The following is a 57,671-nucleotide window of genomic DNA, read 5'->3' as shown; positions in this document are numbered from 1 at the left end:
CTCGATCGCGAACGTGCCGATGAAAGCCGGTTCCTCTTCCCGGCGCCATTCAAAGAGCCCTTTCAACCAACCGTCATTGTCCTGGGCCATGGTCTCCTGATTCAGGAGCTTGCCTTCCCACCAAAGACCCTGCCGCCCTTCGACGGCCTCGGCATGGTACCTGGCCCCGCAGTTATCGCAGCGATAGCTCAGCACGCGTCCCTCAAGCGACTCAATGGCATGCAATTTCGCCTTGCCGCACACCTTGCAGTCACAGCGCGTTGTTCTGAACATTCCCTTTCCCTCCCTTTTGGCCGGCGCGTCCCGCTTAAATTTTCGGCAGGACCACGCCTTTCTGGCCTTGATATTTGCCCTTCCGGTCCGCATAGGAGACGAAGCAGACTTCATCGGACTCCAGGAACAGAAGCTGCGCAATCCCCTCATTCGCGTAGATTTTGGCCGGTAAGGGCGTCGTGTTCGAGATCTCAATGGTCAAATGCCCTTCCCATTCGCTCTCCAAGGGCGTCACGTTAACCACAATGCCGCAGCGCGCATAGGTCGACTTGCCCATGCAGATCGCGGTTATCTTCCTCGGAATCCGAAAATACTCGACCGAACGCGCCAAGGCAAACGAATTCGGCGGAATAATGCAATGGGGTCCATTCTGCCTGACAAAGGACTTCTCATCGAAGTTCTTGGGATCCACCACGGTGGTATAGAGATTCGTGAAGACCAGGAACTCATCCGCAACGCGTATGTCATAGCCATAGCTTGAAGCGCCGTAAGAGATATTGCCGCTTCTGACCAATTTCTCCTCAAACGGCTCGATCATGCCCTGCTCCAGGGCCGCTTGCTTAATCCACTTATCCGACTTAATCATGAAATCCCCCTTTAAATTAACTGCACTCCGAATACCCGCACTCGTGGCAGGTCGGCCCCTTGCACCCCGATTGATAGGAAACATTCGGGGAGAAACATTTGGGGCAGTACACGGCCTTGGACACTTCCCATAACTCCAATCCTTCTTCCCCGCCGTTAACCGGGGGCACATTGCCCTTGGGCTGGGGCCTGGGCGCGGGCTTGGTGGCTCCGTTCATCCCATTGCCGCCCGTTCCCGCGTTCATTTTCTCGATTTTCTTCAAATGCGCCTTCAAGGCCACGGCCACGGCATGCGGAATCGAATCGATGCGATTGTCCCCGATGCCGAAGGGCCGGTCGCCCTTGACCGAGTTCAAGTGCTTCAAAATGCGCACCGGGTCCCCGCCCGCCTCAAGGTACTTGGACAACAGAATGCCCATAATCGAGGTCAAGCCGCTGATCTCCGTGCCCAAAGGCGGCAGGTTGGTGAACACCTGAAACGGCCCGTTCTCATCGTAATCGATGTGCACGTGCAATGTCCCGTAACCGGTTTTCACCACGTAGTATTCGCTGGACACCCCGAAGGGCGCGTCCCGGCGCTGAGCCTCTGTTCTCTTCTTGGCGTCCAAAGGATTCAGGTTTAAGACCTGATCCGCTTTGCACCCGTCCCGGTAAATGGTGATGCCTTTGCAGCCCAACTCATACGCCTTCAAATACGCGGAGCGGATGTCTTCCACGGTGGCGGAATTGGGCATGTTCACGGTTTTGGATACTCCGTCATCCGTGAACTCCTGGTACGCGGCCTGCATTTTGACATGGTATTCCGGGTTCACGTCATGCGCGGTCGCGAACACCGCCTGGATTTCCGCCGGAATCTCAGGAATGCCGCGAACCGATTTATGATTTCCGTCGATTTTCCTAAACAGCTCGTCTTTGGAAAGCCCGAAGTAATCGTTTTCCCTGGCCACTTGCGCGAACAAGGGGTTGACCTCGACAAACACATCGTTATTGTCCGGGTTCATGCCCTTTCTGATGGCATCCAAGGCCTTGGCGTTGTAGCGCGTGTACGCCACCGCAAAAAACGGCTCGATGCCCCCGCCTTGAAGCCCGGCCGCAATGCCGATGGTGCCGGTCGGCGCGATGGTGGTGCGCACGCAATTTCTGGCGACTTCCTCTTTGCCCCGGTACGTCGGCGCCTGAGGATTGTAAACGGATTCGGCCCATAGCTGGAACGCGCCGCGCTCTTTGGCGATTTCCTCGCTCGCTTCCAAGGACTTTTTATTGATGAATCCCATGACTTCGCGCGCGGTTTCCACGGCTTCCTCGGAATCATAAGGGATGCCGAGCCCGACCAGCATCTCGGCCCAGCCCATCACGCCCAAGCCGATGCGCCGCAGAGTCTTGGCCATTTCCTCGATTTCCGGCAAAGGATAATTGTTGACCTCGATCACATCATCCAGGAACCGGATCGAGAGCTTGACCGCTTTCTCCAATCGGTCCCAATCGATTTCCCCGCGCATCGCGGGCCCCTTGACGAAACGGGCCAAAGAGATGGAGCCCAAGTTGCACGGCTCCCACGGAAAAAGCGGTTTTTCTCCACAATTTCCTGCGACAAATCCGTTGGCGATCAACGAATGCGTCTCCTCTTCCGTCGTACAAAACACATCACGAGTTCCCGCAGGCTCGATATTTTTGACCGAGGTGATATAAGTCTCGGCATGCGCGCCTTTGGTCAAACTCTTCTCCCACAGTTCGGCCTTGCGCTGCTTCGCCGGCAAGAGAAAACCGATTTGGCGCAAAAACTTCGCGCGATTTTCCCTGGTAATCACCAGCTCATATTGATCGGCAAAGTGATAGAGCTTCGGCTTGCGATCGGAGCCGGGCATCATTTTTGCGCCGGCCTTGCGGCGCAGATAGAGTTGCGAAACAATCCCTTCGTTCAACAACAAGACTTGAACCTCTTGAAGCAGTTTTTTGGAGCTATTGGCCAACCGGATGGAACCGTAGTGAATTTTCTTTGAAATATTCACCGTCCCGTCCGCGCTGAACAACGCCCTCAGAAAACCCAATACCGCTTCTCGCGGCGCACTCCACAGAGCCGACGGCACAGTTTTGTTCAAACCATCAGCGTCCGAGAGGCCCAGGCTTTTCAAGAAGTAGTAGAGGGCTGATTTGTAAAAAACCGTGATCGCTCCGGTTTGCCACTCGGTCACATTGCCGTCTAAACCCACCCACTCTTTGACCATCTTTTGAAATTTGGGCGCGAGGATTTTTTTCTCGTCGTTGCCGAACATCAAGCCGATGGTGTAATTGGGAACATTGCGGCCCTTGGGTTTTTCCGCGCTCACATAACCGTCGCCCGTCACCCAGCCCAAAAACTCGCCCAATTCCCGTGACCATTGTTTAGGCAAGCGGCATTCCCCGCGATTGATGCGCGCCCTGAGCTTATCTTCCGCAGTGAACGGCGGCAGGGTATTATTCTCGCTCCAAACGCCCCGGCCCGACTGAATCAAGATTTCATCACCGGGCTTCAAGTCCTTCATGGCCTTGCGCCCGGACGGGGTGAAGAATTTGTGATCTTCCGTGGCCGTCACCTCGTAACCGTGGCTGGTCACTATCTTAAACACAGGCCAATTTTTCCTGGTTTTGTAAACAGGCACGGCTTTGCGTAAAGTGATTCCGGTTTTGGCGCGCACTTTGACCGCAACCGAGCCGCCGGAGGAAGTCCCATCGATCGAAGAAACCCGGTTATCCGTGGCCACGGAAATCGGGTCCTGCTCGATATGAAGCTCCTCGAACGTCAACAAGCCCTTGTCGGTCGCCAGGCGCATATCCCCGGCAAAGCACGGGTTCGTGCTTTCAATGGTGTACTTATGCGGCACGGGATTGGACGCGGATTCATTGGTCCGGTCGATGATGAAAAGCCCGGGGTCCCCGGTTTTCCAGGCGTTTTCCACGATCAAGTCGAAAATCTCCCTGGCCCGGATTTTTTTAATCGGCTCTTTGGAGCGCGGGTTCAACTGGTCGATTTCCTTGTCATTGACCACCGCGTCGAAGAACGTTTTATCCACGGCCACGGACACGTTGAAATTCTCCATCACCTTGGGCGTGTTCTTCATGGTGATGAACTCTTTAATCTCCGGGTGCCAGTAGGGCAAAATACCCATATTCGCGCCCCGGCGCGTGCCGCCTTGCTTGACCACGTCCGTCATCTTGTCGAAGAGCTGCATGAAGGAAATGGAGCCGCTGGCAATGCCCTTGGTTGATTTGACCGTGTCCCCGGCCGGGCGAAGCCTGCCGAAGGAAAACCCGGTGCCCCCGCCTGATTTTTGAATGAGCGCCTGGGCCTGCAAGGCATAGGTGATGCCCTCCATGGAATCCGGCACAGGCAAAACATAGCAGGCGGACAACTGTTGAAGCTCCCGCCCGGCGTTCATCAAGGTCGGCGAATTGGGCAAAAACTCAAATTTGGCCATCAAATCGTAGAAGCGGTCCTCCCACTCCGTGACCAGTTCTTTGGCCTCCGGCACCTCGTTGTAAATTTTGTAGAGATTGGCCATGAACTTGACGAAGTTTTTATCCCGCTCATTGGCCTGATGCATCCCGGCGTGAAACATCCAGGTTTTGGTCTTGGGCAAACCGGGTTTGGTCTCGGTCTCTACAACGCGGCAAGCCACGCCTTCCAGCGCGCCCCATTGCTCGAAACGGGGGTGATGAAACAGCTCGGCTAAGGCCAAATTGCGGGCAATGCCTCTCAACCATTCCTCAACGCTTTTGGAATCCCTTAAATACTTGTCCCGGATGACTTTCAATTGATTTTCCGTCAAAGCAATGCCTTCGCTCTGCTCCTGACGTTTTTTGAAATTAATTCGACTCATAACCGCCGTCCCCCACCCATTCTCGTTATTCTTCACGCTCGCCGCGCCGTTTCCCCCGTTCAACTCTGTTTGCATCCCCGCCTCCCGTCTCAGCTTGAATATTTTCGCCGGCCGCCCCTGCGCCCGTCGCAGGCGCCGGAGCCGGCGCCTCAGGGACTTGGCCCTGGGCTCCGTTCGCTTCTTCGAGAGCAGATTCACCAGCAGCATGATCAGGAACAGCCTGGCGCCCCCGCCGCGACGGGGAACGCTCGGGATGCGCCTTCTTCTCGGCATCGGAAGGCCTCCCATCAGACCGGCTTCTCAACAACGTGGCCAGCTCAATGAAGTCATCCACGGACTTAAAACCTTTGTGCACCGAGGCGAACCTAAGATACGATACCGGGTCGAGTTTCTCTAATTTCTCCAGAACCATCTCCCCGATAATCTTGCTCGGCACTTCCATCACATAATTGGAGATGGCGTATTCCACCTCAGCGACGATTTTCTCGATGGTATCAATGGAAATCGGGCGCTTTTCGCAGGCCTTGATCAGGCCCTCGCGCAATTTCGTGGTATCAAAGGGCTCCCGGGTGCCGTTGGACTTAATGACCATCAACGGCAAGGGCTCCAGCCGCTCATAAGTCGAAAACCGCTTCCTGCAGACAAAACACTCCCGACGGCGCCGGATAACCTTGTTTTCTTCCCCGGCCCTAGAATCAATAACCTTGCTGTCAGGACCACTACAATATGGACATCTCATCGTTTTTGAACCACTATATCTAGCACAGTTTAAGTATAGGGTGAGTTCCTGATTTTGTCAAGACCCAATATTTTGTGGGACCCAGGCCCCCCTCCCCTACAGATGGTTGTAGCCGTTCTCCGTCGGAGAACCCCCAAAACCACAACCTATTGTGGTTCCATTATACCATCAACTACCAGGATTTGTCTAGTTTTGGAAAAGTGAATTAAAAAGATTAAGGCAAATCAAATCCAATTTGTCTTTTTTGAGATGTTTGGTGAAATGAAAAATATGTCAAAATTGCATCTAGCTTATGCATCAAGACGCTTTTTTCACACCACAACCCTGGGCTATAGCTAACGTCACCATTAAAACTACTTGAAGAAACGGATCTGTACAAATCACTCGACAGTATCTTGAATTCGGATAAATCAGCCCCTATCACCTTTTCTATCTTTTCAATAGCTGCATTGTACTGACTGACCCATCGCTCCTCAACCTCGAACGCATTAGGAATATTATTTTTCAAAGAGCTAAGGAGTGAGTAACTTCTTGCTATTTCATCTGGATTCATAGTTCGACTGCCTCCGTTGGTATAAGATGATCAACTTAATAATTATAAGGTATCGTTCAGGGCACATCTAAAAACTGGCGGGAAGGAGACCGCTCTTATTCAGTCTTCAACTTTGTTTGCAACTGCGACGCCCAGACGGTGAGTACCGAGACGCGCCCGTTCACTAACCCATCTAGTAATCGCGCTAGAAGCTAGTTCAATTAGCTGTTCAACGGTGGCAAAACGCTGCCCATAAAAGTATCCGTTTTCGAAATCGCCGACTCGACTCAAAAAATCCTCGGCTTCTTTTTCTCTCTCACCGGATGACAACTTTTTTACAAAAACTAATATTTTTTTTGGATCATGTTTCTTGGCAATCTGAAATTCAAATTCCGTGACAGAAACATTTGTTCCAGCCACCTTAAAACCGTATCGTTCGCCAATGATCAAACATAGGATGTCGCATTCTTCTGCCATCTTCCGGCATACTCCCTTAGAAGGACTTGCTTCGGGAGCCATTTTTTCCGAACGCAATCGAATAAAATTCATACTTTCAATTACAGCATCAAGGGCATCACGTTCGGGAGACAAGTCTTTTACCGTTGAGCTAATCATAATTTTCAAAGCATCTGAAGGAGGTGTTTTTGCCAATTTTTTCCCATTAGTAAGAACGGTCAACGGACTCAATAAAGACGATTGAGCCGCCGCTATCAATTCTTCATTGAATGTTAAGTCGCTTTTGTAGGGTTCGCGACTTGGCACATTCTTATAAATACCGCTATCTAAAATATCACGAACTTCTCTTCGATAGGGTCCCAGCATTTCCTCCGTAGCGCCCTTTTCCTCCAAATCTGCAATCTCTTCATTCAAATTCTTGAATTTGAACTCATAGGTTGATCTGATTATTCCAAGAGCTTCCCCACCATAGGCCAATGGTCTTTCTTGCTGAGCATGTTTTATGCACCAATCAACATACCCAATCTCATCCAACAATTCCTTGTCTAATTGAACCTTGTAACCAAATCGATTCCGAATTTTTCGTTTCTCACCTTCTAGATACGCCCGGTACTCAGTCAAAACTTCAATCAGCCATTGAATTCCAGCTTCATCAATAAAATTAACCACAACTCTTGAATTGCCATCTCCGGATCGCATCTGAACTTTTCTCCTATTTACTGGCCTACCAATGAATCTTTTTTCGTGTTCTTCACGGACCTTACTCTTTTCTCAATTATCGATTTTGCTAGACAAACGATTTCCTAAAAACCTTGGGATACGACTATCCTGCTTTTGAGATAAATTTTTCTGTGGCACGCTTTTCTCAGTTGGATCGCGAGGATATTCGCTCGCGCGGCTAAGCCCAATGGGTTCAACATCTTCTTCATCCTTCTCCTCGGACAGCTCTCGATCAACGCCAAACAAACGACGAATTGAGGAATAGCCTGAAAACGAGAAAGTCAAAAAACACACAGCAAAAACAATAACAACGTGAATCGATTTTCTCATGGCTATTTCGTCTTTTCCCCGGCGAGGATTAATACCGCCACGAAGGGAATCGTTGACGGTGATTATAGAAAGATTCCGGCGATTTTCGTATTAATTCAAGAAAATGAAACGAAAAAAATCGCTCGCCGTTTTTTTTCAGGAGTTGGGCCGGTTCGCTGACGGCGGTGACGATTTTTGCAAGAGCTTAACCCCTCTGGCTTTTAATGCAAATATTTTTTGGTTTGGCGGCGTATTTTTTTGGTGCCGGTTGTCCAGACAAGGCGATTGGCTCTGGTGAGCCAAATCAGAACCTGTTCCGGGGTGGCGCAAAGGCCGGCTTTTAAATCCTCATCTTGAATATCATAAAGAAAAAATTTCGGAGGCTGCTTTTTCATTCTTTGCTTTTCCTGCAAGACAACCGTTTTAAAACCTCTATATCCGCCTTGTCCACAGGCCTTGCGGCCAGCTTCTTTAAGGTTACCAGATCATCTAAGGCCGTCAAGGAGATGGTGACGCCTCGGTTCCGGGCGGCCTGTCTTTTGAGAAACTGTTCGCTTGCCCATGAGCGTGTTTATTGTATCAACATCCTCTTACGAACCAATGCAACCGCAGAAGGACACTGCTTCCGGCGGTTATCGCGTTCATCGCCGTTTTTTTTCAGGGAGATCACCCTCGCGGCCTTTACGCCGCCGGGCGAGACGCGCCTGTTCCTGCAGCTTATGCACGTCAAGCCGGTCTTGCTCGCGGTTGACGGCTTTTTTGTTCACAAGCAAACATTCGAGGGAAATATACGGCGCCGGATGGCTTTCGTATTGCCCCCGAACACGCGTCCGCCAAACGGCTTCCGTGTCAACCGCCGTGATTTTGCACATCAAATCAACCCGGTTGGGAGGAACCCCCAGTTGGACGACGTACTCCGGAGTGAAGTCGGCCTCTTTAAGACCCAGGGAACCGAACCCAAAATCTTTAAGCGCGGCCACCACCCTTGGGACGTTCTCCGGCGTGTGCCGAATCAGGATGTCAAAGTCTTTTGTGCCGCGCACGTACCCGTGAAACGCCACGGCATGCGCCCCGACAATCACGAACTCCGCTTTGTTTTTATTGAGAGCAGCCACCAGATCGGCGAAATCATTCCGCTCGGTTTTGGGCATCAGACCTCCGTAGGATTCGGGCTACTTTCTCAATTCTTCGTGATTGGCTCGCGGCGTGCCCAAGGCCCCATAAGCGAACCCGCAAGGCATCAACGTCGGCGACGCGCTTGCCGGGAGGCATAGATAGCATTCCCAATAACATCTCCTGATCGCTCTTTTCAAAAGCTTCAGCCGCCGGCCTAATCCGGAGCACCTGCGCGATTTTATTAATGCCGGCCGGTTGATCGAATTTAATGCCGAGCTCACTCAAACGCCGCCGCGCCAGGCCCCGCGGCTTGGCCCTGTTCTCAAGCCAGCGCCAAAGGGTCGTTTCCGCGATGCCGATGGCGATCGCGGCCTTGGCGCGGCCGCCGGATTCGCGCACGAATTCTTCGAGGTTTTTCATCTGTTCTTAGTATTAGGATAGTGCATATGCATTGTATTTGCAATATTAAAATTTGACGAAGACGGGGGCGTTAGCTGATTCGCTCGGATCCTTAAAGCGTAATGTGACGAGCAGGGTCCAGCCGCTCTCTGATCCACATTTTGATGATCGCCTGGCGGGAAACATTGAGTTTGACGGCCTCGCGATCCAGCATGTCGACCATCCAAGCGGGAAAATCGACGTTGACCCGTTGGACGACCGTGGCCTCTTTCAAATCCAAAAATTTAGAGACATCCTCCCCGCGGCCAAATTTCTCGTCAAATTCCGCAGCGGCAATCCTCTTCTTAGTCTTCCTGGCCGTGGACTTTGTTTTCATAAATTCTCTCCAGTCGGCGATCCGCCCTATGGCAACTGATCAGCCTGATCGCTTCAACCCTTCTTGTAAAGATGGCGGCATAACACTTGCCGCCCACCTTAGCGAGGATCAAGAAGCGGCTCTCGCCGATAACGTTCTTGGCCGGGATCATAACGTGCGTGACATCCCACAGCCCTTGGGCCCACTTAAGATCGACCCCGTGGCGTTCCTTATTAAGCTAACTTTTTTTGGGGTCGAACTCGAAGCGTTCCATCTACCAATAGTATAACAGTTATACCTAATGGCTTCCAGGGGCTCATGTTTTCGCTTCCGGTTTGGGCTTGATGTTTTTAATGACGATTTTTTCGTCGGCGCCCCAGGAAACATTGGCTGAAATTCCCTCCAAAAATCCCCCGGCCCTGACCGGATCGCCGGGTTTGGGGTCCTGGGCCGCCGGGGGGAACGGAAACCATGCCCTCAACGGGCTTGTCAAAACGCACGATGGTCAGGTCTTTGTCCGGGTCACGGGCTGATCTCTGGTAATGGAGGCCACGCCCCAGGCATTGACGGGCCATTGACCGGCGGCTAGGGTGGCGGGAAAGATTTGGCTATTGGCCCTGCTCATGGATAAAAGGAGCAAGAGGGCGGGCAAAAGGAAATTTTTTTGACGGGAAAGATTTTAACACGCCGGGGGTATTGCAACTTCAGAATAATTCTATTCGATGTTAAAGTCGCTTAAGAAAACGTCGGACGTCGTCATGGTTGCCGGCCAGAACAAACTCAATTAAATCAGTCCTCCAGCGATAAAGAATCCTCGTCTTAATCCCAGCCCTAGCTTCCCAAAAATCTCCTCGCAAATGGACCAATCCCAAGCCAGGAGTCTTCTCGCCGGTGGTATAAAAATCAATAACTTTTCCCGTGGTACTTTTGGCTCGCTCTCGTTCTTGGAAATCAAGAGTCTTAAGAGACCGGCCGAAGGCAGGCTTATATTCGATGCGCACGAAGGGATTCTATTAAAGGTTCTTGAGGTGTTCTCTGGCGGCTTTGGCTGATTGAAAGGATTTTCCCTTTTGAGCGGTCAGCTTTTCAATTTTGGCCCATTCCGAAGCGGTGTAGGGAGAGGTCTTTTTCTCTTTGACCTCGACCCCCACAATGCGAACCTTGCCATTTTTTTCAATATGAAAAGCCACCATGTCTGGCCCCTTATTGAGTCGAAGCACGGTCCGAATAGCTTTGGGCAGCGTCACCTGCCCCTTTTTAGTAATTGGCGCTACTAGCAAATTAGACATATTTAACCTCTATTCCCTACTTCTGTACTTCCACTCTTTTAGTATAGCAGCTACTGGGTTATCCTGCCACGGGGTTCATGTTTTTGCTTCCGGCGGTTATCGTGTTAATCGCCGGTTTTCTTCAGGACTTGGGCCGGGTCGCTGAGGGCGCCGGTGGCGAAAGTTTACGAAAGGTGGAGTTTGCCGGGTTTGTTGGGCAAGGGCCCCGCGCCCAGCAGGTCGGAAGTGGCGCCGGTTTTGGGGATGACGATTTGGGAAGCGGCGCGGCGGCGCATTTCCTGGAGCTCCTTCATGGCCTCGGCGAATCCTTTTTGCAGAGCCTCGCCATAGGCGGCCACGGCGACGGCGAGATCATTGGCCGGAATCTCAAAGGTCAAAGGCAGGGATCCGGCCGGGGTCAACAAGGCCGCCTCTCCGATAAAAACGGTTTTGCGGGTGGGGTCAGGGGAGCCGTCGGCCTTGACCGGGGTTAAGCGGCGGATGGTCCCCGCGGCGCGGTCGGAAAACGTCTCCTCGCGCCAAAGGTTGGCGGCGTCCATTTTAACGTCCGGCATTTTTCCCATCACGGGGATATTTTACCTCATCAGCCCACAGGGTCTAACATTTGATCAAACCCTTCCGGCATCAATTCGTTTATCCCGCTTGGTTTAAATTGATCGAGCGGAAATGGCGCGAACGATGGGTGTCAGGGAGTTATAAACAAAAGATCACCGGAACGCGCTGATCAGACACACGACCGGCAGAATAAAAATAAAAAGAACTTTCAGGATATAGGTTCCGGAGGGGTCTTTCATTTACGGCTGCGGGATTTAGCCAGCAGGCGCAGGATTTCCAAATAAAGCCAAACAAGAGTTACCATCAGGCCGAAGGCGCCGTACCATTCCATGTATTTGGGCGCCCCGGATTCCGCCCCCTTCTCGATGAAATCGAAATCAAGCACCAGATTCAGCGCGGCGATGGCCACCACGAAAAGGCTGAATCCAATGCCGATGATTCCGCTGCCGTGGATATAAGGGATTTCGATGCCGAAAAAACCCAAGATAAATCCGGCCAGATAAACCAGGGCCACGGCGCCCGTGGCCGCGACAATGCCCAGCTTGAAATTCTCCGTGGCCTTGATTAGCCCGGATTTATAAGCCATCAGCAGGCAAAACAAAGTGCCGAAGGTCAGGCACACGGCTTGCATAACGATGCCGGGGAACCGGGCTTCGGTGACCGCGGAAATTCCCCCCAGGACCAAGCCTTCCAGCAAAGCGTAGATCGGGGAGGTGATGCCGGCCAAGCGTTGATTGAAGATGGTGATGAGGGCCATGACAAAGCCCCCGATCGCGCCGGTCCACAGATAGGGAGTGACGGCGGCCAAACTTTTGGTGTCGGTGTAAATATTCCAGGTGTAAACCGCGGAAATCGAAACTAGCCCCAGAAGCACCGCGGTTTTATTGACGCATCCGTCCACGGTCATGACATCGGTTCGCTGCACCGTTTCAAAGCCGGTGAAGGTTTTGTCGCTGAGCGCGGGATTGGCGGATCGCATACTCCAAGTATTAGTCTTGACCGCGGTTATTGCAATGGTTGTTTTTGGTCCGGGCCGGTTAAAATAGAGCCATGGCGGTTGAAGTTCGGGTGGCTTCGCCTAAGGATGCTGCGGATTTGGCGCGGGTGAACCGGCGATCCATTTTGGAAATCTGCGCCAAGGACTATCCCGGGGTGGATTTGAGCGCATGGGTCGAGAATAAAACGCCTGAAAATTTCCGCAAATGGGAGGGCGATAGCGATAAAACCGTGGTCACGGGCTTGCTGGACGGAAAAATTCACGGGGTGGGTCTGTTAAAACATGACGGCTGGATCAAGCTCTGTTATGTGTCCCCGGAGGCTTTGGGCAAAGGGCTGGGCAAGGCGATTCTTCAATTCATGGAAACCGAAGCCAAAACAAAAGGCATAAAAACCATCAAGCTTGAATCTACCATCACGGCCAAGGATTTTTATTTAAGAAACGGGTACAAGCAGGGGCCAAAAGAATCATGTTCGGCTTGCCCTGGCATCAAGGCTTTTCCCATGGAAAAAACTCTAACGAAGGAACCGGGCCAAAATCCAGGCCGTGGGAATGGTCAATGATCGGATGGGTTCCTGTTCCCGGCGCGGGGAGTTGGTAAAATAACCGTTGTCATGAAAATAACCGGTTTAACCGTCATTTCAGCGGCGCTGATATTCGGCGCTTTGGCCGGGGCGAGCGACGCCAAAAGTCCGGATTCAGCCGCCGGGCAAGCGCAAAAGGCTTTTGAACCGGCGGCTGCCAAAAGCCGCAGCGTCCGGCCTCAGGCCGGTCAAACGAATGTCCCGAACCCGGCCGACGCCTTAAACAGAAAAAAAGTGGGCCTGGCCGCGCGATTCATCCGGATTCCGGCCGGAGAATTTCAAATGGGCAGCCCGGCCAACGAAGAAGGCCGGGGGCCCAATGAAACCCGGCATCCGGTCCGGCTCAGCGCGGATTTTGAGATGCAGGCCACGGAAGTGACGCAGATTCAATATTTCCTGGCCACGGGGAAAAATCCCTCAGGGTTCAGGCAAAGAAATGATTGCGATAGCGGCGGCTTCAGGGCCTTGTACGGCGTCGCTTTATGCGCGCATCAGCCCGTGGAAACGGTTTCCTGGGATGAAGCGCAGGAATTCATCAACGCGCTCAACAACAGCCAAAGCCGATACACCTACCGGCTGCCCACCGAAGCCGAGTGGGAATACGCGGCGCGCGCCCAGCGGCCCGCGCATTTTCCCTATTCGTTCGGGTTCAACGAAACCGATTTGCTCGACCGCCACGCCTGGCATGAATACAATGCCGGGGGCCGGACCCACTCCGTCATCTCCAAAAGAGCCAACCCCTTTCGCCTCTACGGCATGCACGGCCATGTTTGGGAATGGACCCAGGATTTTTATGACGCCAATTACGGCTTGACGGATTTTGAAGCCGTCGCCGCCGATCCCACGGGCCCCGCCGCCGGACGCACGCGGGTGATCCGCGGCGGCGCCTGGAACACGCCGGCCGGCTCCCTGCGCTCGGCCGGCCGCCTCGAAAGCGAGCCCGGCTACAAAGGCAACGACACGGGCTTTCGCCTGGTTAGAGCGCCGCGCTAAATCAGGCCGCAAAAAGTCCGGTTAAAATCGGATTTTATATAGTCAAGCCACTTTGAAATTTCCCCATCTGTATTGCGGCCTGTTCCTCACCAGCCTGAGCACATTGATGCTCGAAATTCTTTGGACCCGGCTGTTCAGCGTTTCAACCTGGTACTACTTCGCCTTTTTCGCGATCTCGGTCACCATGTTCGGGCTGACCGCGGGCGCGATCGCGGTATTTTTATGGGGCCATCATTTCCAGGAAGCGAATCTGTCCAAGCGCATGGCCGGCTTGGCCATGGTGATGGGCCTGGCCGTTGACCTGGCGCTTCTGACTTACCTGTCCATTCCCTTCCACCCGCGCTTAAGCGGGGTGGGCATTTTCTCCACCTTGCTCATTTATCTGGCCATCGCGGCCCCGTTTTTCATCAGCGGCATCATCATCTGCCTTTGCCTGACGCGTTTTCCAGGCAAACTCAATACGCTCTACGGCGCGGATTTAGCGGGCGCGGCCTTGGGCGCGTTTCTGGTTTTTCCCGTGCTCAATAATTTGGACGGGCCCACCGCTGTTTTTTTAGCCGGAGCCTTGGCCGCTGCGGCGGGCATTTGCTTCGCTAAAGCCGCGGGCAGCCGACTTCATTACCGGCGCTCGGCGACCGCGTTTTTTCTGCTGACGCTGGTCATGATGGGCAATTTGTTTTACCGTCCGGTGAGGGTGGAATGGGTTAAAAACAGGCATTCCCAACCCATGGAGGAAGCCTGGAACGCGTTTTCCCGGATCGCGGTCGTGGGCTTTCGATGGACGGAGCAGCCGTATAACTGGGGCATCAGCAACGCCTATCGCGCCAAAGAGCCCATCGGCGAAATTGAAATCGATATCGATGGGGTTTCCGGCACGGTGATGACGAAGAACGACGGCCGGTTGGAGGCCCTGGAGCATCTGAAATACGATGTCACGGCCATCGCGCATCACGTGCGCAAAAATACCGACGTGTTCGTCATCGGCGTGGGCGGCGGACGCGATATCCTGACCGCCAAGGTATTCGGCCAGGCCTCCGTCACCGGCGCGGAAATCAACGATAAAATTTTGAAATTCGTCAACGGCGAATACGGAGATTTCACCGGACACCTGGACCGGATGCCCGGCGTCACCGTCATCAACGACGACGCCAGAAGCGTTTTGGCCGGAACAAAAAAAACCTTCGGCATTATTCAGGCGTCCTGCATCGCCACATGGTCCGCGACATCGGCCGGGGCCTTCACCTTGGCGGAAAACAGCTTGTACACGGTGGAAGCGTGGAAAATATTCTGGGACCGGTTAAACCCGGACGGCATTTTGTCCTTCAACCGATGGTATGAACCCGGGTATCCGGCCCAGTTGCTGCGGCTCGCGGCTTTGGCCGGGGCCACGCTTAAAAAAGAGGGCGTCAGGAATCCTCAGGCGCATGTGGCCGTGATTAAAAGCATGGGAACCCGGACCCAGCCGCCCGCGGGAACCATTTTGGTTTCCAAGCGGCCGTTCGATAAAGAGGACTTGCGCAATCTGCGCGCAGCGGCCAAAAAACTGGAATTTGAAATCGTGCAGGAGCCGGAACTCGCGAAAACCGAGCTGTTTCGCGACATGATGGCCAATGCGGACAACCCCGCGTATTACGAAAGCCTGCCGCTGGATTTATCGCCACCCACGGACAACCGCCCCTATTTTTTCCAAATGCTCAGGCTCAAAGATGTGTTCGGCAACTGGCGGGACCGCTTCGTGGAGCAGGCGTTTAATTTTGAGGCGGCCTTGATGCTGGTGGTGCTGCTGGGCTTGAGCGTTCTTTTGGGCTCGGCTCTGATTGCGGCGCCGCTTCTGCTTCGGTCCAAGACAACCCCCCTTTCTTTTTCCGAAGGCTGGCCGCCCTTGGTTTTTTTCGCCTCCATCGGGTTCGGCTATATCCTCATTGAAACCGCCCAGCTTCAGCGCCTGGTGATTTTTCTGGGGCATCCGGTGTACAGCACCACGGTCGTGCTTTTTGCCCTGCTCTTGGCCAGCGGCCTGGGCGCGATGGTTTGGAAAAAAATATCCGTTCTTCCCGCCATAATTCTTGTGACGCTGGTGGCCCTGACGATCGGCGTTCAGCCGGCTGCGCTGCGGAGCTTCGAACACATGGGCGTGGCCGCGCGAATCCTGGCGGCCCTGGGATTTCTGATCCCCCTGGGCTTTGTGATGGGCATGCTGTTTCCCACCGGCATGAAGCTGGCCTTGGCCCGCTGGCCGGCGCATGCGCCCTGGTTCTGGGCGATCAACGGCGCGGGCTCCGTCATCGCCTCGGTGTTAAGCGTTTGCCTGGCGATGGGATGGGGCTTTGACGCAGCCATGAAGGCCGGGGGCCTCTGCTATATCCTCGCGGGCGCCGCGCTTCATTTCATGCGCAAGCAGCCGGTCCCGAATTAAACCCAACCCTTGCATTCGCCGCTTTCATGGGGTAAAGAATAAGGAACGAACATGTCCGACTTGCTTGATCGTAAACTTTGGGTCATCCAGCAGAAAAAACATTGGGGCGAAATTTTGGTCGGCTGGGAAACAAAAAACAAATACGCGATTCATGCCGAAGACGGCCGTGAATTAGGCTACATCGTTGAGGAGGGTTCGGGCGTTCTTCAATTTTTAAAGAGGCTTATTTTAAGAGGCCACCGCCCTTTCACCGCCCTGGTCCTTGATCTCGAAAAAAAACCTATTTTAAAAATCCGCCGGCCATGGTTCTGGTTTTTCTCCTCAACCTATGTCGACGACGGCAACGCCACGGCGCTGGGCGCCGTTCACCGGCGTTTCAGGCTGTTGAGCCGCAGGTACGATATTAAAAATGAATCCGGCGGTCTTCTTGGGCATGTCCATGCCGGATTCTTTAGGATTTGGAAATTCGATCTTCTGGACGCCTCGGAAAAGGCGATGGGGACCATCACCAAAAAATGGGGCGGAATCCTTAAGGAAGCGTTCACGGATGCGGATCGTTTTGCCGTCGTCCTTGACGGCAACGCGCCCCAAGAATCGCGCGGCAAGGCCGTGATTCTAGGAGCGGCGATTGCCTTGGATTTCGATTATTTCGAAGACAACCAATCTCAGATCGGTATTTTAGGCTCCGATTAGACAACAAACAAACGGCTTGACAAGCCCTCCCAAGCGCGTTATTGTTGACGCATGAAACAATTATTCAGACCGCCGTCGTTGTCCGCGAGAGCGTCCGCAGGATTGCTGATTCTTCGCTTGGCGGCGGGCTTGGCGTTTATGCACCACGGCTGGGGCAAAATTCAAAACCCGTTCGAGTGGATGGGCGACAATGCGAGCATTCCGGGGTTTTTCCAAGCCTTGGCCGCGTTATCGGAATTCGGGGGCGGATTGGCGTGGGCACTGGGTTTGTTGACGCCGTTGGCGTCCTTCGGCCTGGCCTGCACCATGGCCGTAGCGGTTTATATGCACGCCATGGTGTTTCACGATCCGTTCGTGGCTCAGGGGCCCGGCGGCTCTTATGAACCGGCGGCGGTTTATCTTTGCGTCTCGCTATTGTTTATTCTAGCGGGACCCGGGCGCTTCTCGTTTGACTGGAAAATTTTCGGCGAGAGATAAATTTTCCGGACCGCGCCTTAACGTTTTTTTCCTTTGGCCTTTCTTTTGCTTTTTGCTTTAGACTTGCCGGCGGATGATCTGGCTGACCCGCCGTCGCAAGTGAAAGTTCTCCAGCCTCGGTCCACGGAAGCAGGGTGGTAATCCTCTGCGCCTTTGAGATGGCCGGACAATCCTCGCGTTAATTCAAAAAGGAAATCCCCCGCGGCGATAAAAACTTGGGCGGCCCGGCGGGGATTATAGCCGGCTTTAATCATCAGGCCGCAGGCATAATCATCCGCCGAGGTTTCTTGGTCTTCGACAAAACCGATCAATCGCTCTTGCAGAGCCTCCGGCGCCTCCTCGAATGCCCGGCTTTTGTCGAAAATATCCGGAATCGTCAACTCGATGGCGGAAGAACAATAATGATCGTCATTCTGGTTGCCGGGTTGCCGGTCGCACCAATCCTCCGCGACTTTTTTGACGGCTGCGTTCTCTTTGGTCAAATCAACGTGTTCATGTTTAATGTGCCCGAGTTCATGGGCGAGAATTTGGGCGAACTCATCGCGATGATCGGCCAACTCAAAAATGCTTGCGCTGAAATAAATGAGCCCGTTATTATCGTCATCCTGACCGGCGGCGGCGCCGATGACCGATCCCCAAGAATCGTAATGCAAAGCGACATCAACGGGGAGATCAGCCGCTTCGCACAACTCGGTGAATACCGCGATGACGGGCGCTCTTCGATCCGCGGCGGGGACACGCAAGGAATCGTCCAGGAAGCATCCTCTGCCCACTTCTTGGGCCGAATAAAGACCGCCTTGATTCAGCGTTAAAAATAAAGCGGCAACAGCGAGGGCGGTTGATCTCATCGGTTCCTCATTTGATATTGGTCATTTGCGCCATTGTCCGAAGCTCAACGCTCGCTATCTTCGCCCTACTCGCGGGCAGGCTCTTGTCCTGAAGACAAACAACCGGCCGAATCAAGGAACGCCGCGGCGTCGATAAAATCCCCGTTGCGGCTCTGCGCCAACAAGCTCTGAATTCCCCCGACATTGTTCTTGAGGTCCGGGTTGCAGGACATGGCCAAAGCGATCAAACCCGTCACATGGGGAGCGGCGTAAGAATTGCCTTCCACAAAACCCGATTCGCCGGCCACCCGAAGGTGTTCACCCGGCGCCCGCTCGTCGATATGAGGAATCCCGGCGGTAAACACCGAAGGCGCGCCGGAACAATTTTGCGCCGCGACGCAAAGAACCTTGGGAAACTTGCACGGGTACTCCTCTTGGGCGCGGTAACCCGCCGCGGCCACGATCAGCATATTTTGCCGATAGGCCAAGTCCACCGCTCTTTTCAAGGCAAGGGTTTGCTTCAACGTATGAACCGACGAAATAAACGCGCTGGGCAATCGAAACGATTTTCCCTCACCGTCGGAAGCGATGCTGATGTTCAACACATTCATCCCGTCCGCGGCCGCCGCCAGAATGCCGCGCGTGATGATGTTTAGAAAGCTGCCTTCGCCCTCATCGAAAACCTTGTACATTTTGACCGTGGCGCCCGGGGCGATGCCGGCGATGCCCTCGCCGTTGATTCTGCCGGCGATGATGCCCGCGACCGCGGTGCCGTGATTGACCCGGTCGAATCCGCGAGGCATCGGGTCGCCGTCACGCTCCGGCGTCAAATCCTCCACCTCGATGCCCTCAACGTCCGGGTCTTCCCGGATGCCGGTATCGAGGATGCCGACCTTGACGCCTTCGCCCTCGCCCGGAGCCGCGCTCCAGGCATCGGGGACATTAAGCCTTCTAAGATTCCAGGCGTTTCTATCTTCGGCGTCCCTGCCCGGACAGCTGGTTTCCATCACTTTGCTCTTCTCCCCCGTGCCGTGGGCGACGGCGTCGAATCCCAAAAAACATACAAATCCAAAAGCGATGACAGGCGCCGAAAAATAAGGGAATTTCATAACGAAAGTCTAACAGAGATTTGCGGCAACGGCCATAGGCCGGGGATTCAAACGAATTTTGGACGGCGTTTTTCCTGAATCGCCGCGATAAAAAGTTGATGATGGCCGGCGGACCTCCCTTGGCATCGAGCGGATATTCCTGTTACCATAGACTCAATGTCTTTAAAACGGCCCGCGATCGGCGTTTTTTTGATTTCCCTACCGTTGGCCGCGCCTGAAGCCGGCGTCAAACTCAGCGTCAACCTTCCTGCCGAGACCGTTCAGCGATACGCCGATTCGTTAAGGCGGAACTGCGAACTGCTCAATGAGGCGTTGACGGTTTACGCGCCGCCGGAACCCGAAGCCGAGGAGAGCTTACTGGAGCGTCGAGCCGCAAAAGATGCGGGCGAAGGGAGATCAGCCACGAAAACCATCCACGAGACGACGGATGAGCTTTGCTCCAATACGGTCCGCTACCTGACCGAAAGCTTCACCAGGCAAATCGCCGTCAGCGAGTGGGATGAATTTAAGCGCCAGCACGAGCGGCTGGGAAATGAATTGCGGCGTCTGGGCCTTTTGCCGGAGAGCCGGGAAGCCTCTGATTTCCCTGAAAACCCCAGGCCTTACTTCGCCGCTGCCTGCCAAGGCGTCAGGGGCATGGCCCGAGCCCTGATGAAGGATATCGACCCCAGGCTCTGGACCTGTTCGTTCCGCCGCTTGGAATGGCTTAATCGCGGAGAAAAATCCGACCCGCCGCAAACAATCGCGCCGTGAAATCGTCCGGCCTAAATAAATTTCGGGCGGCGTTTTTCTTGCATGGCCTTGAAGCCTTCCTGAGCTTCAGGGCCGGAAATAAGGCTTAGAAATTCTTCCTTGGATTTTTTGATGTCGGCCTCAAGGTTGCCCAGCAGCGCTTCTTTGTAGCTTTTCTTGACCATGGCGTAGGCGTGCATGGGAAGCTCGGCCAGACGCTGGGCCTCCCTTAAACTTTCTTCGTGAAGAGAATCTTTAGGAATCAGTTTGTCCACGAATCCCCCATCCAGAGCTTCTTGGGCCAGCAGGGTTTTGCCGGTGAACACCATTTCCTTGACCAAGCTCTGTTTGGCGGCCATGGCGGTCATGGCCCGGATCAGCATGGTCGTCGGCGAAATGCCCATTTTGATCTCGCTTAAAGCGATTTTGCCGTTTTCCTGGGCCAAATAGCGGAAATCAAAACCCATGGCCATGATCCAGCCGCCCAAAAAAGCGTACCCGTTGATGGCCGCGATGCTGGGTTTAGGAAACAAAGTAATCTCCCGATATAAATCCAAAAGCTCGCCGAAGGGTTCGAAGCGGCGCTCCAAAGGAAGGTTGATGATGGCGTCGATATCCATGCCCGCGGAAAAATATTTGGGCAAGGCGCTGGCGAGCAACAAGCAGCGCGTGTCGCGATCCTGGGCGGCCTCGCGAAAAAGACCTCTTAACTGGCGCAGAAAATCAACGTTGAGGTTGTTCGATGGGGGCCGGTTCATGCGCAAAACGCAGACGGTTCCGATTTTTTCCTTGCCGACGAATGAAGCTGTTTCCACGGGCATTAAGGCCATTAAAGCAGAAAAGGACCAGCTATAATAAAGCCTTGATCCCATCACCATCGAGCATCAAACGCCTGGTCGCCTTCGGCCTGACTCTGCAATTAACGGTTGCGCCCGCCTGGCCCTGGGGCACCGAGGGCCATCGCATCATCGCCACCAACGCCGTCAAACTGCTGCCCAAAGAATTGCGGCGCCTTTTCATCGGCCATAGTGAAGATTTCGCCTACTACAGCACGGTACCGGACGTTGTCTGGCGGCGCATCGGGGTCGACGAATTGGAAGGCCCGACGCATTACCTCAACTCGGAAAACTACTCGGTGTCGCCGGGCAGCGATCACTTCCCCGTCAACCCGAACCAGGCCAGAGGGCTCTTTCGCCCGCCGCCGGACAGGCCGGAAATGACGTTTCGGGAAAACGGCATCGCGCCGTGGCGCGTGCGCCAGCTTCACAATCAATTAACGTCGGACTTCGAGGCGTCCGCGGCCCCGGGGCGCGGGCGGTCCACGACCATTGGTTTGAACGCGGGACTGATGGGCCATTATGTCGGGGATGCGGCGCAGCCGTTCCATGCAACTTATGATCACAACGGACGCAGCTCCGGACATGCGGGCATCCATTCCTATTTTGAAACCAAACTAGTCAATGAACTCTCGCGCAATCATCAACTGCGCTCGCGCTCGCTGGCCGTGGCCAAAGCCAGAATGGGCGAGTGGTCTCACATCACGGACCCGGTGGATCCGGCGCGCACCGCGCTGAGGGTTTTAATGGACAGCTACAAATCCATCGATAAAATTTACGAGCTCGACAGCCGCTACGCCATTATCCCCGGAAAAGCGCCCAATGCGAGGGGTTATTTGCGCCGGGTTTCGCCCAGTATCGTCGCGCCGCATTTCGCGCCCATCATAGAAGAGCGCATGGCTCTGGGCTCCGTGGCCTTGGCCCGCTTGATCGAGCACGCCTGGATCAGGGCCGGACGGCCTAACACATTGGCTGCGTTTGGCCGCCTGATTGTGCGCCCCGGTTACATCCGCCCACCGCTGTAAGCCTCCACCATTCTTGTGGCCCCGCTCACATGGCGGGCGCGGCGCGCGCCTGCTAGGCTTAACTAAGAACGGGGGTACACATGAAAACAATCACTTTTATTCTGATTTCGGTTATCGGGATTTCTATTTGCTCGGCCTATGAAGAATACGAAGATCAACAACAGGACCACAAGAAACACGATCAGGCGTCACACCAAGGGCATCAAAGCCACCCCGGGCAATACGGGAAACAGGGGCAACAAGGCCAATGGCATCAAATGGACCCGGCTAAAAAGGCCGAAATGGAACGCATCAAACAACTCCCCCCGGAACAACAAAAGCAGGCGATCCGGGAATTTAAAATGAAGCACGGCATGGGGCAAAACAGCGCCCATGAGAAAAAACACATGCAGCCTAAAGACAAGGCCGAATTTGAACGAATCCAGCGATTGCCTCCCGAGCAAAGAGAACAGGCCATGCGCGAATTTAAAGCCGAACATCAAACGGAGCAATACAGCGCCCCCAACAAAAAACATATGACGCCACAAGACAAAGCCGCTTACGAACAAATCAAAAAGCTCCCGCCCGAAGAAAGGCAACAAGCCGTCAGGGAATACCAAATCAAAAAATTTAAAAAGAATGACGGCGCCTGGAGCGACGGTGAAAACTATCTGAGGGATTCGGCCCCGGTCAAAAAAGATGCCGGCGCCGGCGGCGCCCAAAAAACAGCCGATCCGGTTAGTCCCCCGGAAGCAGCGCCAACGAAGAAAAAAGCGCCGGACGGCCCTTTGTTTAGAAGTTTTTGAGCAATGGAAATTGTGATATATTGAGTGCGATGCAGATGCGAAGGCATTATTACTGCGAGATGCTTGACGGGCGGTATTATTACCGTGCCGGCGGGCGTTCTCGGGTGGCCTTCGCCTAAGCTGACCGATCTTTAAGAAAAAACAGACTTAGAACCCACTTGAGAATCCCAAAGATTCCCAAGTGGGTTTTTTATTGTTCAAAAACAAGGAGGACTCTATGTCGACAAGCGTCATAGCGGCGAATGCGCGAACCGCAAACTCAACGCAAAACGCCCTGGAGCGTTTTGAACGAACGATCGAACGGGAATTCTTCAACCATCCCGTCATCACGAACAATGCCTACACCCGATGGTTCAGGCAGGGTTTAGCCGATGAAGCCCAGGTCATTGACCTGATCGAGCAATTCTCGGTGTTTTCCAATCACTTCATCGTGATTCAGGCCAAGCGCATGGTTAATGCCGCGACCGAGGAAGGCGAGCGGGGGGCGCGCTTCATTTTGACGAATGAATTGGGCGTGGGCCTGGACGTGACCACCGGCAGCACCGAGGGCAAAACCTTCGCCACCAAAAACGCGCATTTAAATTGGCTCAGGCAAATCGGGGACATGCTGGGCATCGAGCGCAGACGGCTGGGCCGATGGGAAACCGGGCGGCCGTCTACCCACCGGTTCTTAAACGGGCTCGATGAAACATACGGAAGTCACGACGGGATGACGGGCGCGGGCGCGAGCTTTGCCATTGAAAACTGGGCCGCGTTCGGCATCGGGAGCGAGGCGGAACCGGATAATTTCTGGAAAGAACTCATCACCGGCCTAGAGCTCTTCAATGAGCGGCGGCGCATCAACAACGGCCTGCCTCCATTGCCCTTGGCCTTCTTCCAATACCACTTTGAAATCGAATCCGGGCACGGGGCCAATGTCTGGCATGAGTTGGAAGAAACATTCGGAGAGCCGGGCTTTGACGCCGGGCGCTTCCTGGAAGGAGGGCGCAAGGCATTGGATTCCATCCACACATTCTGGCTGGGGCTGGAGGGACAACGAAAGAAACCGGCAGGCATTGAAAAAACATAGGCTTAAACTCCCAAATCAAAAATAGGCCCTAAGGCCTAGGGCTGTTCCAAGGGGGCCGCCTATAATCATACTCATGCAAATGAAAAGGTATACTTGTTCAATGAGGCGACTGTTGCGGCTCGCCGACGGCAAGACCGCCATTTACACGCTGGCGGCAGTTACGTGTTTCGCCGCCCCCCATGCTTGGGCCCAGCCTCGTCCCCCTCAACAACATCGGCAGCTGCAAAACACTTTTGACTCGGCGCCGACGCAAAACCAAACCGTGATCGTGAATCCGGCGCCCGCGCAGCAAACTGCGCCGTCAAATCCGCCGCCTCAATACGTTCCCATCCCCTACCCGATTATCATCCCTTATCCAATCAGCCAGCCTCAGGCCGCCCCCCAGCAGGCTCCTCAACAGGGGCTTCAGCAAACCATCAACAATAATCAGTCCAACAGCGATTCGGAAAACGGGCCTGTTTCGAGAGGCTGGAAAATCGGAGCGGGTGTCGGCATCGTCGGCGGCATGATCGCCGGGATCGCGGTCCCCTTGGCGCTGCTGGGCACCGGCCCGATCGGCATTTTGGCCGCGGTCGGCGGATTTTTTGCCGGGGCCTTAGGCGGCGGATTGGCCGGCGCCGTGATCGGTTTGGCCGTCGGCTTCCTCATCGACGGCATTAAAAAGGATTAATTCTTCCTCGCCGTCGCGATAATATAGTCGTAGCGGCTCCAAGGCTTGTTGTCCCACACGCTGGCTTTCCAACAAGCGCGCATGGCCGGACTGATGCGTTTAATGAGCACGGGATCGTCCAAACGCCGCCGGGAATAGCTCACGAAAGGCTCGAACACCTGCTCTCTGATCGAGCGGATATTGACCTGCGAAAAACCCGCGCCGCGCAGCTTATCGGCGTACACATCGGCCGTGTACATATTGTCTTTGGGGATTTGCCAGAAGGAGCGCCCAAAATATTCCCCCAGCCGCCAAGCGAACCCTAAGACGGGGATGCCCTCTCTGGGGATAATGTCCGCGGTCGCGAGCAATCCGCCGGGCTTAAGCACGCGGAAAGCCTCGCGGAAAAAATCCTCTCTGGTGTTGTAATGAAACGCCGTTTCCAGGGCCGTCACCTTGTCGAAGGAGCCTGAGGCAAAGGGCATTTGCATCGCCGAGCCCACGTGAAGCGCGATGCGGTTTTCAAGCCCCCGTTCGCGCACGCGTTCGCGGGCCGCGCGCACTTGCGAAGCGGTGATGTTTAAACCGGCGATGCGTTTAGGCTTGAACGCCTGGGCCCAATACATATCTTGATCCGCGAAGCCGAAACCCACGTCGAGAACCTCGTCATCGGGGCCCATGTGCGCGGCTTGGGCTAATTCGCGGGCCAACAGCTCGCAAGCATGATCGTAATCCCGGGCGCCGTCCCAATAGCCGAGATTCAAATAAAGAGTCCGGTCCCCTAAATGGCTGCGATCCGACAGCAAGTCATAAACCAAATCCGGCCGGTTCTTGCCGGGACGCAGCAAAAGTTTAACCAGGCTTAAGGTGTCGCCCAAATCGCGCAGGAATGTTTGTTTAGGCATAACGCCTCCTCTCTTTTAATCGTTCGAAGGCCCAAATCAGGCCCAGGGCCGTGAACGCCGCAAAAAACGGCGCCACGTGAAAAAGCAGACGCATTTCGTAGAAATAACTCTCCAAAAACGGCAAACCGTTTAAAAAAACCATGCAAATCAACAAATACCATCGCTGGGGCCAACGCCGCAGAGACAGGACCAGCCCGATGAGAAAAAACGGGAAGAGGATCCAATTCGCCGCGCTTTTTCGCACGCCCAGAAAAATTTTGTTGAACCTGTTCTTGGGGTTGAAAAAAATGCGCCCGTAGCCTGACGCCGTCTGCTTGATCAACGGCCAACACCCGCGCTCTCCGAACAAATAATGGAACGCGGAGACGGTTCCCCCTTCATACGAGGGCCGCCCGGTTTTTTCAATGTTCCGATAGAAGGCGGTATGCGCGTTTAATTGGCCCAACGGCGAACCCCATTGCCGATGCGTATGCCAAAAATAAGGCGCCATCGCCGACGCCAGCACGCCCAGCGTCAACAGACCTTCGCGCCATCGCCTAGGCCGTAGGGCCCAAAAAAGAATCAACGGGATCACGGCAATCAACGAATTGACGCGCGTCAGGCAGATGGCCGCTGCGATAACGCCGGCCAACATCGCGCGGCGCAGGGTCGGCGATCCCAGCAGAACCCAAGTCAACGCCAAAATCTCCAGGGTGTAGATTTCCAGACGCAAACCCTTGCAAGCCATCTGCGCGGAAAACGGATTGATGGCCATGAGCGAAGCGGCCAGCAATGCCGTGGGCTCGCCCAACGCGCGGCGAAAAACGAAAAAAACCATGGGGATCAGGGCCAGGCCCAAGTCCAAGGTGATCAGGCGGAAATGAAAATCAGTATCCGGCGCCAACGCCAGGCCCAAACGCGCGGCCCAGACAAAAAACGGCTCGCGGATGCCGGTGTCCAATGGGCGCGACCACTGAAGATCACGGGCCAATTGGAAAAACCCCGGCGCATCGCCTTGAAGAGGCAGGTATTGGACGGCCAAGAGTTCCTGCCATCGCAAAACAAATCCGGCCAACGTCGCCGCGGCCAGGAACCAAAGCCAAGGGAGTTGCTGCCGGCGGCCACGGCGCTCATAGGCGTAAGCCGCGAGCACGGACAAAAACATCAACCCCAACGTCACCGCGTCGAATGGAAACGGCTGCAGGACGTCGATGAACAGCCCGGCGGCCACGGGCGCAAAAAAAGCCACGAGGCGGACCGGACCCGGAATGCGCCGCCACGACGCGTAACGGTAAAGCAAAACCCCGAAGCAAAATGCCAAGCACCCCAACGGAACATTGGGAAGGGGCAAGTCGCGCTGGGCTTGCGACAGAGTGAAAATTTCCAAAAACCAATAGTATTTCTCAGGAGAGGGCTCGGTTAAAAAGGCCACACTCAAAGGCTTGTCCGTATCGATGGCCGGGGGCAGGCGGCCGTGATTGTAGCGATGAGTGATGGTTTTGGCGTAAATCGTGCGATTGTCTTGAATCAGCAGGACTTGGCCGCGGACAGGGTCTTTGCTCCAAAAAGAAAAATCATAGGTTGCCGGCGACGGACCCAAGGCCGGGTAATTCAGGATGAGCCGCCCCCCTTCGCTCGATGACAAGGCGAATCCGTCCTTGGATTGATAAACGCCCCGGGTCAAGGCATTCTCCGGCAAGGCATTTTCTCCGGAAACAAGCTGAACGGTTTTGATGGGATTGGGCTTGAAGAGATTAGCCCAGGAGACGGGGTAGGAAACGATCAGCCCGGCCGCGGCCAGAACAGCGGCAGGTGCAAAAAACTTGGGCCTCACGGGCCCATTATTTCATTTAGGACCGGCGCTCGTAATGATCCACCCGGGTAAAATCGGTTTCAGACTCCAAATCATAGGAGACTTCCTGGCCGTTGGTCACGGCCCAGCCGTTGGACAATAAAATATTTTCCAGCGCGCGCTGGCGCATGCTGAGCTTGCGCAGCACGATCACGGCCCGTTCCCACGCCCCTTCCAGTTGCCGCCGCTCGTCATTAGCGCGCGCCGAGCCGACGATCAAGCTCGCCAGGGCGTTGGTTTTCAAGCGCAGGCGGCGGCGCACGGATTGGCGCAACTGCCAGGCTTGTTCGATGAGCGCCTCGATGTCCTTGTGAAGCAACTTGGCCTCTCCGGCCGGATTTAAAGCGTGCAGGCAACGCCGCGCGGTGCGGTCGGCGGACGTTTCGACGTGGTGCCCGGACATGGTCTCGACCTTTTCCTCCAAAATTTTGAATTCCTGGGCGTCGCTATGGCCGTAGGAAGCAACGGTATCTTCCAGGCGCGCCAAGGTCCTGAACAAATCCTCGCCCGGCCTGGGAGCGGCGTCCGCAGAAAAGGCGGCGCACGCCGCCATGAATAAAACGGCCCTGATCATCATCTCAAATTCAATTTTGCTCGAATTTAAAGCCCTGCCCAAGGGTCTAAGGGGAAGCGATGGGTCCCTATTGGGCCCAGTTAAAAATAGGACTAAAGTCCTATAAAAAATTTTATGAACGGCAAGAGAGATGGTATATTTGTTGCATCTCAAAATCAGGCAACGGCATAAAAAAGGAGAACCGAACATGAACAAACGATCCATCCTCCGTATTTCTCTGATGCTTTCCATGATCATGGTTTCCGCGGTATTGGGCCGCGCGCAGCAATCGAATTTTCAAATCGCTCCGGCGCCCATCGCTTACCCCTATTTCGAGCCCAGGCGGACGGATATCAAGCTGACCGGCGTGTATTTCGGCATCAAAGCCACGGACATCTCCATCAAAGGCGGCGGTATCAACGGAAATTTCCGCCGGTCCATGAACGAAACCGCGGCCTTCGACGCGCAATTGGGCCTGTTCGGCTTGGGCGGCGAGTTGCCGGGATTCGCCTTGCCCTTCGTTTACAGCAACGCCCTGTGGACGCCGGTGATTGACGGCAAAGCCTCCTTAAGCGGCGTCAGTTTTCCCCTAAGCTTCAACTTGGAAATCCAGGCGCTCAATAGGCCGGGAGGAAGCCTGCTGTTTTTTGCGGGGCCCAACATGGCCCTGGCCTTGCTCTCCATGGTTACGCCTTACCACGCCCAATCGGGCGTGACGAACGCCGCGAAAACCAATTTCACCGCGGAAATGACCACATTCCTGGGCGGGGTGCAGGGCGGCGCGCAAGGCTCGGTGCGCATGGGGCAAGTCAAAGTGGTTCCCTTTTTCATGACCATGACCCAATCGGGCTCAGCCTCGTTTTCGTTCAAACACGGCTATTCCGGCGTGCGTTCCCTGGTGACGAGTTCGGTCGTGGACATTGAGCCCTTCACGGTCAATTCATTCGGCGCGGACATCATTATCATCCCCTGGAATCTGTCCATCGGCACACTGATTCAACAAATGTCGGCTGAAAAAGACCAGCAAGGCGTCAAAACCACGATTTTCCAACTCTCTTGGCATTTCCGAGGATCGTAAAACCGTTTCTCGGAGCGGGTCTTTTAGCGGCCTGCGCCACGGGCAGCCATTTCATCAAGCCCGGCTATCAGCCGCCGCGTTTATTGGCGGTCCTGCCCATGAACAATCACACAACGGACTTGGATGGGCCCGTCGCGGTCCGGTATTGGTTCGACCAGCGGCTGACTGAACGAAAGGGCTATCAAACGAAAAATCTCGACCAGATGGATGAATCACTGCGCGCCATGGGCATCACGGACGGCGGTCAATTGGCCGGGACCACGCCGCAGGAACTCGGCCGCCGCCTCGGCGTCGACGCCGTGATTTACTGCGACCTTCTTGAATTTCAGTATCAGACCACGGGATTTCTCAACGTGCGCAAAGTGCGCGCCCGATTCAAAATGGTCAATTGCACGACGGGCGAAACTCTTTGGGAAAACGAGGGGCTGGGGGCTAATTCGGAGGGAGCTGTTTCCTCGTCAGCCGCGCTGCAAGCGGGAATAAAGCATCTGAGCGCTCAACTGACGGAAAAGGCGATGCAGAGCCCGCTCAGGACGGAAATCTGGGATATGGTTTGGAACGCGATCGAATTTTTGCCGAGGGGCAGATGAGGGTTAATCGCAAAGATCGTATTTGCGGCAGCGATAGGAGCCGGAACGCCTTTTCTTCTTTTTCTTAGGTTCTTCCTCAAAGGCGCGGGCGGGCGGCGAAGCGATGCCGGCGGTTCCCCCGCCGGCCGCCGGTACGGCCACAGGAACCAACAGAATATCGGGAGTCGCCTCTTTCAAACCTTCGGTGGCTTGGATGATTTTCTTTTCCTCGACCAAATCCTCGTTCGTCGGCTGCTGAAAGCCGGAGAACGGGCGCAAACCGGAAACGCCGCGGTCAGGCCCTAAAATAGGCTTTGGGGTTTCTTTCTCAGGCTCAAGATTCGCGGCCGGTTCCACCTGGGCATCCGTCTTTTCCTGAACCGGAACCTCTTTGGGCTCCGGCGCGCTCTCGATAGTTTTGGCTTCTCTTTGAATCAGGTAATTGCCGAGCTGTTCGAGTTCGTGTTCGGAAAGCTGAGGCGGGGGCTCGTAAATTTTGCGGCGGATGGAGGAGCAGCCGGGGCCGAGGGCAAGAATGATGACAGTCAGACAAAATCTGATATTCATGGGCCAACCAAAAGCGGCCTTTTTATTATGAAAATTTTTAGGGCTAAAAGGGAGCCGTTGCCCTATTCTCGAAAGTAACGCACCAGGCGCGAGGCGCCCAAACCTGCGGCCGAGGCCATGACCCCAAAAGCGCCATAGCGTGCCGTACGCAGGGCGAACCCTTTAAAAGAATCGGCGACGATAATGGATTCGAAAGCGCCGATACCGGCCAGCACCCCGGTGCCGGCAGCCATACCCGCGCCCAAACCGCGCATTCCTCCGCCGGCTAAATGATCGCCGGCCACAGCCGCCATAGCGCCGGTTCCGCCGCCCATGAAACCGATAATTTTGCCGGTCACGCGGGCATCGGTTTCATAGGGATAACGCGAATCCTTCGCTTCTTCCAGCAATTGCGCGTAATTGGAGAGAAAGCGAGGCTCGATCCTGGCGCCCACGATGGCGCCGGCCGCGCCGCCTGCGCCGAAAGCAAACAGACCGGTTCTTTTAACTTGCGGTGAGCCGGGGTAATCCTCGCTATTGCGCAAGCCCGCGATCAGGCGCAGGGCATCCCGTTCGGGGGCCGCCAAGCCCTGCGATGAGAACCCGTCCAAACGTCCGCTCAGCGTGGTTTGCAGGCGCAGGGTTTCATCATCCGCGTTGACGTTAAAAACAATCGCCGCCAGAAAAGCGACGATCAACGATAAAATCACGGCGAATAAAGAAAACGGTTTTCGGGATGTCATGTCAACCTCCTGAAGCAAGACGCGGGACGGCTTTTTTCGGCTTTTGGGACCGGCGGACGCCTTTGGTTTTGAGCCAGGCGATCATGCCCAGGGCAATGGATTGATGGAGGAAGCGGGGCCAAACCGACTGCTGATGTCCGGTCACAGGATTCCATAATATCAGAGCCCCCTGAACACGGCCTAGGGTCCAAAGTCCTAGGTATCAATGGCCCAAAAGACCCCTTACTTCTTTTCCTTGATGGCTTTTTGGGCCTCGACGGCTTCCGCATCTTTGGGATCGAGGATCAACGCAGCCTCAAATAAAGGAAGGGCCAGGCGCGGCTCGCCCAGGTCAATATGCAGGAACGCGACTTTTTTATACAGCTCTTTATGGTAGGGATTAAAATCAAAATAACGCCGGTAACTGCCGACGGCGTCTTTATAGAGCCCCCGGCTTTCATAAATCTCCCCCAAAATTTCGTAAACAGGGGGCCAGCTGGGATTGCTGCGCGCCAATTCCTTGGCCGTGATCAGCGCTTCCTCGCGCTTGCCCAGAGCGGATTCGGCTCTGGCTATTCTTGAGAGCACATACGGATTGGCGGGCTCCTGCTCGCGCGCCTGCTGATAGAGGCGCAGGGCAGCGGCGCCGTTGCCGCGCACGCGCAAACGGTCGCCCAAGGTCAACAAATGCTTGATCTGCGGGCCCAGAAAAAGCTTTTCCGCGGATTCGGCCTCGCCCATCATCAACACCGTTCTTAGCGCGCCGCTTCTCTTGGTAAGATTCTTCTCTTGGGCCTGTTCGCGCCAGGAGGCATGAAGCTCCTTCTCAAAATCCTCCAGCGGCCGCCCGTAAACCGCCTTGAATGACTGAGCGAAGGTCTTGCCCCCGGCCACGGAATCCACGAGGGCTTTGAGTTTCGGCTTCAATTGGTCCACAGCCAACGCCACTTGGGTGAAGGCCAGGGAAATTTCCTCTTCGTCTTTCAAATAAACCAAGGACGGCTCCATGCGAACGAATTCAACCAAACGCCCCTCCTTCGCGGCGAAGAGCAAGGCCTCCCGGTCGCCCGGAGAAAGCTCAAGCCCTTGGCCCCGCCAAAGAGCTTCATGGGCGCGGGCCATCCCCTCCTGGAACCACAACGGCAGCGCCAATCCGGTCCTGACTTTCAGGGCATGGTGGATATACTCATGGCAAAGCGTATCTTGCCAGGAGTAGCCGAAAGGCAGGGCCTCGGGCGTGATCATCATGACGCGGTAAAATTTCGCGATGCCGATGACGCCGCTTTTCTTCAACAACTCGTCGCCCAACGTCGACGCCGAGGCGAAATCATTTTTCGTGCGGTAAATCTCGATCAACGTGGATTGGGCCGGTTCCACGCCGAGCCACGCCGCCACTTCCTTGCGGCAGCCCTCGAACGCCCGGCGGGCGCCGCCTTTTAACACCTGATCGCGCGCCGGAGCCCGCCAGCGCATCGCGCCGTGAACCTCCTCTTCGGCGAAGCGTTTCTCAAGATAAAACATAAGATCGACATAATGGGTTAAACGCTCCCATCCCAAACTTTTCAACGGGTCGAGAGGGGGCTTTGATTTGCGGATCAATTGTTTGGCCCGGGCGTAATCGCCCTGAAACATGGCCGCCAGCGGCGCCACGACCGGGTCCTTGTCGCGTTCGCCCGTCTTTTGGGCCTCGCTGAAACGGCCCCGTTCCAGTTCATCCTCAAGGGGATGAAAAAGAAAACGGTCCGATTCCAAGGCCAGGGCCGCGATCGCTAAAAAAATAAACCCGATTCTCATCGCTATTTGAGCAGGTTCCTTAAATATTCCCCGATCTCATCATCAAGGTCTTTAGGGCGCTTCTCCTGAAGCGAACGCATGATTTCTTTGCGGCCCTGAGAAGGCACGCGATAATCGTCCGGTTTGGGGATGGCCACGCGGCCGAAGCGAAAACCATCCAAGCCGCCCTGCTCCTGGCCGAAACCCGATCCCGAAGGCACGACCATGACGGAACGGCGCCCTCCCTCGCCTTGGGCGGAGCCCCCGGACTGAGACTCCATTTGCCGGGCGAGTTCGGCCAATTCGTTCTCCACCTGGGTCAATTTTTTAAGCGCCGCGCTCTCGGACTCCAGCGCGCCGGGAAGATGCGGCCGGTCCAACGACTGTTGCGCGTTTAATTGATCCTGCCAAGCGGATTCGAGCTGCGTCACCTGGGAACCCAGAACCAAGGACGGATACTCCCGGTCGATTTCAGAAAGCTTTTGAAGCAGGTTGTTGGTCGCCGCGGCCGTATTTTTTTGGTCGCCGGAAAGCCCGCGCAAAATTTTCGATTCTTCATCGTTGAGAGCCTGCGCTTCGCTGGGAGCCTTTTCCCGGCGCCCCTTGACCGAACGCTCCACCCCCGATGTTTTCCACAACAGCTCCTCCTGGCGCTCGCGGATTTTTTTCAAATCGTCAAGAATCGCGGGCTGCTTCTCCTGGCCCTCGCCGGATCCCGACAACATCTGCTGGGGCTTGGAGCGATGGGCCTGGGCCGCCTCAGAGACCTCCTCGCGCAGCTTCTTTAAATTGGCGGCCATTTGCCGCGCGGCGTCGAGCGCGGCCTTAATGTCGCCCCGGCGCAGCGCCTCCTCGAGGCGCGAACGCGCGTCCGCCACCTGAGCCAGCGGCATATCCTCTTTCTGAATTTGATTAATAAATTCCTGCGGAAATTCCTCAGCGGGAAGCTTCGAGAGCGCCTGGGCCAATTCCTGAAACTCCCGGTCCAAATCTTTCAAGGCTTCCTCCAGCTCTTTTAAATCCTGGGGATTTTCCAGGCTCCGGCTCAAGCGATCGGCCATGTGTTCCAATCGCTGGGCCGAAGCCAAGGCGTCGCTCATCTTCTCCTCTTTTTTGAGCTCATCGAAGGCGGAGGAGGCTTTTTCCAATTCTTCCATGTAACGGCTGAAACGTTCGTTCGCCGCCGCTTCATTGCGGTTGATCAATTCCCCGGCCGCGTTCTCAAGATGGGCCGAGCGGGCGATTTTAAGCTGCCGGGCGACTTGGCGCAGGCCCCAGGCCCATTTGGGCGAAGCCAGGGGATCTTTGCCCAACTCATCCGCATAATTTTCCATCGTCCTGCTTAATTCGCCGGAGGCCTGGCTGTAATTCATCAGGCGCTCCAGGTCCGCGGTGAAGGTGGCGCTCGAGGCTTCGGCCAATTTGGCCGCGACATCCAAGCCCTTCTCCAAATGATCCATGAATTTTTCCTTCATCGCCGCGCTTTTTTCTTCAAGATTGGCTTTATGCTGGCGCGCGAAATCCTGGATGGTGATGAGCAGCGCTTCCCGGCTTCGGGCCGGATCGGAACCGGGATTATTATCCTTGGCCTCGAAATAAAGGATGGCTTGGTCGCCGGGCTTGAGCTTCCAGGCCTTGGGCCGGAACACGAAAAGACCCTGCGCCTGGGCCGACTGCTTAGCGTTCTCCTTCCAAATCACGCGACGGGCGTCGCCGGAGGGCGGGCTCACGCCGCGCACAACGCCGGCGACTTCGCTCAGGCGCACGTCGTCTTTAGCCTGCCAGGACACGGCCAGTTCCTCGGCCTCATCCATGTACACTTCCGGAAAAACGGGCTCGATGATGGAAACTTCGGGCGGAGCGTCCTCGGCCAGCTCCAACGACAAAACCCAGGCTTCGGGATTAACCAAGCCGCGCCGGTCGCGCAAGGACAGCATCAAGCGTCCACCGCCCGCCGGCTGATGATCGAACGACAAACGGGACTTGTCGGCGGGGAAGCGCCCGAGCGCGCGGGGCGCGGAGCCTTCCGTCTCCAACATCAGTTGCGCTTCTTCGAGCTCCTGGTCGGCTTCCAGCGACCAGGACAAACGGCTGCCCGCCAAGGCTTGAAGAAAAGAAGGATTGTCATGACGCGCGGGTTTCAACCCGGTGTAAGCGGGCGGGCTCACGCCCACGCTCAAGCTGCGGACCTGCGGCGGGGACACGGGCTCGAAGACCCAGCCCCCGGCGCGATACTCCCCCCAATGAACGGACAAGCGCACTGTTTCCTGCAAACCCACGATGGTGTAAAGGTACGCCGTGGAGCGGACCGAGGACTCGATGGGCACCATGCGCTGCGTTTCCCCGTTGACCATGATGACGGGCGCCCCCCACCGGCGCGGAAATTCCCCGTCGAATCCAAGCCGCACAGAAACCGCCGATCCCCACGGGCGTTGATACGTTCCGGGCGCAGGATCGAAGGAAATCTTTTTGGAGATCAAGGTGATTTCGCGGTAAGGATTGAAAATCCTCAAAAAATAACGGCCCGGACCGCCGCCGGTCAACAACGCCAAGACCACGGCCGCGGCAACCGGCGCTAACACTGCCGCCGCGCGGCGGCGTCCGAACTCCCGGAAAAATTCGCGAAAGCCGAACGCGCCGGCGATTCCTCCCCGCCGCAACAGATCGCCCGCGCGCTCGATCTCGCGCCGGCGCAGCAGCCGCTGGAAATCGCTCGCGGATTGCGGCGCCGAGGCGGACGGCCGGCTGAAACTCCAGGCGTTTCTTAAGGGGTCGCCTTGAAATTCAAGGCGGGCCTCCGCGGCTTCGAGCACGCGGGGGAGAAAAAAATCATCGCGCCGTTTAAAAAAAATCCAAGCCGCGCGGCCGGCCGTGCCCGCAATTAACACCCACCTCAACGCATCACGCCATAAAGCCGGCGCGCCCCAAAAACCGTCGATCAACAAAGCCGCGGACAACAACAACGAGCCTAAAACCAACGCTTCGCCCAAAAATAAACATGTCAGGTAAACGGCGCGTTTCGCGCGCAAACGCCGAATCCAGGGATGAATGATGGCGTTTTCAGAGGGCGGCATAGGCCTTTCGATAGTGTAGCTCATAAATCGTCAGCGGCCCGCCCTTAATCGCCGCGCTTCATCGGGAAAACCGGCGGCTTGCACCAAACCGGACAACCGGCTCAATGCTTCCGGCTTGTTCGTCAAATCGTAGAGAAAAATCGAGTAGCCGAAAACGGCTTCAGGCTCGACGGCGTCGAGCCAGCGGAAAATATCCCGGTCGGCAAAATACGTGGCCCGGTAATTGGTCGCGGAAACCGCCAAATAAATTTTCGATTCCTTCAGAGGGCTGTGTTGCGGATTGCCGGGGCGCGCCACGGTGCTGACGAAGCCCACGGGGATGTAATTTAGGCCGTAATGATTGGGGTCCGCGAATCCGAAATAAGAAAAATAAATCGAGCCCACGCCTTGCCCGCGCACATAACGGGCCAAATCGCCCAACGCCTGGCCCCAGTCGTTGTTTGAATCGGTGAAATACCGGTGGCTTTGAGCGGGGCCGCCCGCGGCTTCGTTGAAATAAGCGATCAGCCAGGGAGAAACGCGGTGCATGCTCAACGCGCCCAGGCCGATGCCGCCTGCGCAAAGCCAAACGAGCGCCGGTTTTTTCTTCTCCAACCGGGACAGGGCCTCCCCTGCCCAAAGAATGAAAAACGGATAAACGGGAAGAATGTAGCGCAAGCCCAACTGCACTTTCGACGTCATCGCCAAAGCGAAATGCAAACCGGGCACGACAATCGCGGCCAACACCAACGGCTCTTTCTCGCGCCGCCAGCGAAGAATGAGCAAGAACAGGCCCGCCATTGCAGCCGCCAGATGGGGAAGATTCGTTTTCAACAAAACAAGCGCGGGGAAATAAGCGAGCCGGCCTTCGGTGGAATGGCGGCCCCAAAAAAAACTGGAGCGGCCGAGTTCGCGGGCTTGGGTTAACGTGTACTTAATCCCATCCCAATACGCGCCGACATTGACACCGCGATAAACGAGGCAAAAAGCCGCAACAAAGCCCGCCAGCGCCAAGACCAAATGCCTCGCCCGCAGGGAATTTCGCCTGATGGCCGCGCGCTCAAGCCACAAATAAACGGCGATGGAAAAACACAAAAGCGCGTTCGGGTATTTTACGGTGAGCGCCAAGGCCAATGAGACGCCCAACCCGGCGGCCGCCCAGGACGAGGGACGGCGCACGGCCAGGACCGCGGCCGCGAAACTCAGGCAATAAAGCGCGGCCGAGGCAAAATCCGCGTTGGCCAAGGCCGCGTGAGCCAAAAGATTGGGCTCCGTGAAAAAAAGGCACAGGCTCCAGAACGCGACGCTCCCTCCCAATGCCGCTCCCAGATAATTCAGGGCGACGATCAGCAAAGGCAAAAACGCCCACCAACAAGCCCGCCGGGCCAAAACAAGCATGCGCTCAGGGCTTGTCCTATTCTTGTAGAAGAAAAAATCCGCGAATGGGTAATCCCGGCTCCCCCGGTAATCGGGATGAGCGACTTGCAGGATGGGCCGCTCGCCCTTGGGCAAAAAAAGAAGAGGCGCCGCGGCCGCCATCTCAGCCAAAGGCGCGGCCCAAACCGTCCCGAACTCATAATCCGCGTTTTTGAGAATCACATAGCCGTTGGTGATGTGAAAGGGCTCGTCATAGGTCGGCGAGAGCGTTACAACGGCGCGATGGCCGTGGTAACAGTAAAACACGGCTAGGGCCGCGAGCGCGACGCGCCGCCAATTCGCCCCGAATATCTTTGCGACGGCCGCCACTTAGCGCCCGCTCGTGAGCAAAGCCAAAAATTTTTTGGCTTCCCCATGATTGGGATCGAGCCTGAGCACCGCCTCAAATTCCCGGCGCGCCGCGGGCGCGTTCTTTAACTTCCAATAAGCGGCGGCTAAATTGTAGCGGGCCGTGACGCTGTAGGGATCCGTGTCAGCCGCGCGCTGATGCCAGGACGCAGACCGTTGCAACGGCTCCCCCAATTTCTCAGAGGCCACGCCCAGCGATGTCAGCACATACGCCAAATCCCTTTTGATCGGAGCGACCACTCGGTCCAAGCTTCTGTAACGGCGGGCCAAGCCAAGCAGCGTTTCCAGTTTTTCCCGGCTTCTACCCCACCAAAAATACGAATCCGGCCAATCGGAACGCTCAGCCAAGTAATAGGCGCTGTGAATCGCGGCTTGAACCGACAACGGACTGAAAAACAGGGAGCGCTTGAAAAACGCGAGCCCGTTCTCTTTATTTCCCGCGCGCGCCAAGGCCCCGCCGGCTTCCAAAGCGGCGCGGCCGTAATCTTCGATCAAGTCCTGATTGAAAAAGAACCGCTCGGCGTCCTGCCGGTAAGAACCCCTGAAAATAAAAAAAGGCCATGGATCAAGGGCTCCGGAGCAATCGCGATCCTCGTCAAAGCAGAGACGGACCAAAAGACCCTGCGGCCGGCGCCGCAACAACGCCGATGCGACGTCGGTTTCAAAACCGGCCAACAGCTTGCGGCGGGCATTCGCCCGCGCGAAATGTTCCCAGGCGCCGGGCTCAACGAGCTTGCCCGCGAACGCAAGGTCCGCGTAACCCCAGCGCCGCCTCAATCCCTCCTGATACCATGGGCTGGCGGAAAGGCCCTGGGCCACCAGCCTTAAATCCGGCCGCCGCCCCCGATTGAGATGAGCCTCCCAGGACGAAAACAACTGGACGTCCTCATGCAGCACCACGATGGAATCAGGCGGCGCGCTGCGGAAAATATTCACGGCGTAATCATGGGCGTAAAAATTCCGCCTCAGGCTCCACGGCCGGGCGCGGACCGCGGCCAATGACGCGAGGGCGACGGCGGCGGCGACCGTTATCATCCCCCCGTTCGCCCAGGCAAAACGCGCCCGGTCAACGCCCGCCTTGGCCGGCGCCCATTCGCCAAGGCGGCTTAAACCCGCGGCCGCCCAAAGCATGGCCATCAGCAGGCCGGGGATGAAATGATCCTCCAGTATCTTGATGGCATGAGGATTCGGCGGCAGATTGGCCAGATAGCAAAACATCGGAACCGTCGCCAGCCAGCAAATAATGCCGGGCCAAGCGCGCTTTTGCCGCCACAACGCAAACAATCCAAGCGGCGCCAATAAAGCCAACGGGCCGAACGTTGCCCAACAAACGTTGAGCCAATGCCGGAAATCCGGCCAGAACAGCTCCCCTCTGGCGTATTCCGCGGACAGCAAATCAACGGTGGAGCCGTGGCTTTTGCGGATGAGGCTGTTGATCAACCTCCCCAAAGAAGACGGATCGCCCCAATTGACCAGAGGCCCGGCCGCGGCGCGCACGGGCAAGTACAAAAAAACAGTCGAACCCAAGGCCAGCATGGGCAACGAGCACAGCAGCGCTTTGCGCTGCGCGGGCCGGCTCAACCAAGACGGAAAAAAAGGCAGGGCATAAACCGCGGCCAACGCCAAATCCAATCTGGTGCCCAAGGCGAGCGGGAAAAGAAATCCCGCCAGCGCCAACGAGCGCGGGTTTTCTTCGGCGTCATGAATTAAATACAGAAGAACGGCCAGCCATAATAATCCGAGCGTATACATCTCGGAGACGAAGGAGAGGCCCAGAATAAACCGTGTTGAGATCAGGCAAAGGGCCGCCAACGCCGCCCAAAAACGAGGAATCCCAAAAAAACGAACAAGCCATAAGGACAGGACGTAAAAAGCCCCGGCCGCGGCCAACGCGGAGAGAATATTGAGCCGGTAGGCGATGTTGCCGAAGGGAATAAGGCCGATCCAACATTTGGCCAGCAGCGTGTAGAATGGGTACCCCGGCGGGTGGGGCACGTTGAGGAACCGGGCCGCGACCGCGAATTCCCCGGCGTCGCGAAAAGGCGCGACCGTGCCGCAGGCATGATAAATCAACAGCGCCCCCAAGGCCGCAGCCGCAAGAGCCAAGGCTCCCTCCCTCCGCATGAGTCCATTCTATAACCCATGGGGGGCCTTGTGTATAATGGTGCCCATGAAAGGAAACAACAAAATCATCGAAGCGCTCAATAAAGCGTTGACCATCGAGCTGACGGCCATCAACCAGTATTTCGTGCAGGCCAAAATGTGCAAAAACTGGGGCTATAACAAACTGGCTAAAAAACATTTCGAGGAATCCGTCGGCGAGATGAAGCACGCCGAGGCGCTGGTGGATCGAATCCTGTTTTTGGAAGGCACGCCCATGATTTCACGCTATGACGTGATCCGCGTGGGCACGGACGTCAAAACGCAGTTTGAAAACGATTTGAAGCTGGAAACCAACGGAGTCAAAACCTACAACGAAGCCATCGCGCTGTGCTTAAACGTCAATGACGCGGGCAGCCGCGAAATCATGGAGCATATCCTGACCGACTCCGAAGGGCACGTGGATTGGCTGGAATCCCAGCTCAACGTCATTAAAGAGGTCGGGCTGGAAGCTTATTTAGCCGAACAGATCGGGTCGGAGCAATAACCCTTCTTCCGTAAATAGCGCTTCAGCAGCGGGTGGCAGGCGGTGCAGCCGTCGCCAGCCTGGGTGTAGCGGATAATATCCTGAATGCTGTTGATTTGCTTGGTTTCGATGGCCGCCAAAACCTGCTCATGGCTGACGCGCAAACAATAACACGCGAATCTTGCCAACGCCGCCTGTTGGGCCGGGCTCATGCCTTGACCGAGGGCTCCAATTCCTTGGCGACGGGCTCCCGCGACGCCAAATGCCGAAAACGGCGATTCGGCTCGATGTAAAAGACGTAAATGACGGAAGCGGCCAACGCCGCCAATACCAACAACTGCCCCATCGTGGTTTCCAAAGTCGGATAAATCCCCAAAAAAGGAATTTTAGGAAGCCACGCTCCCGATGAAGACGGCAGCCATCCGGCTTCCTGAAGCTCGGCGATGCCCCGGCCCATGAAAGAAAAAGCCATCAGGAAAAGGAACGCGCTGGTGCCCATGAAAAATTGTTTCAACGCAAGGCGGTAGCCAAGGCGTTCGATGATCAAAAACAGGACGGCCAACAAGGCGCAGCCGGCCAAAAAACCGCTCCATAGGGGCGCCGGTCCGGCTTGGGCGCTCAAGCCGTGCAGGGCTTTGTAAAAAAGAACGGTTTCAAAACCCTCCCGATACACCGCCAGAAACGCGGCGAGCGAAAGAGCCGTGATATTTCTCGACGACAAGGCGCCGGCCACTTTATCCTGAATGAAATTCTGCCAACGCCGGGTTTCTATTTTGGAAATCAACCAGTTGGAAACGTAAAAAAGCACGGCCACGGCGACCAGCATGGTGATGCCTTCCAAGGCTTCTTGATCGAGCTTCGACGCTCCGAACACTTGCTCCATGACCCATGCGGTTGCCACGGACGCGGCCACCGCCAGCAGAGCTCCATGAACGACGTGCCTGACTTTGCCCGCATTCCCCGACCGGCGCAGGTAGGCGATGATGGCGGCCAGAATCAGGATAGCTTCCATGCCTTCACGCAAAATAATAGTCAACGACTGCACGAACAGGGCCCAGGGCGGGGTCTGCGTCTCACCGGCGGAGCCGGCGGCTAGCGCAGCGGCTTCGCCATGCCCCGCCGAACCCAAGCGCAAATACCGCGCCAAAGCAAGGGCATCGTTTCCCTCTTTTGCGCCGGGAATAAAATTCGCGAAAAGTTTAGCCGCTTCCTCATCGCTGGTTTGAGCCCAAAAATCCTTATCCGCGAATTTATCCGGTAAGCGGGTGTTGAGGGATGAAACAATTTCCCGGCCGCGGGCTAAAAGCGCGGGCTGAGCGGTCAACTGCCAAAGATAAGAAACCACATCCCAGCGCTCCTGCTCGTTCAATCGATCCGCCCAGGAAATCATGGCCGTGCCTTCCACGCCCAATGTCGTCACCTGCCAAAGCGCCGACGGCGTGAGGCTGCGCAACCTATCACCGCCGAAATCCGCTGGCTTGGGTTCGACGCCGGGAGCGGCCGGCCCGCGTCCGTCGCCTTGGTCGCCGTGGCAGATCGCGCACTGAAGATGAAAAATTTTCTTCCCGCCGGCTAAGGACGGGCTTTTCTGCGGCAAGGGCCGGACATCGATACCGAAAACCCGGCTCAAATTCAAATTAACGGCCTCGGTCAAACCGCGCACCGCCGCCGGGGAGGCTTTGGTCCGGATCATGTCCTGCAATTTAGCGGCGTCCTTCAGCAACGAGGAGCTTTCAAAATCGGACAAGCCGGCGTCCACGACCGCGCGCGCCAATTGCTCGCGGGCTTGGGCGATGAATTCCGAGGCTTCCTGATATTCGACGGGGTTGATGATCCGGCCTTCGGCCACGCCCTCGGCGTATTCCAACGAGGCGATATTGAAGGTGAAGGCGATGCGCTTGACCCGCTCGCCCATGGCTTCGCCGCCCGCGTTTAAAACGCCGGCGGCGGACAACGCCAAGGCCGCGGCAATGACTCTTACTTGAAATGCCATTTCATCCTAGATAGCTAAAAACAGCTTTATTATAAATAAATATCGTCTTTTTGAAATGTTATTTCAATTTATATTGGTTTATTTAGCACAACTACCGCAGGAACGGGGAGACTCAAAGACCGATAAGCTTAAGCAGTTTCTGCCACCAAGTTAATTCAACCTGCGTCTCTTTTTTTGCCTCAGGGGGCTTGTAATCCGGGGGAGCGATGAAGACGGGCAGTCTAAAGCATGCCGTTCTGGGCCGGCCCTCCTCCCGGGTTATCCAAAATTTGCCTTTTTGGGCCTGCGCCAGGGCATTGACGAGCTCAAGACCCAGGTCAAATTTTTGCTCATCGGAAACACCCTGCGCCTTTTTGAATTCGTCCAAGGCCTTCTCTAAGCCGGACTGCTTTAGGGCGCCGGGCGCATTGGCGATGCCGAACACAATAAAACCCTCATGCTCCTGGGCGCCCTTCTGGGCCCAGACAGTGACGATCGACCCCTCCGGAGAACTCTTGATGGCGATGGCGATCAAATGACGCAGCATTTCAAGAGAGCGCTTGGGATCGCATTGCGCCAAGGGCAAACTTTTTTCCAATTGGGTTTCAATGCGAATTTTCCTTTCTTGCGCCCATGAAGCCGTTTGCTCGGTGGCGTCATGAATCAGGGTGTAGACCGAGTAGGATACGTTAAAGACTTTAAGCTGAGCTGCGGCGATATCCGAATAAGTCTTGAGGCTCTTAACCGAAGAGGCGAGCCGTTCCTGTTGAATCTTAATCTGTTTAAAGAGCTCTCGATGATCGGCATCCATGCGACTGGACATGCCGGAATCAAACCGAGCTAAATGCTGGGATAAGGTTTCAAGAGGGGCGCTCAAGGTATCAATCACCGTGGCCAACATATCTTTCTTAAGCTGATTGTATTGTCTCAACAGCGTTTCCTGGGGCGGCGATACCAGCAGGCCCACAATTCGTTCGTCTTCATTGTAAATGAGGGAGCCGCTGGCGCTCATGGCGTGCTCCAACTGCTCATCCGCTCGATAGGTGGCCGCAAGGGAAACCGGCTGGGAAGGCAGGGTTCCCAGTTCCTTGGACAAGGCCAGCAGGTGCAACGCCGGTTCAATAACCTCCGCGAGCGTTTGGCCGGATAAATCTTTTTGCTTACGATTAAATAACGCCTCGGTGACCGAATCAACGCTTAGAATGCGGCCATCGCGGTCTATGGTGGCGAAGCCTGAAAAAAACCTGCCTAAAATTCCGTAAATACGTTTGATCTCATTTTCAAAACGAACGATTTCGCCCAACAGAACCCTTGTGGCTTCATTGACTTCAATTTTTTCCTTATCTTCCCCCGCCCCTTGCCCGGATTGGCCGGGTCCGCCTGAGCCGCCAGGCTCTTTGGAGCCGGGCAATTTGGACAGAATCGCTTTCAAAGAAGGGCTGCCGTCGCCGGACTCTTGGCCGGAGCCTGCGCCCATGCCCTGGCCGCCATTGCCGGACAAGCCCCCGTATCCGATTCCTTGACCAAGGCCCTCTCCGCCCGCCGCAGCGCCGGTCTCCTTAACAACGATGTCTTCATTTTTATCCATCTTCACGTAAAACGCCTCGTTGGCGCGAATATGAACAATCTTTCTTTCTTGCAGCCAATTCTCGGCGTGAAATTCTTTCTTGTCTTTGATATTTTCCCGGAATAATTCGCAAAAACCGGCTAATTCATCGAACTCGATGCCCTTGAGAAAACTAACGCTGTGAAGATTGAACCCTAGAAAAAGATTCCTGATGCCGCTTCCCTGTTCCTTGAGATTGCCCACAAAGCGTCCGTTGACCAACAAACGGTCGTGATCCAGATAAAAAACGATTTCTTCATGGGCATCGCCGTCGAATATCTCAGCCAGCAAGGCCAAAGCTTCGGACAAGGACTTGCGCACGACCGGATGCGCCGGGGTATACACTTGAGCCTGGGAAAAAGCGCGGGCCAGAAAAGTCAAAATTTCTTTCGAGGCCAATTCAAGGGTTTTCATGGGCGCCGGCAGCATTAGATTACCAGCGAAAACCCCTCGACGCAAGGTTAATTTTTACGGGTTGCGTTTGCCCCGAGATTTAGGGGCGGATTTTTTTGATTTGGAGGCAGGTTTGGACGGCTCTTTTTTCTTGTTTTGAACCGGCATGGTTTCAAGCCCGGACGGAAGCGTTTTGTTCTCTTGAGGTTGGGCGACGGCCGGCGCTCGAACGGCGGGCGGCGGACCGACGCGCTTCCTCATGTCTTCGAAAAAACCTTTGAGGCCCTCCAGAAGCGAACGCGCCAATTTTTCCTGAAAAACAGGGTCATTGAGCATAGCCTCCTGGTCCGGAAAAATAAAATAGGCCGACTCCACCAGCGCCGCGGGCATCAAGCTCATGCGCGCCACCATGATATTGCCGTAGCGCAATCCCTCGTCATAAAGAGGGACGTTCCTCTTGTACGCTTCGCGGATTTTCTGGGCCAAGGGCATGCTGTGCGGGTGATAATAAAAAAGCGAAAACCCATGAGGCAGAAGAAACGGATTTTCCCCGTCGCCTAAAGCATTGTTGTGCAGGCTCAGGAAGGCGTCGGCCTTCACGGACTGCGCCAAGCGCACGCGATCCTGCAGGGAAACCTCGATATCCGCGTCCCGGGTCAACAACACGCGCGCGCCTTCTTTTTCCAGCAACGGTTTAAGCAGAAGAGCCGTTCTGAGATTCAATTCCCGTTCGGTCAAGCCCATCGGGCCGATGCGCCCCGGATCCGAGGGCGAATGGCCCGGGTCCAGAACGATGAGCCGCTCATCCAAAGCGCTTTTGGGCGGCGGCGCGAAAACGGGCGGATGCCGTATTTCAACCTTCAGGATTCCGTTTTCGTAATACGCGTCATAACCCAACATGGGCTTTTTTGTCTTGATTTCAACGGCCGCGACCTGGGTCGCCTCCTGACGCCAACGGATCCAATCCACGAACGTGTCCGATGAGTCATAAACGATCCAATTAAGATAGGCGTAAGTATGGTAAAGCTTCAACCGCAAAAAATCATCCTCGAGGAGTTCGGCCTGGAAAGGCACCTTGTCGCTCATGCCTAAAAGCGCGTACGTAGCGGAGCTCGACGCCTGAGTCCCCGCACTGCTTAACACCGCGCGCGGCTGGGGCGTCGCCCGGGGCAAAAATTCAAGCTTGGATGTTTCGATCCATCCGGATTCCGCGTCGGAAAGCCAGAGCCGCGACTCATCGCCCATTTTGCCGTCGACTAAAACCTTGACGCCGCCGGGAAGGAACATCATATAGCCGGTCAACGGCCCTGTGCGCACCACAGCCGAATCCGATTTGCCGGGCGCAACCACGGCCACGGCCCAGGGCCCACGAAGGACCGTCACAAGGCCGGAGGCCTTGGCTTTGACCTTCCCTTTCTTGCCCTTAAGGAAAAAACGTATTGCGGCGCGCTTAAGTTTATCCTCAGGCTGAATTTGATAAGCGCCGCTGTAAAGTCCGGAACCCGCGCCCTCGGCAAGAGGCCATTCGCCGTCGACGCCTTTAATTTGGAAATACCCTTTCATGCGCGGAGCGGCCTTGATTTGAACGCGCAGCCAGTCGCCGGGCTTAAGCTCGACGTCTTTTCTGGGCCAGGTAAACTCCTCCTCGATCGTGCGCTCATCCGCGACACCCGGCTCCAAGGACTTGCTCACGTAAATTCTGTGATCAAGCGTGCTGGTGGACCCGGAAAACTCGGCCTCGCAAACAAACGTGAATGTTCCGTGGGCGACCGGCAGGTACGCCAGGAATCCTCCGTTATGATAAAGAGGGACGCTGGAACCGTTGATGCGGAAATTTGATTCGGGCGGCTGGACATTGCCCAAAATAAACACCGCGCGCTGCGCGCCGACCTTGCGGTCAAACTCCGGATAATTGACTTTAATCGAGGGCGTGGAAAAAACGACCGGGGCCGGTTGAGCCCAGGCAAAAGCAACGGACGTAAACCACAACCCGCTCAGCAAAACCCCTCGGTTCATCCGCATCAATTCAACGACCCGCCGGACGTCGAGAGGACAAGCTTGCCCGTGGTGCGGCCGGATTCCAAGACCTCTTGGGCGCGGGCCGCTTCGCTCAAAGGATACACGGTCACTTGAGGCGGTTTCAGACGCCCTTCGCCGAGCCAGCGGATCAACTCGTCCATGGCCTCGTCATAGAGGTCCGTGCGCGAAAAAAGGAACGACAGATTAAACGCGATCACGCTTTTGTTTTCTTGAGTCATGCGCAGCGGGTTGAAACGCGGCATGCGGATCACGTCACGGATGATGTGCAGCCAATTGGTGCCGCCGCCCGCTTTAGGGAACATGGAATGAAATCCATAAACGATGAGCTTGCCGCTGGGGCCCAAATGCCGGTAGCTTTCCTTGAGCGTGTCGGCGCCGTTGGCGTCCAAGATCAAATCATAGCCTTGAGGCGCCAGTTGCCGGGCCTTCGCCCAAAAATTCCCGGCGCTTTTGTCGATGACCGCGTGCGCGCCGCCGGCGAGCGCAAAGCCGGTTTTGGCGGCGGAACCCACGACCCCGACCACCTCGCATTTCGCGATTTTCAAAATTTGACAAAGCGCGCCCCCAACTCCGCCCGCGGCCGAATGAACCAAAGCCGTCATGCCCGGGCGCAAACGGATATTTTGATGGAGCGCATGATAGGCGGTCAAAAAAACAGCGGGGAAAGCGGCGGCCTCCTCCATGCTCAATGCTTTGGGCAACGGCCTCAACTGCCGCGCGGGAACAGCCACATGAGTCGCATAACCACCGAAGCGGGTGATCCCGAAAACAGCGTCGCCCTTGTTGAAATGATCCACATCCGGGCCCGCGGCAGCCACATGCCCGGCGATATCGAAGCCCGGGGTGATGGGCCAGCCCACATATTTTTTAGCCGAGGCGTAAAGCCCCCGGCGCACTACGCAATCCGCAAAATTGACGCCCACGGCCTTGGTGCGCACCAACACCTCGCCCGGACCCGGGGCCGGGTCAGGATGAGTTTCCAGCCGCAGTTCGCCGAAACCCCCGGGACGATGAATGACGATTTTTTCCATGAGCCCGACTATTTTAGTTTTTTGACGGCGGCTCCTCCCTTAGGCCCTCCGGGGAACTATCAGATGGGACTTAAGTCCCAGGAATATAACGCTTTTTTCACTTAAGCTATTTAATGATGAACCCCAAGACAGCCGTTATTTTTATCGGCGTTTTGCTTCTGTTAGGACCCGATGCCCGGGCCCAAATCATTATCGCTTCGGACGGTCGCGAATACGATTGCTCGCAAGTCTGCCATAGCGAATGCCCTAATGCGAACGCTTGCGTCGCCGAGCCGACCACGCTGCCGACGATTAGAACGACCTTAAGCAACATCGGATTGACGCCTCAAGGCGACAATGACGTCGGCTATGCCAACTTTCTTCATTTTCTTTGGAGCTACGAAAACCAAGCCCCCAGGGAGTTGTATCAGGATCTGGAAATCCCGCTGTACTCAGGCGATGCCGCCGCCATCGTCCTTTTAGACGACTTGCTTAACGCCTCAAGGGACTATGCCAGCATCGCCAACAGCAATCAGGCTAATGTTCGCGCCATGGCCAGGGAAACCTATGAGCGCCGCATCGGGGAAATCGCCTCGAGCCGCAGCAACCGTAATTTCTCATCACAAATCAGAAACGCGATGACCGCCATTGCCGCGGAGAATACCGCGCATAACCGGCGCCTGCAGCAACTCAACGCCAATTTGGCGGCCATCAATATCAACAGGGAATGCGTTTTCCGCGGCGCGGATTCCCGCTGCGTCGAAGCGCCGTTGAGCTGGTTTTATAATCTCGAAACCCGGCGGTTTACCGATTTTGCCCTGACCATCGATCAACTGCGCCAAGAAGGCCGGGGAGAACGAGCCAGGTCCATGCTTGTGGACACGCTGGCGATTCTTGACGGCGCCAGAACGGGCCGTTATGACAACCCCAACACGGACGGCGCCGCGATCCGCCTCGGCGAATGGGAAAAGGCCGCCCTGATTTACCACGGTCTCTCTTCCCTCTCCGGCGGCGGGTACAATTCTTATGAGTATGAAGTCCCCAATTTCGGAAGCCTGTCCGGAACGTACGCGGAATTCTCAGGATTTTTGTCCGACTTGCGCGATGAGCGCGCCGCCGGATATGTGCCGGTCCCCCTCCCCGAGCCTTGCAACGAAATTGACGACGACTGCGATAGCGAAATCGACTAAATTTATTTCGCTTGCCTGATCCAAACCAACGCCTGCGGATCGCGGGTCAATTCATAGTAACGGCCGAATACCCGCCCGGCTTCGCTGAAACGGCGCGCCGCCAAGAGCGTTGCGCCCCAATTTTTATACACAGGGGCAAAATCAGAATGGACCCGGCTCACCTGAAGATAGCAAGCCAACGATTCCTCCAAACGGTTCATGCGGTCTAAAACCACGCAGGCGTTGAGCAGATGAGTCGCTTCCCCCGGTTCCTGCCGCGCGGCGAATTCAAATAAAGGCAGCGCCTCGGCCCACAACCGGCGCTCGCCGGCTTGAGCTCCCAACAGGCCGGCGGCGCGCGACACGTTGCCGTAAAGCCAGAGAGCGTCTCCGCCTTTATGAACGGCCGCCCTGAAATCAATCAACGCGTCGGCGGGCTTGAACAAATGCGCTGCGGTTTGGCCCCGGGCGAAATAATAATAAGGAATCAATGATCGCTCTCGATAATGGGGGCTGGGTCCCCCCTCGAGGCCGCGCAAAGAATAGAACGGCCATAAAGGAACGAAGGAATTCATCGCCGGCGGTTTTTCCCGCCTGAGCTGAACAAGGCCCGCGGGAAGCAGACGGGCGGGCTCGATCAAATCCAGACTGAGCGTTTGATAAAAAAGAGTTTCCGTGCGGGCCAGATTGTTTTCAAAAGCCGCGCGCATGTTCTCCCGGACATCGCGCGGCGTCGAACGGAACTCGAAGCCGTAAATGCTCGGATAAACCAAACCGGCCCGGTCGCGCACGCGCAAACTCTTAGGATCGGCGGCCGATCCCAAATCCGGACGGCGGCGTTCGGCCAGGATCAAATACGCCAGCGAGTACATGGTGTCGTCGCCGCCTTCCATGAAAAAATACGCGTTCGGAGCGATGCTTTTCAAAAGATTCTTGCCATAGTCGTAGACGAGATAATTGCCGCGTCTGGATAACAACGGCTGGGTCATCGACAAAAAAAACGCAAGCGCGCCGAGCGCCGCCGAAACTCCCGCCGCCGCTTTTTCTCCCCGGCGGATGCGCACGGCCTCGAACGCTTTCTCCATGCCCATGGGCGCGGCCAGGGCCAGGCAAATCAACGGCAACAGATAGAAGCGCTCCAAGGCTCCCGACGTTTGCGGATCGAACGGAGGATTGCCTAAAAACAAAAAGAACGGGCCGGAGAAGAAAAATCCTGCGGCCAAAGACCAAGTCCATGCCCGGCGTTCTTTCGAAAAAAACCCGACAGCCAAACCAAGAAGGCCCAGCACGCTTAAGACGGCGCCGGCGGGCTCATGCCCGAGTCCTTGGGCGAATCTCTTGGCCTGACGCCGGTAATTGCCCGCGGTCTTCGATTCAGCCGCTTCAACGGTCAGCTTGGTGCTTCCGTAATCCTTACGCGTGAGCACATGCCAAAAGCGCGGCCAATTGCTGGGGTTGCCCCAATTTAAAGCCGGTTGCCGGGCCGCGGCCACGGGCAGATAGGCGTAAACGGAAAGGCCCAAAAAAAACGCCAAAGCGCCGCCCGCCAAAATGTTCAACACATGGCGCCGGGTTTGGCCGGAAAAAGCCAGGATCGCGTAAGCCGGAGCCAGAAGAATCAATGTGTGGTGATTGCCCATGAAAAGCCCTAACGCAAAAGCCGCCGCCAAAAATCGCCGCTCCCAAAGCAGCCAAAAAATAAGCAAAGCGCCGAAAACTAAAAGCGCGAACACTTCGATTTCCGTGCCCACGGTCAGGGCATGAGGTTCCGAGATGAAAAGCGCCCACAGAGCCAAAGCCGCCCAAATCGAAAGTCCGAATTGCCGCCGGCACAGCAGCCATAGAACGGACGAACCCGCGGCCATCAACATGACGCTGAGCAAATTCAACCGATAAGCAAGGGAGCCGGGGAAAACGGCTAAAGCGGCTTTGCCCAAAAGAAGGTAGAAAGGATACCCCGGCGCATGGGCCACGCCCAAAGTCGCGCCGGCAGCCGCGAATTCTCCGGCATCGCCCACGGTCAAGGACGGCGCCATGCGCCAAAGAAACCAGGCGAAGGAAGCCCAACAAACGGCGAACATCTCCCAGCGCCTCATTTGACTTGATCCATGCTAAAAACCTGATTTACTCTTACACTATAAAAGAATTGAAAACGAATATTGGCTTTCTGTTAATCCCTCTGCTGATATCCGGCGCTAGCGTCCAAGCGCGATTTCTGGAGGGCTCCCAGCAGAAAGGCGAAAAGTCAAAAATTTCGCGGGATGATGAAATCCATCGCGCCGTAGATCCCATGGGTGCGGCTATTGAAGATTTGGCCGAAGAAGCGCGGCGGGAACTTCATCGCTTAACCTGCGAGGATCTTCATAGCGCGGTCTGCGGAACCATCGGGCATCAAGACTATATGCGGCGATTCGAGGAGCGCAAGGATGCCATCAAAGATAAAGCCGCGCGGCGAACGGCTCGAACCTATCGCATAAATCCGGAAAATTTCTGGGGACGATTGGCTGAAATCAAAGCTGAAAACAGCGCGCTTGAAGAACGAATTTACGATCACTATATCCGCAATATCGGCCGCGAACTGCATCGCCTGCTGCACGACGAGGATTTAACCAGCCAATTCATGCGCATGAACGATTACTACAAAATGCGCCGCGCCATGGGGGCTGCGATCGACGCCCAGGATTTGCCCGATGAAACGAAAGGAACCATGAAGGGCAAAGTCGGCGATCTCGAATTCATCTGGCCCGACCAATTTTTCCTTGAGGGCAACGAAATCTCCAAAGAAGAGAGAGATGAATTTAAAATGTTTTGCGGTTTTGACGGCATGAACTACAGGGATGCTTATTTCAATGTCCGTAATAACAAAACGTATATGGTTTTATGCCCCGGCACCCTGCTGGCCGCGGTCACGCCCGGGCTTGAAGGCGTTCCCATGTCCTTGTCCGCGCGTTTTGAGTATTTAGCGTTCGTCATCGGCCATGAGATCGGCCATATCATCGACACCAGGGAGCATGCAGGGGCATTCGATAGAATGAGCGGCTGCGTGGCCAATGAATTCGTTCCCTCGCCGTCGAATTACATGAGAGAGATTTCAGCGGATTACTGGAGCGCCGAAGCCCTGTTCCAACACTTAAACAACAACGGCGATCAGGAAGAAATCCGCAACTTTTTGACCCGCTCGTTCAACATTATTTGCCTAGGCGATGACGACGGCAAACATCCGGCCGTGATCATCCGTCTCAACACATTCATTGGAAGAAATCCGAACCTACGGAGGATTGCGGGCTGCGAGCCGCCCATCGCTGCCGAACCTGCCTGCACGATTGCCGGAGAAACGCCGGCCCCTCCGGCGGAAGCGTCAACGACTAGCCCGTAAGAGCGCCCCAGCGCCGCCAAATCCATTCAGCCAAGAGCAGCGCCGAAGCCAACAGCAAACAAAAAACCGGCAACAGACGATCCAGCCGCGATGACGCGGCCAGGGGCACTTCCTCAGAACGTTTGAGGGCTTCCAGCAAATGCGCCGCATAAGCCTCGGGCATCCCGCCGAGCCACTCGGAAGATTGGCCCAATAAAATGCCGGCGTTGCCTCGAGCCAAAGCCTCCAAATGGGCCAAATCCTGGGAGCGGCGTTCCTCAGCCAGCGACTCATCCAAGCGCAGCAAGGCTTTAGCCTCCAATGTCTGAGCGCCGGAGCGGGCGCGAAAACGCAAGGCCTCATCGCCCAACGAAAGGTCGGCGGAGCCTTCGTAGATGCCGCTTCCCTCGGCACGCTCGGTCAAAGCAATTTTTTGTTTCTGCGGCCATGATTCCAGCGTCAACTGGCCTTTGGGGCCGCCGTCCAATCGGGCGGTGACCTTGGCTCGGCCGTCAGGCCCGCGTTCAATGTAAACCCTCAGGCCCTCATTCAAGGCGTTCTCACGGCTGACCCAGCCCAAGAGCCCCTCCCAGAACGCGTCATAGAGATCGACGCCGCGGCCCTGCGCCCCGTAATTCGCCTTCCAAAGCCAAGACCCGGCGAATCCGACCCATGCGGCCCGGCCCTTGCCCCAAGAACGCAGGGCAACGGCCGGGTTCGACCGGCCTGTTTCCGAATTTTTAAGCGCGGCGATCATCAACGGATGCCGGCCTTCAGACTGCCCAAGAGGCCCCGATGAAGCGGCGGTAATGCCGTGCGGATACGCCGTGTAGCGCGAACGCAGAGCCGCGGTCCAAGAGTCAAGATTGCGGGCAGGATCATGATGAAGCCCGAAGAGGCGATTCCAAAGCCCGGCATCCTTGACCGAAAGCTCATGAGGCCCGATGGAAAGCCCCTCTTGCGCATCGGGAACAAGGCCGAACGTTTCCGCCAAAAAAACGCCCTGACGGTCCTGGGGGATGAGGGCGTTCGAACCGCTGATAAAAATGACGCCGCCGCCGCCGGCCGCGAACGCGCGCACGTTATCCAAATACGCCGGCGGCAGGGCGAAGCGGGCGAAAGAAAAATCATGCAGGATGAGCACGTCGAATTCCGACAAATTCTGAGTAAAAATGTCCTGGTGCGGGAACGGAATCAACGAGAGTTCCTGTTCGCCGTAAGGAGGAATGTCTTCGGGATTCCTCAAGATGACGAAGCTGACCAGTTCGCGGGATGATCGCGAACGGATCAACTCGCGCAAATAGGCGTAATCGAAGGCCGGACGTCCGCAGACGTAAAGCACGCGCAGCTTTTCCCGCAGAACCTCGGTGCGCAAAACAATCGCGTTGTTGGCGGCGTTGGCGTCCCAAGGGCCGGGCAGGGCTCTTAACTCCCAATTTTTTTCCCCCACCTGACGCGGCACCGGCAACGTCAATTCCATGTCCTGCGGAGGGAATCCCGACAAGGTCATGCTCGCCCGCCACAGCGTCTCGCCGGTGTCCAAATCCTTTAAGTTAAGCCGGACCGTATCCCTTAAGCCCGCCGGGTAAATCACCTTCAACCGGAAAGGAGCCTCCCCGCGGGCGAAAATCGCGGATGGAAAGCGCAAATCCGCCAACTCCAAATCGCTTTCCGGTTCCCCCCCGAAAGCGATGGGGTAAATTTTCAGCCTCGTGGAGGGCGGCGGCGAACTCTCGGTCGCGACCCCGTCGGATAAAACGATGACGACCGAAGCGCTCGCAAGCTCGGCGCCGAGCTTTTCAACCGCCGATGAGAGGCGTGTTTCCGGGCCCGCCGGAAATTCCAGGGCCGCGGCCGGTGATTTCGCCGCGGCAAGGTCCGAACTAAACGCATGAGCCGCCAACTGCACGTTTTGTTCCCGCGCCCAACGCCCCAACTGCTCCAAAACCGATTTCAAGGAACGTTCATTGTCCGCCATCGAGCGGGATCGATCGATCAGGCAATGAATCGTTTTGCCGATTTTCTCCGGCGGGCGCCGCGCCTGGCGCAAGCCTCCCAAAGCCGCGGCGATTAAAGCCAGAGCCGTCAAACGCATGGCCAACAAAGCATAACCGGTCCCGGACTTCATCGGGGCGCGGCGCCGGAAATGATAAAAAGAAAATCCCAACCCCGCGGCCATGGCCATGAGTCCCGCGACCCAATAAGCGTCTTTCATTCCCAGTTCAATCATCATCGTTTGAGTTTCTGAAGGATATAGGGCAGATGAATAATGTCTTCCTTATATGTCCCCGTCAGCGCATAGAGAAAAATATTGACGACCAGTTTGAAGCTTTCTTTGCGCTGCTCTTCGCCGCCGGGATAGCACCCGAACAGATAGCGCCCCTCGGCGTCCTTGAGCAGAGCCCCTAAAAGATCATTGCGGCTGAAAATCAATCCGTAGCGTTCGCCGATTCTAATGCCTTCAACCACGCGGCTGCGTTCAAGCACGCCGCCCGTCCCGCGGACCAAATAAAAAGATTTAAACAGCGCGTGCTTGGGAGAAATCGCTTCAAGCTTGGCTCCCTCGAAAATCAGCTCCATCTCCCGGCGGATTCTGGCGTCGAGGCCGTCGCTATCCGCGCCCCGGCTCCCTCGCGCCGCGGCGGCGCCCAAGCCTTCGGCCCCCAACACCACGATGGTTCCGCCGCCCAACTTGACCCAATTGGCGAGCGCCGCCCGCTCGGACGGACTCCATCCCTTGAAAGCCGGGGTCGCCAGCAAAAACACCAGAGCGTGAGATTGGAGCTCCTGGGCCGTGGGGCGCACCGGCTCCTTGACCAAAGGGTCAAATTCAACGCTGGTCGCTTCCTCGAGAGCGCGCGCCACCTCCCGCCAAACCGTGGGATAAGGATCGAAATCCGACGCGTCGCCGTAGCGCAACACGCCGAGGCGCACCTGATCCGGACGAAAGGCCCAGGATGGAAGGGCCGCAATCAAAACGAGAACGGCCGCCAAACAATTTTTCATTTGGGCTTCCCCGAAAAAAACAGTCCGGCGGCCGATTCCGCGGCCAACAGGCACAACACCGCGACAAGAAAAGGCCGCGTCAATTCCTTGGCGCCCAACAGCGCGGCCGCTTTTTTGGGATTCCTCAGGATTTCGGAAACAGTCACTGAAACCCACGCGGCCTCAGGCCCGAGGAGCGAACGGATTTCCCGGTTCGACGCTTGAGCCAGGTCGGACTCCTGCGCCGAATGATCCAGATACGTCGCTAAAAATTGCGGCGCATCCTGCCGGGCGACGGCCAAGGGAAGATGCCCCCACCTCAAGCGATAAATCCCCAATTCATCGAGCGGCCCGAGCGAAACGCCGCCCTCTTGAGCGCGCCCGGCGAGCGCCGCTCCCGAAGGAGCGACGGCGGACGGCGGCCCGAAAGCGCCGTCGGGAAGAGCCGCGTTCCAGCTTGTCTGCAAGGCCGCCCTGCGCGGCAGGGTCTCGACGGCCGTTTCCTCAACCAACGCCCGGATCAAGGTCACGAAAAATCCTTTCAGCGGCAAATTGGACCATTCCAAATCCGCGCTCGTCAGCAATAAAAAAACCCGCCCCAAACCCGCGCGCCCCTCGGCCAGCAACGGCGTTTGAACACCGGAACTTTCGAAAACCAGAAGGGATTTTTGCTTGCTTAAACCCTGTTCCAAGCGCAGGAAACGGCTGACATGAACGCGGTCAAGCTCAAAGGCCCGGACCGTACCGCGCGAAACCGTCCCCAGCCATTTGGCGTCGGACGCGGATTGGCCCGCGCCTGAGGAAACCGGCGCGGGCTCATCGTCTGCGATCACGAGCCTCCCATCACCCCCTTCTTGCGCCGGACCGGCGATGACGCCCAAGAGCTTCGCCAGTCCGTCGCGATCCACATGTTCCCCGGCGGTGACGATGAGTTTGCTGTTGTGTCGCCCAAGATAATCGCGCAGCAGATCGATTAAAGCAGGAGAAAGTTTTTTAGGATGCAGCAGCCATATCTGCCCGACGGCGTCCGCCAGCCGTCCCGACGGCGCCAAGCGATTGGCTTCATCCTCGGTGATCCAGCTCCAACGGGAGGCGCCGTGCATGACCCGAAGCGCCTCCCGGATATAAAAACTTTCGCTTTCCGCGGCGCGGCGGCCCGGCTCGCCGTCGATGATCAAGATCGATCCTTCGCTTTGCGCGGTCAGCACCAGATACTCCTGATCATCAATCGCGAGCCGGTCTTCTTCAAGAGCCAGACGCACGGGTCGCTCCGCGTTTTCCTTAACCAAAGCAGCCAGCGGCAAGGTCGTCCGGCCGCAATTTTTGACGCGACTCGCCGCCAATGTCGCGTGATTGACGGCGTCTTCGACGCGCAGGGCTAGTTCCGGCGGCTTGGCCTGGGCCCCGTAACAAAAAATATCGACTTCGGCGTGGCCGGCGCCTTGATCGTAGCGCGCCGTCAAGCGCCGGTTCGCCGGAGGCTCCGAATGCGCGTTGACGAAAACAACCGGCACGTTCCCAGGCCACGATCCGGCCGCAGCCGACGGGTTGAACCCATGGCGGGCCATGTCCGTGAACACAAACACGCCGCCGACGCGATCCAGGGACGCGCGTCCGGTTAAATATTTCACCCAGGCCGCCTGGCTCGTGGTACGAGTGACGACGCTCGTCGATCCCAGCGCTTGGCGCCACGATCCCCCCTGCCCGGGAGCCAGGGCCGCGCTTTCCTCTGCGGACTGGGAAAAAGAAAAAACGCCGATGGACGCTCCGGGGAAGGATTCCTCGATGGTCCGGCCGACGAGTTCGGCCGCCTGCTGGCTGCGCGAAAGCATGGATGAACCGCCCGCGTCTTTATAAGCCATGGAAAAAGATTGATCCATCACCATCCAAAATTCACGCCGCCCGCTGGCGCCGGGGGATTCGGCCTCGAACAAACCCTTAAGGATGGGCCGCCCCAAGGCCGCCAGCGCCAACGCCAGCGCCAAAGCGCGCAGCAAAGCCAAAAGGACGTCCCTTAAACGCCGCTGAGGGAGGCGTTCCTCCAAGATATCCCGCAGCAGGCGCATATTAGTGAAGACAAATTTGCGGCCCGTTTGGCGGCGCTGATAAAAATGAATGACAATAACGCCCGCAGCCGCGAATAAAGCGGCCCAGGCGAAGATTGGATTAAGAAATGTCGGCGCCACGGAAGCTGCGGCTGTGAAGGTAACGGGCGATGGACTCGCCGATATTTTCGTTCGTTCGGAACACCTGATAGTCGATCCAACGCTCGAACAACCGGCTCTTGAACAAACGCTCCTCTTGCTGCCAGCGCTGCCGGTAATCCGCCGCGATTTCAGCCATATTCAAGCGGGGCGCGGAATTATTGTCCTCTTCGGCCGGCTCGATCACAAGAGTGCCCGCGGGCGCGCGCGTCAAATCCTCCTCGATGGGATCCAACACGCGCAAAGCCGCGACTTCGTGGCCCGCGGACGACAGGGCCTCGAACGCCGCCGCCATATTGCCGGGATCATCCCCCAAAAAATCCGAAATAACGATGATGAGCGAACGCTTGCGCGTGATCTCGGCCAAACCGGATAAACTTTTAGGGAAATCGGTGCGGGCGCCGAAATCCGCGAACGCCTCCATTTGATGCACGCAGGACGCCAGCGTCGCCCAGGATGCTTTAGGCGAGTGAACGCCGATCAAACCCCGGGCGAACAGCGCCAAGCCGCAGGCGTCGCGATTGGCCAGGGCAAGATAAATCAAGCCCAGCGCGCCCTTGGCGGCCCACGTCCATTTGTCGATGACGGCGCCTGGGCCCTTAAACCTCATGGACCGGCTCGCATCCACGGCGATGAGCATGGTGCAATTGGTCTCGCCTTCATAAGAACGCAAAAAATAACGGTCCTTGCGGCCGTAAATTTTCCAATCGATGCGGCGGGGATCGTCGCCCGGCGTGTACATCTTGAAATCCACGAATTCGGTGCTGGCGCCCCGGGACATCGACGTGACGTTGGAGCCGGTGACCGCGTTTCGTTCCGCGAAACGCGGCAGAAGCCTCAGGCCCTGGAGCCTGGAAAGAACTTCGGGATCGAGCAGAGATTCCGCCACATTCACGCTTTAGGGTCCGTTAATAAATTAATGATCAATTTGGAGGCCCAGATTTGCACCGAATGCTAGGCGCGACGACGATGGCGTACCCTTGCGGTACGTTGAGGAGGAGCAACGACGCAGTCGGTGCGAAGATGGGCCTCCCCGAAGGGCCGGGGCGCTTTTGGGCTGCGGCTGCGTTGCCGCGAGGCTTACGTGCCCTGTGGGCACGCCGCGCCTCGCGGCGCCTT

At 56.2% G+C, this 57,671-nt stretch carries 54 protein-coding genes (1 of these 54 running past the window's edge); 15 read left to right on the top strand and 39 right to left on the bottom strand.

The window, feature by feature from the left end; all coding sequences use genetic code 11:
• From HYT79_00320 to HYT79_00245, 16 genes are all read right to left on the bottom strand, one after another.
• Window positions 1-273, bottom strand: the 5' portion of a protein-coding gene (locus HYT79_00320; protein MBI2069021.1) for a hypothetical protein. The gene continues 18 nt to the left of window position 1, outside the view; 273 of the gene's 291 nt are visible here — the first part of the coding sequence; the start codon lies at window positions 271-273; its stop codon lies beyond the left edge, outside the window.
• Window positions 274-307: 34 nt separating this feature from the next.
• Window positions 308-859: a dCTP deaminase gene (locus HYT79_00315; protein MBI2069020.1), complete on the bottom strand. Its 552-nt coding sequence runs from the start codon at window positions 857-859 to the stop codon at window positions 308-310.
• A gap of 16 nt (window positions 860-875) precedes the next feature.
• Window positions 876-4,715, bottom strand: coding sequence for a ribonucleoside reductase class II (locus HYT79_00310; GenBank protein ID MBI2069019.1), 3,840 nt, complete (start codon window positions 4,713-4,715; stop codon window positions 876-878).
• 25 nt (window positions 4,716-4,740) lie between these two features.
• On the bottom strand, window positions 4,741-5,454 hold the full coding sequence (gene nrdR, locus HYT79_00305; GenBank protein ID MBI2069018.1) for a transcriptional repressor NrdR: 714 nt from the start codon (window positions 5,452-5,454) through the stop codon (window positions 4,741-4,743).
• 214 nt (window positions 5,455-5,668) lie between these two features.
• Entirely contained in the window at window positions 5,669-6,007 is a 339-nt protein-coding gene (locus HYT79_00300; protein MBI2069017.1) for a hypothetical protein, read from the bottom strand.
• Window positions 6,008-6,106: 99 nt separating this feature from the next.
• Window positions 6,107-7,141 carry a DUF4062 domain-containing protein gene (locus HYT79_00295; GenBank protein ID MBI2069016.1) on the bottom strand — a complete coding sequence of 345 codons (1,035 nt, stop codon included), beginning with the start codon at window positions 7,139-7,141 and terminating at the stop codon, window positions 6,107-6,109.
• Between the two features lie 72 nt (window positions 7,142-7,213).
• A complete protein-coding gene (locus tag HYT79_00290) occupies window positions 7,214-7,492 on the bottom strand; it encodes a hypothetical protein (GenBank protein ID MBI2069015.1) in 279 nt (92 codons plus the stop codon).
• A gap of 200 nt (window positions 7,493-7,692) precedes the next feature.
• Window positions 7,693-7,866, bottom strand: coding sequence for a hypothetical protein (locus HYT79_00285; GenBank protein ID MBI2069014.1), 174 nt, complete (start codon window positions 7,864-7,866; stop codon window positions 7,693-7,695).
• 246 nt (window positions 7,867-8,112) lie between these two features.
• Window positions 8,113-8,622, bottom strand: coding sequence for a hypothetical protein (locus tag HYT79_00280; GenBank protein ID MBI2069013.1), 510 nt, complete (start codon window positions 8,620-8,622; stop codon window positions 8,113-8,115).
• Entirely contained in the window at window positions 8,600-9,007 is a 408-nt protein-coding gene (locus tag HYT79_00275) for a hypothetical protein (GenBank protein ID MBI2069012.1), read from the bottom strand. Before HYT79_00275 ends, HYT79_00280 begins: the two co-directional genes overlap by 23 nt.
• A 91-nt stretch (window positions 9,008-9,098) precedes the next feature.
• Complete coding sequence (locus tag HYT79_00270; protein MBI2069011.1) at window positions 9,099-9,323, bottom strand: CopG family transcriptional regulator; 225 nt, start codon at window positions 9,321-9,323, stop codon at window positions 9,099-9,101.
• 7 nt (window positions 9,324-9,330) lie between these two features.
• Window positions 9,331-9,534, bottom strand: a complete 204-nt coding sequence (locus tag HYT79_00265; protein ID MBI2069010.1) for a BrnT family toxin — start codon at window positions 9,532-9,534, stop codon at window positions 9,331-9,333.
• A 123-nt stretch (window positions 9,535-9,657) separates the two neighbouring features.
• Complete coding sequence (locus HYT79_00260) at window positions 9,658-9,822, bottom strand: hypothetical protein (protein MBI2069009.1); 165 nt, start codon at window positions 9,820-9,822, stop codon at window positions 9,658-9,660.
• A gap of 532 nt (window positions 9,823-10,354) precedes the next feature.
• Window positions 10,355-10,630 carry a type II toxin-antitoxin system PrlF family antitoxin gene (locus HYT79_00255; protein MBI2069008.1) on the bottom strand — a complete coding sequence of 92 codons (276 nt, stop codon included), beginning with the start codon at window positions 10,628-10,630 and terminating at the stop codon, window positions 10,355-10,357.
• 164 nt (window positions 10,631-10,794) lie between these two features.
• Window positions 10,795-11,196, bottom strand: coding sequence for a hypothetical protein (locus HYT79_00250; protein ID MBI2069007.1), 402 nt, complete (start codon window positions 11,194-11,196; stop codon window positions 10,795-10,797).
• A 224-nt stretch (window positions 11,197-11,420) separates the two neighbouring features.
• The gene (locus HYT79_00245; GenBank protein ID MBI2069006.1) at window positions 11,421-12,164 is read right to left on the bottom strand and encodes a Bax inhibitor-1/YccA family protein; all 744 of its coding nucleotides are present in this window, start codon (window positions 12,162-12,164) and stop codon (window positions 11,421-11,423) included.
• A 71-nt stretch (window positions 12,165-12,235) separates the two neighbouring features.
• Here HYT79_00245 and HYT79_00240 point away from each other — a divergent pair, with 71 nt between their 5' ends.
• From HYT79_00240 to HYT79_00220, 5 genes are read left to right on the top strand one after another with little or no spacing between them, the layout of a single operon-like run.
• Window positions 12,236-12,745, top strand: a complete 510-nt coding sequence (locus HYT79_00240) for a GNAT family N-acetyltransferase (GenBank protein ID MBI2069005.1) — start codon at window positions 12,236-12,238, stop codon at window positions 12,743-12,745.
• Between the two features lie 51 nt (window positions 12,746-12,796).
• A complete protein-coding gene (locus HYT79_00235; GenBank protein ID MBI2069004.1) occupies window positions 12,797-13,759 on the top strand; it encodes a formylglycine-generating enzyme family protein in 963 nt (320 codons plus the stop codon).
• Between the two features lie 52 nt (window positions 13,760-13,811).
• Window positions 13,812-16,175 (top strand): hypothetical protein, encoded by a 2,364-nt coding sequence (locus HYT79_00230; protein ID MBI2069003.1) that lies wholly within the window; start codon window positions 13,812-13,814, stop codon window positions 16,173-16,175.
• A gap of 51 nt (window positions 16,176-16,226) precedes the next feature.
• The gene (locus tag HYT79_00225; protein MBI2069002.1) at window positions 16,227-16,868 is read left to right on the top strand and encodes a scramblase; all 642 of its coding nucleotides are present in this window, start codon (window positions 16,227-16,229) and stop codon (window positions 16,866-16,868) included.
• Between the two features lie 51 nt (window positions 16,869-16,919).
• A complete protein-coding gene (locus tag HYT79_00220) occupies window positions 16,920-17,345 on the top strand; it encodes a DoxX family protein (protein MBI2069001.1) in 426 nt (141 codons plus the stop codon).
• A gap of 17 nt (window positions 17,346-17,362) precedes the next feature.
• Here the strand turns inward: HYT79_00220 and HYT79_00215 are convergent, their stop codons facing one another.
• Together HYT79_00215 and HYT79_00210 are read right to left on the bottom strand one after the other, a co-directional pair.
• Window positions 17,363-18,193, bottom strand: a complete 831-nt coding sequence (locus HYT79_00215) for a M48 family metalloprotease (GenBank protein MBI2069000.1) — start codon at window positions 18,191-18,193, stop codon at window positions 17,363-17,365.
• Between the two features lie 65 nt (window positions 18,194-18,258).
• The gene (locus tag HYT79_00210; protein MBI2068999.1) at window positions 18,259-19,281 is read right to left on the bottom strand and encodes a S8 family serine peptidase; all 1,023 of its coding nucleotides are present in this window, start codon (window positions 19,279-19,281) and stop codon (window positions 18,259-18,261) included.
• Window positions 19,282-19,437: 156 nt separating this feature from the next.
• Here HYT79_00210 and HYT79_00205 point away from each other — a divergent pair, with 156 nt between their 5' ends.
• Entirely contained in the window at window positions 19,438-20,034 is a 597-nt protein-coding gene (locus tag HYT79_00205; GenBank protein ID MBI2068998.1) for a hypothetical protein, read from the top strand.
• An 11-nt stretch (window positions 20,035-20,045) separates the two neighbouring features.
• Here the strand turns inward: HYT79_00205 and HYT79_00200 are convergent, their stop codons facing one another.
• Window positions 20,046-20,834, bottom strand: coding sequence for an enoyl-CoA hydratase/isomerase family protein (locus HYT79_00200; GenBank protein MBI2068997.1), 789 nt, complete (start codon window positions 20,832-20,834; stop codon window positions 20,046-20,048).
• Between the two features lie 41 nt (window positions 20,835-20,875).
• Here HYT79_00200 and HYT79_00195 point away from each other — a divergent pair, with 41 nt between their 5' ends.
• The 4 genes from HYT79_00195 to HYT79_00180 all read left to right on the top strand — a co-directional run bounded on the left by HYT79_00195 (window position 20,876) and on the right by HYT79_00180 (window position 24,398).
• Window positions 20,876-21,874, top strand: coding sequence for a hypothetical protein (locus HYT79_00195; GenBank protein MBI2068996.1), 999 nt, complete (start codon window positions 20,876-20,878; stop codon window positions 21,872-21,874).
• A gap of 80 nt (window positions 21,875-21,954) precedes the next feature.
• Window positions 21,955-22,659 carry a hypothetical protein gene (locus HYT79_00190; protein ID MBI2068995.1) on the top strand — a complete coding sequence of 235 codons (705 nt, stop codon included), beginning with the start codon at window positions 21,955-21,957 and terminating at the stop codon, window positions 22,657-22,659.
• A gap of 217 nt (window positions 22,660-22,876) precedes the next feature.
• The gene (locus tag HYT79_00185) at window positions 22,877-23,728 is read left to right on the top strand and encodes a hypothetical protein (protein MBI2068994.1); all 852 of its coding nucleotides are present in this window, start codon (window positions 22,877-22,879) and stop codon (window positions 23,726-23,728) included.
• A gap of 100 nt (window positions 23,729-23,828) precedes the next feature.
• A complete protein-coding gene (locus tag HYT79_00180) occupies window positions 23,829-24,398 on the top strand; it encodes a hypothetical protein (GenBank protein MBI2068993.1) in 570 nt (189 codons plus the stop codon).
• On the opposite strand, the gene HYT79_00175 is transcribed toward HYT79_00180, so the two are convergent.
• Genes HYT79_00175 through HYT79_00165 form a run of 3 tightly spaced genes read right to left on the bottom strand, consistent with a single transcriptional unit; the run spans window position 24,395 to window position 27,690 of the window.
• Window positions 24,395-25,282 carry a methyltransferase domain-containing protein gene (locus HYT79_00175; GenBank protein MBI2068992.1) on the bottom strand — a complete coding sequence of 296 codons (888 nt, stop codon included), beginning with the start codon at window positions 25,280-25,282 and terminating at the stop codon, window positions 24,395-24,397. The genes HYT79_00180 and HYT79_00175 overlap by 4 nt on opposite strands.
• Window positions 25,275-27,095, bottom strand: coding sequence for a glycosyltransferase family 39 protein (locus HYT79_00170; protein MBI2068991.1), 1,821 nt, complete (start codon window positions 27,093-27,095; stop codon window positions 25,275-25,277). Before HYT79_00170 ends, HYT79_00175 begins: the two co-directional genes overlap by 8 nt.
• Before the next feature lie 16 nt (window positions 27,096-27,111).
• Window positions 27,112-27,690 (bottom strand): hypothetical protein, encoded by a 579-nt coding sequence (locus tag HYT79_00165; protein MBI2068990.1) that lies wholly within the window; start codon window positions 27,688-27,690, stop codon window positions 27,112-27,114.
• A gap of 184 nt (window positions 27,691-27,874) precedes the next feature.
• On the opposite strand from HYT79_00165, the gene HYT79_00160 reads away from it, so the two are divergent.
• Complete coding sequence (locus HYT79_00160) at window positions 27,875-28,744, top strand: hypothetical protein (protein ID MBI2068989.1); 870 nt, start codon at window positions 27,875-27,877, stop codon at window positions 28,742-28,744.
• Complete coding sequence (locus HYT79_00155; GenBank protein ID MBI2068988.1) at window positions 28,723-29,334, top strand: DUF799 family lipoprotein; 612 nt, start codon at window positions 28,723-28,725, stop codon at window positions 29,332-29,334. The genes HYT79_00160 and HYT79_00155 overlap by 22 nt, the downstream gene beginning before the upstream one ends.
• A gap of 3 nt (window positions 29,335-29,337) precedes the next feature.
• On the opposite strand, the gene HYT79_00150 is transcribed toward HYT79_00155, so the two are convergent.
• From HYT79_00150 to HYT79_00120, 7 genes are all read right to left on the bottom strand, one after another.
• Window positions 29,338-29,880: a hypothetical protein gene (locus tag HYT79_00150; GenBank protein ID MBI2068987.1), complete on the bottom strand. Its 543-nt coding sequence runs from the start codon at window positions 29,878-29,880 to the stop codon at window positions 29,338-29,340.
• 62 nt (window positions 29,881-29,942) lie between these two features.
• Window positions 29,943-30,602, bottom strand: coding sequence for a hypothetical protein (locus tag HYT79_00145; GenBank protein ID MBI2068986.1), 660 nt, complete (start codon window positions 30,600-30,602; stop codon window positions 29,943-29,945).
• Between the two features lies 1 nt (window position 30,603).
• Window positions 30,604-30,747: a hypothetical protein gene (locus HYT79_00140; protein ID MBI2068985.1), complete on the bottom strand. Its 144-nt coding sequence runs from the start codon at window positions 30,745-30,747 to the stop codon at window positions 30,604-30,606.
• Between the two features lie 77 nt (window positions 30,748-30,824).
• Window positions 30,825-32,375, bottom strand: coding sequence for a tetratricopeptide repeat protein (locus HYT79_00135; GenBank protein MBI2068984.1), 1,551 nt, complete (start codon window positions 32,373-32,375; stop codon window positions 30,825-30,827).
• Between the two features lie 2 nt (window positions 32,376-32,377).
• Window positions 32,378-35,428: a hypothetical protein gene (locus HYT79_00130; protein MBI2068983.1), complete on the bottom strand. Its 3,051-nt coding sequence runs from the start codon at window positions 35,426-35,428 to the stop codon at window positions 32,378-32,380.
• A gap of 30 nt (window positions 35,429-35,458) precedes the next feature.
• Window positions 35,459-37,153 carry a glycosyltransferase family 39 protein gene (locus HYT79_00125; protein MBI2068982.1) on the bottom strand — a complete coding sequence of 565 codons (1,695 nt, stop codon included), beginning with the start codon at window positions 37,151-37,153 and terminating at the stop codon, window positions 35,459-35,461.
• Complete coding sequence (locus tag HYT79_00120; protein MBI2068981.1) at window positions 37,154-39,316, bottom strand: DUF2723 domain-containing protein; 2,163 nt, start codon at window positions 39,314-39,316, stop codon at window positions 37,154-37,156.
• A 46-nt stretch (window positions 39,317-39,362) separates the two neighbouring features.
• Between HYT79_00120 and bfr the strand changes: the two genes are divergently transcribed.
• Window positions 39,363-39,839, top strand: a complete 477-nt coding sequence (gene bfr, locus HYT79_00115; protein MBI2068980.1) for a bacterioferritin — start codon at window positions 39,363-39,365, stop codon at window positions 39,837-39,839.
• Here the strand turns inward: bfr and HYT79_00110 are convergent.
• The 5 genes from HYT79_00110 to HYT79_00090 all read right to left on the bottom strand — a co-directional run bounded on the left by HYT79_00110 (window position 39,806) and on the right by HYT79_00090 (window position 46,860).
• Window positions 39,806-40,030, bottom strand: coding sequence for a (2Fe-2S)-binding protein (locus HYT79_00110; protein MBI2068979.1), 225 nt, complete (start codon window positions 40,028-40,030; stop codon window positions 39,806-39,808). The two genes, bfr and HYT79_00110, sit on opposite strands and share 34 nt — an antisense overlap.
• Entirely contained in the window at window positions 40,027-41,811 is a 1,785-nt protein-coding gene (locus HYT79_00105; GenBank protein ID MBI2068978.1) for a cytochrome c/FTR1 family iron permease, read from the bottom strand. Before HYT79_00105 ends, HYT79_00110 begins: the two co-directional genes overlap by 4 nt.
• 112 nt (window positions 41,812-41,923) lie before the next feature.
• Entirely contained in the window at window positions 41,924-43,810 is a 1,887-nt protein-coding gene (locus tag HYT79_00100; GenBank protein MBI2068977.1) for a HAMP domain-containing histidine kinase, read from the bottom strand.
• A gap of 54 nt (window positions 43,811-43,864) precedes the next feature.
• Window positions 43,865-45,805, bottom strand: a complete 1,941-nt coding sequence (locus HYT79_00095) for an N-acetylmuramoyl-L-alanine amidase (GenBank protein ID MBI2068976.1) — start codon at window positions 45,803-45,805, stop codon at window positions 43,865-43,867.
• Window positions 45,806-45,810: 5 nt separating this feature from the next.
• Window positions 45,811-46,860, bottom strand: a complete 1,050-nt coding sequence (locus tag HYT79_00090; GenBank protein MBI2068975.1) for a zinc-binding dehydrogenase — start codon at window positions 46,858-46,860, stop codon at window positions 45,811-45,813.
• A gap of 113 nt (window positions 46,861-46,973) precedes the next feature.
• On the opposite strand from HYT79_00090, the gene HYT79_00085 reads away from it, so the two are divergent.
• Window positions 46,974-48,029 carry a hypothetical protein gene (locus tag HYT79_00085; protein MBI2068974.1) on the top strand — a complete coding sequence of 352 codons (1,056 nt, stop codon included), beginning with the start codon at window positions 46,974-46,976 and terminating at the stop codon, window positions 48,027-48,029.
• 2 nt (window positions 48,030-48,031) lie between these two features.
• Here HYT79_00085 and HYT79_00080 read toward each other — a convergent pair whose 3' ends face one another.
• Window positions 48,032-50,104 carry a DUF2723 domain-containing protein gene (locus tag HYT79_00080; GenBank protein ID MBI2068973.1) on the bottom strand — a complete coding sequence of 691 codons (2,073 nt, stop codon included), beginning with the start codon at window positions 50,102-50,104 and terminating at the stop codon, window positions 48,032-48,034.
• Between the two features lie 50 nt (window positions 50,105-50,154).
• On the opposite strand from HYT79_00080, the gene HYT79_00075 reads away from it, so the two are divergent.
• On the top strand, window positions 50,155-51,384 hold the full coding sequence (locus HYT79_00075; protein ID MBI2068972.1) for a hypothetical protein: 1,230 nt from the start codon (window positions 50,155-50,157) through the stop codon (window positions 51,382-51,384).
• Here the strand turns inward: HYT79_00075 and HYT79_00070 are convergent.
• From HYT79_00070 to HYT79_00055, 4 genes are read right to left on the bottom strand one after another with little or no spacing between them, the layout of a single operon-like run.
• The gene (locus HYT79_00070; GenBank protein ID MBI2068971.1) at window positions 51,374-53,596 is read right to left on the bottom strand and encodes a hypothetical protein; all 2,223 of its coding nucleotides are present in this window, start codon (window positions 53,594-53,596) and stop codon (window positions 51,374-51,376) included. The two genes, HYT79_00075 and HYT79_00070, sit on opposite strands and share 11 nt — an antisense overlap.
• Window positions 53,593-54,369, bottom strand: a complete 777-nt coding sequence (locus tag HYT79_00065; GenBank protein ID MBI2068970.1) for a DUF4159 domain-containing protein — start codon at window positions 54,367-54,369, stop codon at window positions 53,593-53,595. The genes HYT79_00070 and HYT79_00065 overlap by 4 nt, the downstream gene beginning before the upstream one ends.
• Complete coding sequence (locus tag HYT79_00060; GenBank protein ID MBI2068969.1) at window positions 54,366-56,534, bottom strand: BatA domain-containing protein; 2,169 nt, start codon at window positions 56,532-56,534, stop codon at window positions 54,366-54,368. The genes HYT79_00065 and HYT79_00060 overlap by 4 nt, the downstream gene beginning before the upstream one ends.
• Complete coding sequence (locus HYT79_00055; protein ID MBI2068968.1) at window positions 56,515-57,441, bottom strand: DUF58 domain-containing protein; 927 nt, start codon at window positions 57,439-57,441, stop codon at window positions 56,515-56,517. The genes HYT79_00060 and HYT79_00055 overlap by 20 nt, the downstream gene beginning before the upstream one ends.
• Window positions 57,442-57,671 lie beyond the last annotated feature (230 nt).

It is taken from the genome of Elusimicrobiota bacterium (genome assembly GCA_016180815.1).
Taxonomy (GTDB): domain Bacteria; phylum Elusimicrobiota; class Elusimicrobia; order JACQPE01; family JACQPE01; genus JACPAN01.
Note: the sequence above shows the minus strand (reverse complement) of the source record. Positions and strands in the feature narration are given on the sequence as shown.

Bases quoted from the DNA above. Each gene is read 5' to 3' on its own strand.
- HYT79_00315 (MBI2069020.1), bottom strand. From the start codon at position 859: ATGATTAAGTCGGATAAGTGGATTAAGCAAGCGGCCCTGGAGCAGGGC.
- HYT79_00310 (MBI2069019.1), bottom strand. From the start codon at position 4,715: ATGAGTCGAATTAATTTCAAAAAACGTCAGGAGCAGAGCGAAGGCATT.
- nrdR (MBI2069018.1), bottom strand. From the start codon at position 5,454: ATGAGATGTCCATATTGTAGTGGTCCTGACAGCAAGGTTATTGATTCT.
- HYT79_00300 (MBI2069017.1), bottom strand. From the start codon at position 6,007: ATGAATCCAGATGAAATAGCAAGAAGTTACTCACTCCTTAGCTCTTTG.
- HYT79_00295 (MBI2069016.1), bottom strand. From the start codon at position 7,141: ATGCGATCCGGAGATGGCAATTCAAGAGTTGTGGTTAATTTTATTGAT.
- HYT79_00290 (MBI2069015.1), bottom strand. From the start codon at position 7,492: ATGAGAAAATCGATTCACGTTGTTATTGTTTTTGCTGTGTGTTTTTTG.
- HYT79_00285 (MBI2069014.1), bottom strand. From the start codon at position 7,866: ATGAAAAAGCAGCCTCCGAAATTTTTTCTTTATGATATTCAAGATGAG.
- HYT79_00280 (MBI2069013.1), bottom strand. From the start codon at position 8,622: ATGCCCAAAACCGAGCGGAATGATTTCGCCGATCTGGTGGCTGCTCTC.
- HYT79_00275 (MBI2069012.1), bottom strand. From the start codon at position 9,007: ATGAAAAACCTCGAAGAATTCGTGCGCGAATCCGGCGGCCGCGCCAAG.
- HYT79_00255 (MBI2069008.1), bottom strand. From the start codon at position 10,630: ATGTCTAATTTGCTAGTAGCGCCAATTACTAAAAAGGGGCAGGTGACG.
- HYT79_00245 (MBI2069006.1), bottom strand. From the start codon at position 12,164: ATGCGATCCGCCAATCCCGCGCTCAGCGACAAAACCTTCACCGGCTTT.
- HYT79_00240 (MBI2069005.1), top strand. From the start codon at position 12,236: ATGGCGGTTGAAGTTCGGGTGGCTTCGCCTAAGGATGCTGCGGATTTG.
- HYT79_00235 (MBI2069004.1), top strand. From the start codon at position 12,797: ATGAAAATAACCGGTTTAACCGTCATTTCAGCGGCGCTGATATTCGGC.
- HYT79_00225 (MBI2069002.1), top strand. From the start codon at position 16,227: ATGTCCGACTTGCTTGATCGTAAACTTTGGGTCATCCAGCAGAAAAAA.
- HYT79_00220 (MBI2069001.1), top strand. From the start codon at position 16,920: ATGAAACAATTATTCAGACCGCCGTCGTTGTCCGCGAGAGCGTCCGCA.
- HYT79_00215 (MBI2069000.1), bottom strand. From the start codon at position 18,193: ATGAGATCAACCGCCCTCGCTGTTGCCGCTTTATTTTTAACGCTGAAT.
- HYT79_00210 (MBI2068999.1), bottom strand. From the start codon at position 19,281: ATGAAATTCCCTTATTTTTCGGCGCCTGTCATCGCTTTTGGATTTGTA.
- HYT79_00205 (MBI2068998.1), top strand. From the start codon at position 19,438: ATGTCTTTAAAACGGCCCGCGATCGGCGTTTTTTTGATTTCCCTACCG.
- HYT79_00200 (MBI2068997.1), bottom strand. From the start codon at position 20,834: ATGCCCGTGGAAACAGCTTCATTCGTCGGCAAGGAAAAAATCGGAACC.
- HYT79_00190 (MBI2068995.1), top strand. From the start codon at position 21,955: ATGAAAACAATCACTTTTATTCTGATTTCGGTTATCGGGATTTCTATT.
- HYT79_00185 (MBI2068994.1), top strand. From the start codon at position 22,877: ATGTCGACAAGCGTCATAGCGGCGAATGCGCGAACCGCAAACTCAACG.
- HYT79_00180 (MBI2068993.1), top strand. From the start codon at position 23,829: ATGAGGCGACTGTTGCGGCTCGCCGACGGCAAGACCGCCATTTACACG.
- HYT79_00175 (MBI2068992.1), bottom strand. From the start codon at position 25,282: ATGCCTAAACAAACATTCCTGCGCGATTTGGGCGACACCTTAAGCCTG.
- HYT79_00165 (MBI2068990.1), bottom strand. From the start codon at position 27,690: ATGATGATCAGGGCCGTTTTATTCATGGCGGCGTGCGCCGCCTTTTCT.
- HYT79_00160 (MBI2068989.1), top strand. From the start codon at position 27,875: ATGAACAAACGATCCATCCTCCGTATTTCTCTGATGCTTTCCATGATC.
- HYT79_00150 (MBI2068987.1), bottom strand. From the start codon at position 29,880: ATGAATATCAGATTTTGTCTGACTGTCATCATTCTTGCCCTCGGCCCC.
- HYT79_00145 (MBI2068986.1), bottom strand. From the start codon at position 30,602: ATGACATCCCGAAAACCGTTTTCTTTATTCGCCGTGATTTTATCGTTG.
- HYT79_00135 (MBI2068984.1), bottom strand. From the start codon at position 32,375: ATGAGAATCGGGTTTATTTTTTTAGCGATCGCGGCCCTGGCCTTGGAA.
- HYT79_00130 (MBI2068983.1), bottom strand. From the start codon at position 35,428: ATGCCGCCCTCTGAAAACGCCATCATTCATCCCTGGATTCGGCGTTTG.
- HYT79_00120 (MBI2068981.1), bottom strand. From the start codon at position 39,316: ATGCGGAGGGAGGGAGCCTTGGCTCTTGCGGCTGCGGCCTTGGGGGCG.
- bfr (MBI2068980.1), top strand. From the start codon at position 39,363: ATGAAAGGAAACAACAAAATCATCGAAGCGCTCAATAAAGCGTTGACC.
- HYT79_00110 (MBI2068979.1), bottom strand. From the start codon at position 40,030: ATGAGCCCGGCCCAACAGGCGGCGTTGGCAAGATTCGCGTGTTATTGT.
- HYT79_00105 (MBI2068978.1), bottom strand. From the start codon at position 41,811: ATGGCATTTCAAGTAAGAGTCATTGCCGCGGCCTTGGCGTTGTCCGCC.
- HYT79_00100 (MBI2068977.1), bottom strand. From the start codon at position 43,810: ATGAAAACCCTTGAATTGGCCTCGAAAGAAATTTTGACTTTTCTGGCC.
- HYT79_00095 (MBI2068976.1), bottom strand. From the start codon at position 45,805: ATGAACCGAGGGGTTTTGCTGAGCGGGTTGTGGTTTACGTCCGTTGCT.
- HYT79_00090 (MBI2068975.1), bottom strand. From the start codon at position 46,860: ATGGAAAAAATCGTCATTCATCGTCCCGGGGGTTTCGGCGAACTGCGG.
- HYT79_00085 (MBI2068974.1), top strand. From the start codon at position 46,974: ATGATGAACCCCAAGACAGCCGTTATTTTTATCGGCGTTTTGCTTCTG.
- HYT79_00080 (MBI2068973.1), bottom strand. From the start codon at position 50,104: ATGAGGCGCTGGGAGATGTTCGCCGTTTGTTGGGCTTCCTTCGCCTGG.
- HYT79_00070 (MBI2068971.1), bottom strand. From the start codon at position 53,596: ATGATGATTGAACTGGGAATGAAAGACGCTTATTGGGTCGCGGGACTC.
- HYT79_00065 (MBI2068970.1), bottom strand. From the start codon at position 54,369: ATGAAAAATTGTTTGGCGGCCGTTCTCGTTTTGATTGCGGCCCTTCCA.